37 protein-coding genes and 1 tRNA gene are annotated in these 42,041 nt (G+C 70.2%); 13 read left to right on the forward strand and 25 right to left on the reverse strand.

Going from position 1 to position 42,041, the window contains the following annotated elements; all coding sequences use genetic code 11:
- Positions 1-59: 59 nt before the first annotated feature.
- The 8 genes from ABT004_RS23340 to ABT004_RS23375 all read right to left on the reverse strand — a co-directional run bounded on the left by ABT004_RS23340 (position 60) and on the right by ABT004_RS23375 (position 7,868).
- Positions 60-473 carry a DUF3151 domain-containing protein gene (locus ABT004_RS23340; RefSeq protein ID WP_351340108.1) on the reverse strand — a complete coding sequence of 138 codons (414 nt, stop codon included), beginning with the start codon at positions 471-473 and terminating at the stop codon, positions 60-62.
- A 104-nt stretch (positions 474-577) separates the two neighbouring features.
- Positions 578-1,609, reverse strand: a complete 1,032-nt coding sequence (fbaA, locus tag ABT004_RS23345) for a class II fructose-bisphosphate aldolase (RefSeq protein ID WP_351340111.1) — start codon at positions 1,607-1,609, stop codon at positions 578-580.
- Between the two features lie 218 nt (positions 1,610-1,827).
- A complete protein-coding gene (gene pyrE / locus ABT004_RS23350) occupies positions 1,828-2,382 on the reverse strand; it encodes an orotate phosphoribosyltransferase (protein ID WP_351340114.1) in 555 nt (184 codons plus the stop codon).
- Positions 2,383-2,417: 35 nt separating this feature from the next.
- Positions 2,418-3,212: an aldose epimerase family protein gene (locus tag ABT004_RS23355; protein WP_351340116.1), complete on the reverse strand. Its 795-nt coding sequence runs from the start codon at positions 3,210-3,212 to the stop codon at positions 2,418-2,420.
- Positions 3,213-3,238: 26 nt separating this feature from the next.
- Positions 3,239-4,204, reverse strand: coding sequence for an SRPBCC domain-containing protein (locus ABT004_RS23360; RefSeq protein ID WP_351340119.1), 966 nt, complete (start codon positions 4,202-4,204; stop codon positions 3,239-3,241).
- Positions 4,205-5,054: 850 nt separating this feature from the next.
- The gene (locus tag ABT004_RS23365) at positions 5,055-6,578 is read right to left on the reverse strand and encodes a polyamine aminopropyltransferase (RefSeq protein WP_351340122.1); all 1,524 of its coding nucleotides are present in this window, start codon (positions 6,576-6,578) and stop codon (positions 5,055-5,057) included.
- Between the two features lie 113 nt (positions 6,579-6,691).
- Positions 6,692-7,216: a DUF2617 family protein gene (locus ABT004_RS23370; protein ID WP_351340125.1), complete on the reverse strand. Its 525-nt coding sequence runs from the start codon at positions 7,214-7,216 to the stop codon at positions 6,692-6,694.
- 334 nt (positions 7,217-7,550) lie between these two features.
- Positions 7,551-7,868 (reverse strand): hypothetical protein, encoded by a 318-nt coding sequence (locus ABT004_RS23375; protein ID WP_351340128.1) that lies wholly within the window; start codon positions 7,866-7,868, stop codon positions 7,551-7,553.
- Positions 7,869-8,009: 141 nt separating this feature from the next.
- Here ABT004_RS23375 and ABT004_RS23380 point away from each other — a divergent pair, with 141 nt between their 5' ends.
- A complete protein-coding gene (locus ABT004_RS23380; protein ID WP_351340131.1) occupies positions 8,010-9,194 on the forward strand; it encodes a pyridoxal phosphate-dependent aminotransferase in 1,185 nt (394 codons plus the stop codon).
- A 104-nt stretch (positions 9,195-9,298) separates the two neighbouring features.
- Here ABT004_RS23380 and ABT004_RS23385 read toward each other — a convergent pair whose 3' ends face one another.
- Positions 9,299-9,835 (reverse strand): YbjN domain-containing protein, encoded by a 537-nt coding sequence (locus tag ABT004_RS23385; protein WP_351340134.1) that lies wholly within the window; start codon positions 9,833-9,835, stop codon positions 9,299-9,301.
- 105 nt (positions 9,836-9,940) lie between these two features.
- A complete protein-coding gene (clpB, locus tag ABT004_RS23390; RefSeq protein ID WP_351340137.1) occupies positions 9,941-12,538 on the reverse strand; it encodes an ATP-dependent chaperone ClpB in 2,598 nt (865 codons plus the stop codon).
- 136 nt (positions 12,539-12,674) lie between these two features.
- Between clpB and ABT004_RS23395 the strand changes: the two genes are divergently transcribed.
- Positions 12,675-13,088, forward strand: coding sequence for a pyridoxamine 5'-phosphate oxidase family protein (locus ABT004_RS23395; protein WP_351340140.1), 414 nt, complete (start codon positions 12,675-12,677; stop codon positions 13,086-13,088).
- A 126-nt stretch (positions 13,089-13,214) separates the two neighbouring features.
- Here the strand turns inward: ABT004_RS23395 and ABT004_RS23400 are convergent, their stop codons facing one another.
- Together ABT004_RS23400 and ABT004_RS23405 are read right to left on the reverse strand one after the other, a co-directional pair.
- Positions 13,215-13,571, reverse strand: coding sequence for a hypothetical protein (locus ABT004_RS23400; protein ID WP_351340143.1), 357 nt, complete (start codon positions 13,569-13,571; stop codon positions 13,215-13,217).
- Positions 13,568-13,771: a hypothetical protein gene (locus ABT004_RS23405; RefSeq protein WP_351340146.1), complete on the reverse strand. Its 204-nt coding sequence runs from the start codon at positions 13,769-13,771 to the stop codon at positions 13,568-13,570. Before ABT004_RS23405 ends, ABT004_RS23400 begins: the two co-directional genes overlap by 4 nt.
- Before the next feature lie 170 nt (positions 13,772-13,941).
- Between ABT004_RS23405 and ABT004_RS23410 the strand changes: the two genes are divergently transcribed.
- Both ABT004_RS23410 and ABT004_RS23415 read left to right on the forward strand, forming a co-directional pair.
- On the forward strand, positions 13,942-14,913 hold the full coding sequence (locus ABT004_RS23410; protein ID WP_351340148.1) for a helix-turn-helix transcriptional regulator: 972 nt from the start codon (positions 13,942-13,944) through the stop codon (positions 14,911-14,913).
- Positions 14,914-14,960: 47 nt separating this feature from the next.
- Complete coding sequence (locus ABT004_RS23415) at positions 14,961-15,887, forward strand: LuxR C-terminal-related transcriptional regulator (RefSeq protein ID WP_451188165.1); 927 nt, start codon at positions 14,961-14,963, stop codon at positions 15,885-15,887.
- 19 nt (positions 15,888-15,906) lie between these two features.
- On the opposite strand, the gene ABT004_RS23420 is transcribed toward ABT004_RS23415, so the two are convergent.
- The 8 genes from ABT004_RS23420 to ABT004_RS23455 form a co-directional block, all read right to left on the reverse strand.
- On the reverse strand, positions 15,907-17,031 hold the full coding sequence (locus ABT004_RS23420) for a sugar ABC transporter substrate-binding protein (protein WP_351340154.1): 1,125 nt from the start codon (positions 17,029-17,031) through the stop codon (positions 15,907-15,909).
- 217 nt (positions 17,032-17,248) lie between these two features.
- The gene (locus ABT004_RS23425; protein WP_351340156.1) at positions 17,249-17,770 is read right to left on the reverse strand and encodes a GNAT family N-acetyltransferase; all 522 of its coding nucleotides are present in this window, start codon (positions 17,768-17,770) and stop codon (positions 17,249-17,251) included.
- A 71-nt stretch (positions 17,771-17,841) separates the two neighbouring features.
- Positions 17,842-18,333, reverse strand: coding sequence for a heat shock protein transcriptional repressor HspR (locus ABT004_RS23430; RefSeq protein ID WP_451187849.1), 492 nt, complete (start codon positions 18,331-18,333; stop codon positions 17,842-17,844).
- 5 nt (positions 18,334-18,338) lie between these two features.
- Positions 18,339-19,526 carry a molecular chaperone DnaJ gene (dnaJ, locus tag ABT004_RS23435; protein WP_351340162.1) on the reverse strand — a complete coding sequence of 396 codons (1,188 nt, stop codon included), beginning with the start codon at positions 19,524-19,526 and terminating at the stop codon, positions 18,339-18,341.
- Positions 19,527-19,562: 36 nt separating this feature from the next.
- Entirely contained in the window at positions 19,563-20,240 is a 678-nt protein-coding gene (gene grpE, locus ABT004_RS23440; protein ID WP_351340165.1) for a nucleotide exchange factor GrpE, read from the reverse strand.
- On the reverse strand, positions 20,237-22,096 hold the full coding sequence (gene dnaK, locus ABT004_RS23445; protein ID WP_351340168.1) for a molecular chaperone DnaK: 1,860 nt from the start codon (positions 22,094-22,096) through the stop codon (positions 20,237-20,239). Before dnaK ends, grpE begins: the two co-directional genes overlap by 4 nt.
- Positions 22,097-22,427: 331 nt before the next feature.
- The gene (locus ABT004_RS23450) at positions 22,428-23,558 is read right to left on the reverse strand and encodes a glycosyltransferase family 4 protein (RefSeq protein WP_351340200.1); all 1,131 of its coding nucleotides are present in this window, start codon (positions 23,556-23,558) and stop codon (positions 22,428-22,430) included.
- Entirely contained in the window at positions 23,471-23,887 is a 417-nt protein-coding gene (locus tag ABT004_RS23455) for an NAD-dependent epimerase/dehydratase family protein (protein WP_351340170.1), read from the reverse strand. Before ABT004_RS23455 ends, ABT004_RS23450 begins: the two co-directional genes overlap by 88 nt.
- 208 nt (positions 23,888-24,095) lie before the next feature.
- Between ABT004_RS23455 and ABT004_RS23460 the strand changes: the two genes are divergently transcribed.
- From ABT004_RS23460 to ABT004_RS23480, 5 genes are all read left to right on the forward strand, one after another.
- Positions 24,096-26,378 (forward strand): (Fe-S)-binding protein, encoded by a 2,283-nt coding sequence (locus ABT004_RS23460; protein ID WP_351340172.1) that lies wholly within the window; start codon positions 24,096-24,098, stop codon positions 26,376-26,378.
- A gap of 144 nt (positions 26,379-26,522) precedes the next feature.
- Positions 26,523-27,917 (forward strand): FG-GAP-like repeat-containing protein, encoded by a 1,395-nt coding sequence (locus ABT004_RS23465; protein ID WP_351340175.1) that lies wholly within the window; start codon positions 26,523-26,525, stop codon positions 27,915-27,917.
- 97 nt (positions 27,918-28,014) lie between these two features.
- Positions 28,015-29,253, forward strand: a complete 1,239-nt coding sequence (locus ABT004_RS23470) for an FG-GAP repeat domain-containing protein (RefSeq protein WP_351340178.1) — start codon at positions 28,015-28,017, stop codon at positions 29,251-29,253.
- Positions 29,254-29,648: 395 nt separating this feature from the next.
- Positions 29,649-31,130 carry an autotransporter outer membrane beta-barrel domain-containing protein gene (locus ABT004_RS23475; protein WP_351340181.1) on the forward strand — a complete coding sequence of 494 codons (1,482 nt, stop codon included), beginning with the start codon at positions 29,649-29,651 and terminating at the stop codon, positions 31,128-31,130.
- A 107-nt stretch (positions 31,131-31,237) separates the two neighbouring features.
- Positions 31,238-32,113, forward strand: a complete 876-nt coding sequence (locus tag ABT004_RS23480; protein ID WP_351340183.1) for a Yip1 family protein — start codon at positions 31,238-31,240, stop codon at positions 32,111-32,113.
- Positions 32,114-32,165: 52 nt separating this feature from the next.
- Here ABT004_RS23480 and ABT004_RS23485 read toward each other — a convergent pair whose 3' ends face one another.
- The gene (locus ABT004_RS23485; RefSeq protein WP_351340185.1) at positions 32,166-32,675 is read right to left on the reverse strand and encodes a phosphoribosyltransferase; all 510 of its coding nucleotides are present in this window, start codon (positions 32,673-32,675) and stop codon (positions 32,166-32,168) included.
- Positions 32,676-32,686: 11 nt separating this feature from the next.
- Positions 32,687-33,262, reverse strand: a complete 576-nt coding sequence (gene dcd / locus ABT004_RS23490; protein ID WP_351340187.1) for a dCTP deaminase — start codon at positions 33,260-33,262, stop codon at positions 32,687-32,689.
- Between the two features lie 512 nt (positions 33,263-33,774).
- Here dcd and ABT004_RS23495 point away from each other — a divergent pair.
- Positions 33,775-33,848, forward strand: a tRNA-Gly gene (locus ABT004_RS23495).
- Between the two features lie 160 nt (positions 33,849-34,008).
- Here the strand turns inward: ABT004_RS23495 and ABT004_RS23500 are convergent.
- Positions 34,009-34,650, reverse strand: a complete 642-nt coding sequence (locus ABT004_RS23500; protein WP_351340189.1) for a LysE family translocator — start codon at positions 34,648-34,650, stop codon at positions 34,009-34,011.
- Positions 34,651-34,985: 335 nt separating this feature from the next.
- A complete protein-coding gene (locus ABT004_RS23505; RefSeq protein ID WP_351340191.1) occupies positions 34,986-35,975 on the reverse strand; it encodes a chitinase in 990 nt (329 codons plus the stop codon).
- A gap of 188 nt (positions 35,976-36,163) precedes the next feature.
- Between ABT004_RS23505 and ABT004_RS23510 the strand changes: the two genes are divergently transcribed.
- Genes ABT004_RS23510 through ABT004_RS23520 form a run of 3 tightly spaced genes read left to right on the forward strand, consistent with a single transcriptional unit; the run spans position 36,164 to position 39,950 of the window.
- Positions 36,164-36,535 carry a hypothetical protein gene (locus ABT004_RS23510; protein WP_351340193.1) on the forward strand — a complete coding sequence of 124 codons (372 nt, stop codon included), beginning with the start codon at positions 36,164-36,166 and terminating at the stop codon, positions 36,533-36,535.
- Positions 36,535-38,877 (forward strand): bifunctional polysaccharide deacetylase/glycosyltransferase family 2 protein, encoded by a 2,343-nt coding sequence (locus tag ABT004_RS23515; protein WP_351340195.1) that lies wholly within the window; start codon positions 36,535-36,537, stop codon positions 38,875-38,877. The genes ABT004_RS23510 and ABT004_RS23515 overlap by 1 nt, the downstream gene beginning before the upstream one ends.
- Complete coding sequence (locus ABT004_RS23520) at positions 38,874-39,950, forward strand: acyltransferase family protein (protein ID WP_451187836.1); 1,077 nt, start codon at positions 38,874-38,876, stop codon at positions 39,948-39,950. The genes ABT004_RS23515 and ABT004_RS23520 overlap by 4 nt, the downstream gene beginning before the upstream one ends.
- 167 nt (positions 39,951-40,117) lie before the next feature.
- Here the strand turns inward: ABT004_RS23520 and ABT004_RS23525 are convergent, their stop codons facing one another.
- The gene (locus ABT004_RS23525) at positions 40,118-41,884 is read right to left on the reverse strand and encodes an ABC transporter ATP-binding protein (RefSeq protein ID WP_351340198.1); all 1,767 of its coding nucleotides are present in this window, start codon (positions 41,882-41,884) and stop codon (positions 40,118-40,120) included.
- Between the last annotated feature and the right edge of the window lie 157 nt (positions 41,885-42,041).

Consider the following 42,041-nt stretch of genomic DNA (forward strand, 5'->3'; position numbering starts at 1 on the left):
CCGGCCTCGGGGCGCTGCCCCGGACCCCGCGCCTCAATCGCCGGCGGGGCTTGAATTGCTCAGGTCAGCGTCTGCGCGGCTGCCTCTGAGGAGTCCTTCAGGAACTGCGTGCAGCGTTCGTACTCCGCCTGCTCACCAATCGTCCCCGCGGCCCGCGCGAGGGCATGCAGCGCCCGCAGGAAGCCACGGTTGGGCTCGTGCTCCCACGGCACCGGGCCGTGCCCCTTCCAGCCGGCACGGCGCAGCGAGTCGAGGCCGCGGTGGTAGCCGGTGCGGGCGTAGGCGTACGACTCGACGACGCTGCCGCGCTCGAACGCGTCGTCGGCGAGCTGCGCCCAGGCGAGCGAGGAGGTCGGGTACTTCGCGGCGACGTCCGCGGGAGCCGTGCCGGACGCGAGCAGCTCGCGCGGCTCCGGGTCGTCCGGGAGCTCGGTCGGGGGCGGACCGCCGAGGAGGTTCTCGTGAAGGTTCATGGGGTCAAGTGTGCCGCGCCCACGCCGTTGCCCGTCGAGCGCCCTCGTGACATGCCACGGGCCCGGCTCCCGCAAGGGGGAGGCCGGGCCCGTGAGCGTCAGGACTACTTGATGCGCGTACCCGTCGAGCGCAGGTTCTCGCAGGCCTGGACGATGCGGGCGGTCATGCTCGCCTCGGCCTTCTTGCCCCACACGCGCGGGTCGTACGTCTTCTTGTTGCCGACCTCGCCGTCGACCTTCAGGACGCCGTCGTAGTTCTCGAACATGTGGCCCGCGATGGGCCGCGTGAAGGCGTACTGGGTGTCGGTGTCGAGGTTCATCTTCACGACGCCGTTCTCGAGCGCGGTGGTGATCTCCTCGACCGTGGAGCCGGAGCCGCCGTGGAAGACGAAGTCGAACGGCTTCGAGCCGGCCGGCTGACCGTACTTCGCGGCGACGCCCTCGTTCAGGTCCTTGAGGAGGTCGGGGCGGAGCACGACGTTGCCCGGCTTGTACACGCCGTGCACGTTGCCGAAGGACGCGGCCAGCAGGTAGCGGCCCTTCTCGCCCAGGCCCAGGGCCTCGGCGGTGCGCAGTGCATCGTCGACCGTGGTGTAGAGGTTGTCGTTGATCTCGTGCGAGACGCCGTCCTCCTCACCACCGGTCGGGGTGATCTCGATCTCGAGGATGATGTTCGCGGCCTTGGCCTTGGCGAGCAGCTCCTGGGCGATCTCCAGGTTGACCTTGAGCGTCTCGGCCGAGCCGTCCCACATGTGCGACTGGAACAGCGGCAGGCCGCCGGCCTCGACGCGCTTGGCGGAGATGTCGAGCAGCGGGCGTACGTAGCCGTCCAGCTTGCCCTTGGGGCAGTGGTCGGTGTGCAGCGCGATCTTGTTGCCGTAGCGCGCGGCCGCGACGTGCGCGAACTCGGCGAGCGCCTCGGCGCCGACGACCATGTCCTTCACGCCCTGGCCCGAGAGGTACTCGGCGCCACCGGTGGAGATCTGGATGATGCCGTCGGACTCGGCCTCGGCGAAGCCCTGCAGCGCCGCGTTCAGCGTCTGCGTCGACGAGACGTTGATGGCCGGGTAGGCGAACTTCCCCGCCTTGGCCCGGTCGAGCATCTCGTTGTACTGGTCCGGGGTTGCGATGGCCATCTGCCGTCTCCTCGTAAAGCGCGGGTTGCGGGGGCTCGGGTTGTCGTTCCGTCGTTCGCGGCGACCCTCACCAAGCGTCAAGGGGTGACATCATCGTCGACCCCATCCTTCCAGACTCGGCCGAATGCTCCAGCCCGAAGTTTCTGCGGGGCTCGGTCCGAAGATTCTGCGGGGCTCAGTCCGAGACTCTGCGGGGCTCAGTCCGAGACTCTGCGGGCTCAGTCCAGGCCGAGCTCGTCCTTCGAGAACGCGAAGAGGTACGGCACCCCGGCGCCCTCGGTGATCTTCTCGGCGGCGCCGGTGGCCCGGTCCACGATGGTCGCGACGCCGACCACCTCGGCCCCTGCCTCGCGCACCGCCTGGACGGCCTCCAGCGGCGAGCCGCCGGTCGTGGACGTGTCCTCGACGACGAGCACGCGACGGCCCTTGATCTCCGGGCCCTCCACGCGCTTCTGCATGCCGTGCGCCTTGGCGGCCTTGCGGACGACGAACGCGTCGAGGCGCTGCCCGCGGGCGGCGGAGGCGTGCAGCATCGCGCCCGCGACCGGGTCGGCGCCCATGGTGAGGCCGCCGACCGCGTCGAACTCCAGGCCGGCGGTCAGGTCGAGCAGCACCTGGCCGACCAGCGGGGCGGCCTCGCCGTCGAGGGTGACGCGGCGCAGGTCGACGTAGTAGTCGGCCTCGATGCCGGAGGAGAGCGTCACCTTGCCGTGCACCACGGCCTTGTTCTTGATCTGCGTCAGCAGCGCGTCGCGCACGTCGTTCGTCGTCATGCCCATGAGCTTAAAGGGCGGGGGGAGGGCGGGTCTCAGAGGTGGCTCCAGGTCCAGGTCGTGCTCGCCTCCAGCGGCTCCACCGGGGTGACGAGGCGCGGCGCCGTGTTCAGGCCGTTCGGCGGCCCGGTCTGCGGCTCCACGCACACCGCCGCGTCCTGCTCGTCGTAGACGACGACCCACTGCTCGGGGCTCCGCACGTCGAGCTGGAGGGCGCCCGGCCAGGACAGCATGACGTCGACGCCGTCGGGCATCCCGAAGCAGTCGTCCCAGGGGCCCGGGGTCGCCTCGATGCGCTTGCCGGTCGGCAGGTGGTCCGCGCCGCGCTCCTCCTGCCAGGCCGGGTCGAAGGCGATCTGCACGCTGCTGCCGCCGTCGGTGATCGTCCGGTTGAACCAGGGGTGCCAGCCGACCTGCGCCGGGAACGAGTCGCCGTACGTCTCGATGCCGAGCGACAGGGTCAGCGAGTTCTCGGCGAGCGAGACGAGCTGTGTGACGCGTCCGCTGTACGGCCAGGGGTCGGTGAGGTCGTACGTGAAGGCCGCCTCGGTGCGGGTTTCGCGCGCGGTGGTCCACTCGGCGCCCCGGGCGAAGCCGTGGATGGCGTGCGGCGGGGAGTTCAGCGGCATCTGGTGGGTGAGGCCGCCGTTGCGGAACTGCCCGTCCCTGATGCGGCCGCACCACGGCACCATCGGGAAGCAGCCGTACTTCTCGCCCTGCCGCAGCAGTTCGGTGCCGGAGATCTTCAAGCTGCTGATACGGCAGCCGTTGCCCGGCGCCACGGTCACTTCCGCGTCGCCCGCGGTCAGCGTCGTTTCCTGTGTCGTCACGACGACTGAGCCTATGCGGGAAGGTGCTACCGGCGCCTGCGCAGGGCCCGGCCGACGACGATCGCCGAGGCGAGCGCGACGGCGGCCGCGGGGGCGGCCCAGCGCAGCGTGGCGCTGGTCGTTACGCCTTCGGGGGCGGGCACGGGGGCGTACCGCCCGCGCGGCGGCGCGTGGTCCACCTCCTCCGCGCTGCGGCCGATCATGGTGCGCCGGGCGTGCGCGGCGACCGGCTCCGCCGGGAGGTCGGACTCGGGTCCCCCGGCCGTCTCCGCCCGGAAGTCGGACTCGGGTCCCGCGGCGGGCGCGGGGTCCGCGTCGGGGTCGAGGGACGGTGGCGGGATCTCGGTGTCGAAGACGGAGGAGTGGTCGGGGGCGTGGTCTTCGGCGTGACCTCCGGAGTCGCCTTCGGAGTGGCCTTCGGTGGGCGCGAACGTCTCGCCCTCCTCACCGTTGCGGAGGTCGCCGACCGAGCTGCTGCCCGAGCCCTCGACCGTGTCGTCGACGGGTCCCGTGTCCGCGCCCGTATCCGCACCCGTATCCGCGCCCATGTCCTCGTCGGGGTCAGAGCCCGGCTCCTGGCGGGCCGCTCCGAGGTTCTCCGCGAAACGGTTCAGCAGACGGTGGGCCGCCGATGCCACGGACTCGCGCGACAGTTCCGCTACCCGGCCGTCGCCGGAGCCGGTGCCGGAGAAGGTGACCGCGGAGCCGCCGGCCGCCGCGGCGACCCGGGCGGTCAGGGCGAACTTCACGCCTCCCGTGCCGCGGGCCTCGCTGCCTTCACCCGTCACGGCGAAGGATCCGTCCGCCGACTGCGTCACGGTGACGCTGCCGCGGTACGTGATGGTGTGCCCGCCGATACGTACCTTCAGGCGGCCTCCGCCACCGGTGGCGTCGCGCTGGTAGCCGGGCAGGGCCCGGTCGACGCGTTGGGAATCGCAGAGCACCGCCCGCAGGGACTCCGCCGGAACCGGAACGAACACCTCATGCTCCATGCCGCCGAGCCTAGCGACTCCGTCGGAACCGTGAACCCTCTTCGCCACCGCGGGTCCGAGTTTCCGGCCCCACCGACGGCTCCGCCGCCCCTACGGCCCGGGCCCCCCGCGGGTCCGAGTTCCCGGCTCCGCCGACCCCCACCCCGGATCAGACGCCCACCCGGGCCCACGCCTCGGGGCTCCGCCCCGGACCCCGCTGGCTCTCGTTCGAACGGCGGGGCTTGATGTGCCCACCGTCTCGGGCGGTCTGCGCCGCCCACCCGTGACGGACGCCGCCCGCCACCCGCTTTGGGCAATCCGCCGCCCGCCCAGGCGTGCCCCGCCGACCGCCTTGAGCGGCAGGGTCGGCGAGGCGACCCCGGGGCCGGGCAACAGGCACCGACACGGAGGGCTGCAGCCCCGGGAGGGGGCGGGTGGGTGGGAGACGAGCGAGGCCGGACGACGCCGAAGACACCGGCTCCCGGCGCTTGCACCGGCGGCGCAGCGCAACAGGCACCACCACGGGGGCCCAAGCCCCCGGAGAGGGCGGGAGGGCGGGAGATGGGCGAAGCCCGGCGCAGCCGAGGGCCGGACAACGCCGAAGACACCGCCGACACCGACCCCGACACCCAGACCCACGGCCCCGCGCAACAGGCGCCACCCCGCGAGGCCGCAGCCCCCGGAGGGGGCGGGTGGGTGGGAGATGGGCGAGGCCCGGCGCAGCCGGAAAGGGGCGGCGCCGCGAACCAGCACCACAGGCCGCGACCCCGGCACAGCCCCGCACACCGTGACCACAGGCCGCCACCCCGGCACCGCCCCAGGACACCGCCCCCGCGCAACCACCCACCGGCCCCGCCCCCACCCCACCGCCTCAGTCGCCAAAGCGTGGGTGCACCAACGTGGACGGGGCGTACCCCACCCCGGGTCGCACCAGGCGCACACCCCCCGGTGGCCCCGGCCGGGCCCAGCCCGCAAGGACCAACCCCACACCCCCGTCGCCGCGATACGCCACCACCCGCAACCCCGCGGAGCGCACCGTCGCGGTGGCCGTCCCCAGCCGCGCCGCGCCGCCCCCCACCCGCACCACCACTCGCCCACGGTCCGCGAGAACCCGCCCCACCAACCCGTAGAACTCCTGCGAGTACAGCTTCGTGCTCGCCGTGCTGCCGGGGTCGGGCAGATCGCACACCACCACGTCGTACGGCCGCCCCCGCGGAGCACTCCGCAGCCACGCGAACACGTCCCCCGTCGCCACCCGCACCCGCGGGTCCCCGAGCGCCCGCCCGTTCAGCTCCCGCAGCCCCGGGTCGGTCCGGGCCAGGCGCACCACTTCCGGGTCGGGGTCGACGACGTCCACGCGCCGCACCCCGCGGGCCCGCAGCGCCTCGCGCGCGGCCAGACCGTCGCCCCCGCCGAGGATCAGGACCCGCGCGCGGGGCCCACCGTGCAGCGCGGGGCCGACGAACTGCCGGTAGGGGCGGCCCGGTTCGCGTCCGCCGGCCCGCAGCTGCCCGTCGAGGAAGAGCGACGTGCGGCGCCGCCCACCGCCCGTGAGCACGACTTCCTGCACGCCGCTCTGCTCGGCGACCCGCACATCCGCCCCGAACAGGGCGTGCCGCGCCGCCCGTTCGAAGTCGTCGACGAGGACCCAGGACGTGGCGAGCACGCCGAGCACCGTGACGTTCGCGACGATCAGCAGCCAGCGCGCCCGCCGGCTGAGGTCCCGCCGGAACAGGCCGAGGACGAGCATCACCCCCGCCACCGCGTTGACCGCCCCGGTGAGCAGCGCCCCGGTCAACTGACCGAGCAGGGGCAGCAGCAGAAAGGGAAACGCCAGTCCGCCCACCAGCGCGCCCACATAGTCCGCCGCGAACAGGTCGGCCACGGCCCCGCTCGCGTCCTGCCGCCGGATCCGCTGGATCAGCACCATCAGGAGCGGCACTTCCGCCCCGATCAGCACCCCGATCGCGAGGGAGAAGACGACGATCAGCCAGCGAGGGCCGTCCGCCCAGGCCCCGCCCCAGTCCCCGGTCCACGCGAACACCGCGTACAGCGCCATGGCACTGCAGCCGCCGACGAGCGCGAGCAGCGCCTCGATCATCCCGAAGCCCACCGCCGCGCGCAGCCGCAGCCGCTTGGCGGCGAGCGAACCGAGGCCCATCGCGAAGACCATGACGGAGAGCACGACGGAGGCCTGGGTGACCGAGTCGCCCATCAAGTACGAGGCGAGCGCGACCAGTTCGAGTTCGTAGACGAGTCCGCAGGCCGCGCAGATGAAGACGCCGACCAGGACGAGGAAGCGGGCGGTGCCCGGCTTCACCGGGAGCGGGGACCGGACCGGGCCGCCCGGGGGCCTGGGGCTCCGGGTCGTCACGGGTGAGTACGGTTCGATCACGCCTGGAACGCTACGTCACCGCTCAACCCCGTCCAGTCACCCACACGTGTGTAACCGATGCACCGCAGGCATACCCGCGACCCGGGCGCCCACCGCGAGCCGGGCTCACGCCACTACAGGGCGGCGGCCACCGGCATCCGCGCGCCCACCCGGGTGCGGGTGGCGACCAACTGGCCGTCCTGCGGGTAGGCGTGCCAGGTGCGCCAGTGCACCTGCCCCTCGTGCCGCTGGGCGAGCATCGCGGTGAAGGCGTGCGGGCTGCCGGGAAAAACGCCCGCCAGACCGTTCGGGTGGTCGGCGACCAGTGCGAGCAATTCCTGGGCGCGGCCGGCGAATTGGCCCGCCGTCAAATGTTCGACGCGGGCCGCGAATTCGTACTCCCAGTCGCCCAGGCGTTTCGCGACGCCCAGCGGGAGCGGCGTACTGCTGCCGGGAATGCACGCCACGGTCTCCGAACAGGTGCCGTGCTCCTCCTCGAGCAGCACCTGGTGCGAGGCGCCGAGCAGCCTCAACTGGAGCCTGGCATCGTCGATGTCGAGGTCGAGCGTGGCGAGCGCGGGCAACGGCTCCCGGCCGAGGGCCCAGGCCAGATCGGCCGCGCTCGTATCGGTGTAGGCGGTGTTCAGGGTCGTGAGCATGGGTCGGCTCCGCTAACACGCAAAGGGAAGTGGGGCCGGCTGGATCAAGGGGGCCGGCTCGGGCCCACGCGAACGCGATAACTACGCAGTACGAGGGCTGTGTTGACGGTTAAAGGGAATCATGGGTGGCTACGCCGTCACAGCGTTTTTACCCAACTTCGGAGGGTTTCCATCCCCCCGAGGGGGGCACAGCTCAATTGTTCAACTTCCACGGGCCTCTTTTGCGCCCGGCGCACAACCTGCGAGGGCACACCCGGACAAGCGTGCGGCCCGCGCGGACCGACTGCCCCGTGTCAGTCGTCTCCGCGCGGGCCGCCCGCCCGGACACGGTGCGTCAGCTTCCGCCGCCGCATCCACCACCACCGCCACCTCCGCACGACGAGCCGCCCCCACCACAGGAGGAGCCACCGCCGCAGGAGGAGCCCCCGCCGCACGAGTGACCGTGATGTCCGCCGCCGGAGTCACCGGACGAGGAGCACCCGTAGCCACCGCCGCCGCTCGCGGCGCCGCCACCGGCCCACCAGCTGCTCCGGCCGGCCCGGTTCTTCTTCAGTGAGGTAGTGGACGAACGGCCGCTGCCGCCCGCCCTGGCCGTTCCGAGCACGATGGCGCCAACCAGCACCACGAAGAACACGACGAAGAACACGCTCATCACCGGCCCTCCTTTCTCTTCCCCCGAATCCCCCGGACCCCGAGTCCCCCGAGGGGCCGCCCCGTGCGGGCGTGACAGGGGGATGCCCCTGCCCGGAGCTCACCAAGCAGGAGTTGAGGAACTCCAGAGGTTCGGCGCAGGATGGCCGCCATGACCTCCAGCGCACGCCCCCTCCTCAACCGCCGCCTCGCCGAGTTCGGGACCACGATCTTCGCCGAGATGTCCGCGCTCGCCGTGCGGACCGGCGCCATCAACCTCGGCCAGGGCTTCCCCGACACCGACGGCCCCGAGGAGATCAGGGAAGCCGCGGTACGGGCGCTGCGCGCGGGGCACGGCAACCAGTACCCGCCGGGCCCCGGCATCCCCGAGCTGCGCACCGCGATCGCCGCCCACCAGCAGCGCCGCTACGGCCTGGAGTTCGACCCCGACCGCGAGGTCCTGGTCACCGCGGGCGCCACGGAGGCGATCGCCGCCTCCCTCCTCGCCCTCGTCGAACCCGGCGACGAGGTCATCGCCTTCGAGCCGTACTACGACTCGTACGCGGCGAGCATCGCCCTCGCGGGCGGCACCCGCGTCCCGGTCACTCTGCGCCCCGACGGCGACCGCTTCCGCCTCGACCTCGACGAGCTGCGCGCCGCGATCAACCCCCGCACCCGCCTCCTACTCATCAACACCCCGCACAACCCGACCGGCACCGTCCTCAGCCGCGCCGAACTGACCGCCATCGCCGAACTCGCGGTGGAGCGCGACCTGCTCGTGGTCACCGACGAGGTCTACGAACACCTCACCTACGGCGACGCCGAGCACATCCCGCTCGCCACGCTCCCCGGCATGCGCGAGCGCACGGTCACCATCGGCTCCGCCGGCAAGACGTTCTCGTTCACCGGCTGGAAGGTCGGCTGGGTGACGTCCACACCGGAGCTCGTCACGGCGGTCCGCTCGGCGAAGCAGTTCCTGACCTACGTCTCCGCGGGCCCCTTCCAGTACGCCGTCGCGGAGGCCCTCGCCCTTCCCGACACGTACTTCTCCGACTTCCGCGCCACCATGACCGCCAAGCGCGAACTGCTCGCCACCGGCCTCGAGGACGCGGGCTTCACCGTCTTCCGCCCCCAGGGCACCTACTTCATCACCACCGACATCCGCCCCCTCGGCTTCGACGACGGCTTCGCCTTCTGCCGCGCCCTCCCCGAACGCTGCGGCGTCGTCGCCGTCCCGAACGCCGTCTTCTACGACGACCGGACCGCGGGCGCCCCCTTCGTCCGCTTCGCGTTCTGCAAGCAGGATGACGTCCTGAACGAGGCCGCGGCGCGACTCAAGGCGATGTAGGACCCCCACGGACCCCCACGCGCGCCCGGCCCGAACAAGCGAGAGCCCGGCCCGCGCGCCGTCGTGGTGACGGGCGCGGGCCGGGCTCCGCGGGGCTCCCCGACTTACTCGGAGTCGCCGTCCTCCGGCTTCTCGGCGGAGTCGACCTCGGCCTCCAGGCCGAGCTGCTCCACCAGCCACCGGTCGAACTCGATCGCGGCGCGCACCCAGCTGACCGTGGACGACACGAAGTGCTCGAGCGAGACTCCGGTGCCGATCAGCATCTGCGCCTCGCCGATGAGGCGGACGGTGCCGTCGTCGTGGGTGTGGCTGTAGACCTTCGGCCACAGGGTGCGGCGGTTCCAGTCGTCGATCGACTCGAGCAGCTGGGGCTTGATCTCGATGCCGTGCGGCCGGTCGTAGAACGTCCGCACCGAGAAGACCTGCTGGTCGTCCTCGCCGCGGAACATGAAGTACGTACGGAACTCCTCCCACGGCGCCGCGAGGTCACCCTCCTCGTCGGTGACGTACTTCAGCTCCATCTGCTCCAGGAGCTGCTTGACCAGCTCCTGGTCGGGAACGACGGGACCTGCCGGCCCCGCGCCGTCCTGCGGCTCGGGCTGTCCCCCGAAATTGGGAATCGAGGTCGGGTCGATGCTCACGTGCGTGGTCCCTTCGTATGGATACCGCCATCCTCTCCCACCGGGGCCCCCCGAGGGCAAGCCCGCGCCCCTTCGCAGGGACGCGGGCGTTTCGCGGCGGCGGGACTACAGCGTCTTCCCCGTCGCCGGCCCCACGATCAGCCCGTCGCCGAACGCGTCGACGCGGACCGTGTCGCCGTCCTTCACCTCGCCGGAGAGGATCTCCTTCGCGAGGCGGTCGCCGATCGCCGTCTGGATGAGGCGGCGCAGCGGGCGGGCGCCGTAGGCCGGGTCGTTGCCCTCGTCGGCGAGCCAGGTCAGGGCCTCGTCGGAGACGTCGAGCGTGAGGCGGCGGTCGGCGAGGCGCCCCGCGAGGCGGTCCAGCTGGAGCTTCGCGATGCGCCGCAGCTCGTCCTTGTCCAGGGCCGAGAAGACCACCAGGTCGTCGAGGCGGTTGAGGAATTCGGGCTTGAAGGACGCCCGGACGACCTCCAGGACTTGTTGCTTCTTTTCCTCCGCCGATGTGAGGGGTTCGACCAAGTACTGGCTGCCCAGGTTCGACGTCAGCACGAGGATCGTGTTGCGGAAGTCGACCGTGCGGCCCTGGCCGTCGGTGAGGCGGCCGTCGTCGAGGACCTGGAGGAGGATGTCGAAGACCTCGGGGTGGGCCTTCTCGACCTCGTCCAGCAGCACCACCGAGTACGGGCGGCGGCGGACCGACTCGGTGAGCTGGCCGCCCTCCTCGTAGCCGACGTAGCCGGGCGGGGCGCCGACCAGGCGGGCGACGCTGTGCTTCTCGCCGTACTCCGACATGTCGATGCGGATCATGGCCCGCTCGTCGTCGAAGAGGAAGTCGGCGAGGGCCTTGGCGAGTTCCGTCTTGCCCACGCCCGTCGGGCCGAGGAAGAGGAAGGAGCCCGTCGGGCGGTCCGGGTCGGCGATGCCCGCGCGGGTGCGGCGGACCGCGTCGGAGACCGCGCGGACCGCTTCGGACTGGCCGATGAGACGCTTGCCGAGCTCGTCCTCCATGCGGAGCAGCTTCTGGGTCTCGCCCTCCAGGAGGCGACCTGCCGGGATGCCGGTCCAGGAGGCGACGACGTCGGCGATGTCGTCGGGGCCGACCTCGTCCTTGACCATGGTGTCCTTCGACACCTCTTCCTCGGCCTCGGAGGCTTCCTCCAAGTCCCTTTCAAGGGTGGGGATTTCGCCGTAGAGGAGCTTGCTCGCGGTGTCGAAGTCGCCGTCGCGCTGGGCGCGTTCGGCCTGGCCGCGCAGTTCGTCGAGCTTCTCCTTCAACTCACCGACCCGGTTGAGGGACTGCTTCTCCTTCTCCCAGCGGGCGGTGAGGCCGCGCAGCTCCTCCTCCTTGTCGGCGAGGTCGCGGCGGAGCTTGTCGAGGCGGTCGCGGGAGGCCGGGTCGGTCTCCTTGGCGAGGGCCATCTCCTCCATCTTCAACCGGTCGACGGCGCGCTGGAGTTCGTCGATCTCAAGGGGTGAGGAGTCGATCTCCATGCGCAGGCGCGATGCCGCCTCGTCGACGAGGTCGATGGCCTTGTCGGGCAGGAACCGGGAGGTGATGTACCGGTCGGAGAGGGCGGCCGCGGCGACGAGGGAGCTGTCGGCGATCTGGACCTTGTGGTGGGCCTCGTAGCGGCCCTTCAGACCGCGGAGGATCGCGATCGAGTCCTCGACGGACGGCTCGGCCACCAGGACCTGCTGGAATCGGCGTTCGAGCGCCGGATCCTTCTCGATGCGCTCGCGGTACTCGTCGAGCGTCGTCGCGCCGACCATCCGGAGTTCACCGCGGGCCAGCATCGGCTTGAGCATGTTGCCCGCGTCCATGGCGGAGTCGCCGCCGGCGCCCGCGCCGACGACGGTGTGCAGCTCGTCGATGAACGTGACGACCTGGCCGTCGCTCTCCTTGATCTCGGAGAGGACCGTCTTGAGGCGTTCCTCGAACTCGCCGCGGTACTTGGCGCCCGCGACCATCGCGCCGAGGTCGAGCGAGACGAGCCGCTTGTCCTTGAGGGACTCCGGTACGTCGCCCTTCACGATGCGCTGGGCGAGGCCCTCGACGACGGCGGTCTTGCCGACGCCGGGTTCGCCGATGAGCACCGGATTGTTCTTGGTACGCCGCGACAGGACCTGGACGACGCGGCGGATCTCCTGGTCGCGGCCGATGACCGGGTCGAGCTTGCCCTCGCGGGCCGCCGCCGTGAAGTCCGTACCGAACTTCTCCAGCGCCTTGTAGGACCCTTCGGGGTCGGGTGTGGTCACCCGGCGCCCTCCCCTGTTCTTGGTGAATGCCTCGACCAGCTTCTTCGCGCCGGCCCCGTTCCGTGTCAGCACGTCGGCGGCGGCTCCGCCCTTGGCCGCGATGCCGATGAGCAGGTGTTCCGTGGAGAGGTACTCGTCGCCGAGCTCCTTGGCGCGCTCGGACGCGTCGGCGATGACGGCGAGCAGTTCGCGGTTGGGCTGCGGCGGCGCGACGGTGGATCCCGTCACGCTGGGCTGTGCGGCCAGCGCCCGCTCGGCGCCCGCCCGGACCTGCGCCTGGTCGGCGTCGACCGCGGCGAGGAGGTCGGTGATGTTCTCGTTGTCCTGGCCTTCGAGCAGGGCCAGGAGGAGATGCGCCGGGGTCAGATCCGGGTGGCCCCCGGACACGGCCCGGCTGCTTGCCGCGTTGATCGCGTCGCGGCTCCGGTTCGTCAGCTCGGCGTCCACGTGCCTGTTCTCCTCCGTCTACGGCTGGGTGTCCCCTGCGGAAACTCTGACTTATCCAACGTGCACAAAGTTGAGTCTATTCCACTCAAGGCCGTCCCGGGAAAGGGCCCGGCCCCTCTGGGATAGGTTCCCGTTCATGGCCAAGCGCATCGACCTCGACGCCCCCGAATCCGCCTTCCTCAGCTTCTGGCGCGAACGGCATCTGTGCACCCTGACGACGCTGCGCGCCAATGGCACGCCCCATGTGGTCCCGGTCGGGGTGACGTACGACGCCGAGGCGCAGGTCGCCCGCGTCATCACGGGCAAGGGCACGAGGAAGGTCGCCCACGCCACGGCGGGCTCGGGGCGGGTCGCGGTGTGCCAGGTCGACGGCCGGTGGTGGGCGACGCTGGAGGGAGCGGCGACGGTGCGCACGGAGCCGGCGGAGGTCGTGGACGCGGAGCGCCGGTACGCCGAGCGCTACGGGCGGGAGCCGCGGCCGAATCCGGACCGGGTGGTCATCGAGATCGCGGTGGACCGGGCGACCGCGAATCTCCCGAAGGGCCCGTAGAACGAAGGGCCCGTAGAACGAGGGGCCCGTAGAACGACCGCAGCGGCGCCACCGTGTTTCAGGTACACGGTGACGCCGCTGCAGGGGGGAAGCACCTGCGCGATCTACAGCGACGGGGGCATCGCGTCAGGCACTGCGGGGGGTGGCTGTGGTGCTGGGGTGGTGGGACTGCGGGGCGGTGTCCGAAAGGGGGTCCGCCTCGCCGACCAGCTGATGGTCCCGCTGGTCGAGGTTCACAAAGATCATCCCGTACCGGACGACCGTACGTACCGGCTGTGGAGCGCCACGCGGTCGGCGCAGGCACCGGTAGGCCCGGATGTCGTCGCCCTCACGGACCACGATGATGGGCTCTCCGAACAGGGTGACCATGAGGGAGTCACCGGAGTTCGGAACCGCGGTCACGAGGTCGATGGTGTGCCAACCGGAGCGGTAGGCGATCGCCATCTCCCGGCGTAACGACCGGTCGTCGGGCGGGGTGATCATGCGCCTGCGTCCGTGGGCGCGGAGTTCCAGATCGCGTCACCGGGGAGTGCCTGAACGGTCGTGGGCGCGGAGTTCCAGATCGCATCCGCCTGGGCCGCGGGTGCGGTGTTCCAGATGGCGTCCATCGGTCCGATCGCGCCGAGGACCAGCCCGGCGGAGAAAGCGCCGGCAACAACGGCGCGAAGTATTCCCTTACGCATAGCGGGTCTCGTCCTCACTTCCATGGATTCTCTCCCCCGGCTCTCCATGACGATGGCTCATTCGGCCACGCAAACACCACAGGGTCGATGCATCATGTTCCTGCACGTTCAGGACCCTGGGGGGTGGAGCTATGCCAAATACCAGCTCAAATCATGCGCATCCACACGCCATGACCGAGCTGTGCGACGCCGGGAGGCACTTGTACGCGACCGCTCTGCGCTCGGGACGCATCGCACGCAGCGAAGTCTCCTCGGCTCCCTGCCTGCTGGACTTCGCTCTCCTGCATCCCGATCCCGATGACTCCGCCTGGCTCCGGCCGGTTCCGCCGACAGCGGCGCTCACGCAACGGCTGCATCCGCTCGAACGCGAGATACAGGAAAGACGGGTTCTCGCGGTCGAACTCACCGATGCCTTCGAGCCATTCCTGGCCATCAGTGCCCAGCGGCAACCGACCACCCACTCCATCACGGTGCTCGAGGGCAAGGAGCGGATCAACGCCGCCATCGAACTGGCCCTCGCCGAGTGCAAGTCCGAGATGCTCACCGTCCAGCCCGGAGGAGGCCGGGACGAGCACACGCTCACCAAGGCCCTGCAGATGGGCAGGGAGATCACCGACCGCGGCATCACGATGCGCACGCTCTACCAGCACACGGCACGGCACAGTCACGGCACCCTCGCCTACGCGGAAGCCCTGGCCCAGGGAAACGTCGACATACGCACCCTTGAAGAGCTCATCGAGCGGCTGATCATCTTCGACCGCTCGGTCGCGTTCATTCCCGCACGCGAAGACCGGCAGTCCGCCCTGGAGTTGCGCCACCCGGGCCTGGTCGAATATCTGGCCAACGTCTTCGAGCAGCTCTGGCAGCGCGGGGTCCCGCTGCTCGACGAAACCCCCTACGGACCACCGACCGACGGCATCACGGGCGTCCAGCGCTCCATAGCCAAACTCCTCATCGAAGGCCACGTAGACGAGGCGATAGCACGCCGGCTCGGTATGAACGTACGCACCTGCCGCGCCCACATCGCCAAACTCGCGGCAGCACTGGGCAGCGGCAGCCGGGCCCAACTCGGCTATCTCATCGCGCAGTCCGGAATGCTCGCGACAGACGCCCCCACACCGAGCAGAAGGTTCGAGTCGTGACCCTCAGGGTTCATTCGCACGACGTCGGCGAGGTGTGCGAGGCAGGCATGCGGCTCTACACCCGCGCCCTGCGCGAAGGCCGCGTACCGCACGCGGACTCCGAGCCGGCTCCCTGTCTCGAAGCGCACGCACTGCTCCGCCCGGACCCCGAGGACCCCGGATGGCTGCGACCGGTACCCCCCGCGATCGCGCTGCCCCGACTGTTGCGGGCCGTCGAGGAGAACATCGCCCTGCGCCGCAGCCAGGAGGCGAAGCTGGCCGAGACCTTCGCCCCGCTCATGGCCCTGGACGCCGAGCGGGCGGCCGTCCCTGACGCCCCCATGATCACCGTCCTGCTCGGCTTCCGGCGCATCAACGACGCGATCGGCGAAGCCATGTCCACCTCGTCGACCGAACTGCTCACCATCCAGCCGGGCGGCCACCGCCCGGCCCCCCTGCTCGCCTCGGCCCTGCCCAAGGAGCAGGAACTGCTGGCCCGCGGCTGTCGGATGCGGACCCTCTACCAGCACACGTCACGCCACTCGCAGGCCGTGCTCGCCCACTTCGAGCAGCTGGCCGGCAACGTCCAGGTCCGCACCCTCGACGAAGTGACCGAGCGCCTCATCATGCTGGACCGCACCGTCGCCTTCATCCCCGCGAACCAGGACCGCACGGTGGCCCTGGAGCTCCGGCACCCGGCGCTGATCTCCTACCTGGCGACCACGTTCGAGCGTCTGTGGCAGCTGGCCACGCCGATGTTCCCGCACGCGGCGGTCGAGGAGCCGGTCTCGGACGGTGTCACGACGCGCCAGCGCACCATCGCGACGCTCCTCATCGAGGGCCACACGGACGCGGTGATCGCGGAGCGGCTCGGCATGAACATCCGCACGGTCCGCGTGCACATCGCGAAGCTCGCGGCGACGCTGGGCAGCGACAGCAGGGCACAACTGGGCTATCTGATCGGGCAGTCGGGCATCCTGGAGGACGCGGACTGACCCGCCCCCGCGGCGGAGATCACTTCAACCCGGCCTCCACACAGGCCTGTTCGTACTTCGCCGTGCAGATCTGCGACAGCTTGAAGATCTTGTCCTTGACGAGGGTGCTCTTGATGTTGCCCTTGGTGAGCGCGACGACGCTGACGCTCGCCGTCCTGATCTGCTTGGTCGTCGGGCTGTCGGTGCGGTCCATCGCCAGCGCCTCGAACTCGATGTCGCGCCCCTGCGAGATCCGCACGGCCATCTCGGCGGCGGTCTGCGCCTCGTCCGGGTACGGCTTGTAGACGCTCATGTACTGCTCGCCGTCCAGGATCCGCTGCACGGCGGCGAGTTCGGCGTCCTGCCCGGTGATCGGCGGCATCTCGCGGACGCCGGCCTCCTTCAGGGCGGCGATCACGCCTTCGGTCATCCCGTCGTTGGCGACGTACACGCCCGCGATGTCGTCCGCACCGAGCGCGTTGATGGCCTGCTCCATGTTGGCCTTGGCGTTGGACGCCTTCCAGCCCGCGGTGTCGTACGACTTCGCGACGGTCACGGCGTTGCCCAGCTCGGCGCGGGCGGCGCTCTTGAACTGCGCGGCGTTGGGGTCGTCGGGCGAGCCGTTGATCATCACGACCTTGTCGCGCTTGGTGGCCTTGGCCCCGCCGAGCGCGGAGACCAGCGCCTTCCCCTGGGTCTGGCCGACGAGCTCGTTGTCGAAGCCGACGTAGGCGTCCACGGGCCCCTGGGCGAGCCGGTCGTACGCGATGACGTGGATGCCCGCGTCCTTGGCCTTGCGCACGGCCGGGGCGATGTTCTCGGCGTCCACGGCGTCGACGACGATCGTGTCGACCTTGGCGTCGATCATCTGCTGCAGCTGCTTGCGCTGGAGGGCGGCGTTCTGCTTGGCATTGGCGTAGACCAGCTGCCCCTTGCCGCCGGTCAGCTTCGCCACCTGACGCTGGAAGATGGGGTGGTCGAACTTCTCGTAGCGCGTGGCCCCCTTCTCCGGGAGAAGCAGGCCGATCTTGACGTCGTTCCCCTTGGTGACGGACGCGCTGGGCTCGTTGTCGCCGCCCGGCAGCACGCCGCCACAGGCCGAGAGCGAGACGACCAGGACGGATGCGGCGCCGGCCATGGCGGCGCAACGCATACGCGTGTTCATGTGCGGATACCTCCCTGACGTGGCCGCAACGGTGCGGCCGAGGTGGCTCGAAGCCAACTCGCCCGCCCGGGGACCGTCAAGAGGTGAAGCCACACCGCAATGAAAACGGGTCCATTAGTTCTTCACATGAAGCCGAAGACGGCGAATACCGGACACCTCCGCGAGGCATCCACGAGCTTCACAGGAATCTCACAGCCCTTGGGTCCCTCATGCCTGCTCACGCCTCGAACTCCGTCAGGTCGATCGCGTACAGCCGGCAGCCCGCCACTTCGCCGGGCAGCGGCGCCATCCCCAGCTTGTGGAGAACCTTCTCCGAGGACGTGTCGTCCTCCGTCGTCACCGCGACGACCCGGTCGATGCCCCGGTCCTGAACGGCGAACTCCAGCGTGGCCTGCGCCGCCTCCGAGGCGTACCCCTGGCCCCAGAACACGCGGCCGAGCCGCCACTGGATCGCGATCTGTCCCGCCACCTGCCGCGGGACCTCCGGCACGTACAGGCCGACGGCGCCCACCAGTTCGCCGGAGCCGAGGAGTTCCACGGCGAAGACCCCGAAGCCCTCGTCGTCCCACTCCTCCTCCCAGCGCTCGATGTCCTCGAAGGTCCCGTCGAGGGAGCGCGGGGCCCGGTCGCCGACGCGGCGCATCACGGCGGGGTCGGCCTGGATCTCGGCGAGCGGGGCGAGGTCGTCGTCCGGCTGCCAGCGGCGCAGGAGGAGGCGGGGGGTGCGGATCTCGGTCATGACACCATCCTGCGGCATCCGAAAGGGCCCCGGAGACAACGCCTCCGGGGCCCTTCACGCATGAGTGCGGACTACTGCTCGGACGACCGCTTCGGCCGCCACACCACGAGCGCGCTCGTCTGCTGGACCTCCTGGTACGGGACCAGGTCCCGGCGATACGAGGCGTGCACCGCCGCCTCGCGCTGCTGGATCGCGGAGGCCGCGCCCTCCACCGCAGCGGAGAGCTCGGCGACACGGGACTGCAGCGCGGCGACCTGGTTCTCCAGCTCGATGATGCGCTTGATGCCTGCCAGGTTGATGCCCTCGGCCTGCGACAAGTGCTGCACCGTGCGGAGCAGGTCGATGTCGCGGGCCGAGTAGCGCCGACCGCGCCCGGCCGTGCGGTCGGGCGAGACCAGGCCGAGGCGGTCGTACTGGCGCAGGGTCTGTGGGTGCAGGCCGGACAGCTGTGCCGCCACCGAGATGACGTACACCGGCGTCTCGTCGGTCAGTGGCGGGGGGTACCCCCTGGACGCAGTCCTTGGGGGAGGGTTGCTGCGCCGACGACCCCGCTGCCCGTCCATCACACTCACGCTCCCTTCGCGGCCTTGAACAGTTCTGCCCGCACGTCGATGTCCTCAGTCGCCTTGCGGTACGACTCGAGGGCGCTGCGGGCGTCCTCCGAAAGGTCCTTGGGGACGTCCACCTCGACCGTCACCAGGAGATCGCCGCGCGTGCCGTCCTTGCGGACGGCACCCTTGCCGCGGGCCCGCATCGTCCGCCCGTTCGGCGTGCCCGTGGGCAGCTTCAGGGTGACGGCGGGACCGCCGAGCGTGGGCACCTTGACCTCGGCGCCGAGCGCCGCCTCGGTGAACGTCACCGGGACGGTGACCGTGAGGTTGTCGCCCTTGCGGCCGAAGACCGGGTGGGCGTCGACGTGCACGACGACGTACAGATCGCCCGCCGGGCCGCCCCGTTCACCGGGAGCGCCCTTGCCGCGGAGCCGGATGCGCTGGCCGTCGGAGACCCCCGCGGGGATCCTGACCTGCATGGTGCGGGAGGACTTCGCCCGCCCGCTGCCCTTGCAGACCTCGCACGGCGTCTCGGCGATCAGGCCGCGGCCCTTGCAGTCCACGCACGGGTCGGTGAGCGAGAAGCCGCCACCGCCGCCCCGCGAGACCTGTCCGGTGCCGACGCACGTCGGGCACACGCGCGGTGTGCCGTTCGCATCGCCGGTGCCGGAGCACGCCTTGCAGGGGGCCTGCGACGACATGCGCAGCGGGACCGTGGCCCCGTCCACCGCCTCGGTGAAGCTGAGCGTCACCTCGGACTCGATGTCCTGGCCCCGGCGCGGCTGCGTACGCGTACCCGCGCCCGCACCGCCCCGGTTGAACAGTCCACCGAACACATCGCCGATGCCGCCGCCGAAGCCGCCCTGACCCGCCTGGCCCTGGGCGCCGCCTCCGAAGAGGTCGCCCAGGTCGAAGTTGAACGAGCCGTTGCCGCCGGCGCCGCCGGGTCCCGGTCGGAACCCGCCGCTGCCGAACAGGGCGCGCGCCTCGTCGTACTCCTTGCGCTTCTTGGGGTCCCCGAGGATGTCGTTCGCCTCGGAGATCTCCTTGAAGCGCTCCTCCGCCTTGTCGTTGCCCTTGTTGGCGTCGGGGTGGTTCTCACGGGCGAGCTTGCGGTACGCCTTCTTGATCTCGGCGTCGGTGGCGTCCTTCGGGACGCCGAGGACCTTGTAGTAGTCCTTCTCGATGAAGTCCTTGGTGCTCATCGGCCTCGACGTCCCTCCTTACCCATGCGTGTGACGTCAGCCCTCTTCCGGGCCACCGTTGTCCTTCTCGGCATCCTTCTCGGCTGCGTCGTCCGCCTTCGCACCCGGCTGCGGCTCGGCCACGGCCACCCGCGCGGGGCGGATGGTGCGCTCGCCGATCCGGTAACCCGGCTGCAGGATCGCCACGCAGGTCGTCTCGGTGACGTCCGGCGCGTAGGAGTGCATCAGGGCCTCGTGCACGGTCGGGTCGAAGGGCTCGCCCTCCTTGCCGAACTGCTGAAGGCCCATCTTCGCGGCGACCGTCTCCGTGGATTCGGCCACCGACTTGAAGCCGCCGACGAGCTCGCCGTGCTCACGGGCACGGCCGATGTCGTCGAGAACGGGGAGCAGCTCGGTCAGGAGGTTCGCGACGGCGATCTCCTTGACCGTGACGCGGTCCCGCTCCACACGGCGCCGGTAGTTCTGGTACTCGGCCTGCAGCCGCTGGAGGTCCGCGGTGCGCTCGTTGAGCGCGGTACGCACCTGGTCCAGCTGCGCCGTCAGGGCAATGTCTGCTGCGGACTGAGCGGAAGCTGAGTCCCCGGCCGGGGCCGCCCCCTCCTCTTCGGAGGGAGCGGCCTGCGGCTCGGCGGCATCATCTGCGGCGGACGCCGCGCTGCCGGAGGGGACTTCAGGCTTCTCGTTCTCGTCGAAGCCCGGGGTCTCCTCGGTCACGCGGCACCGTCCTTGCGGTCCTTGTCCTCGTCGACGATCTCGGCGTCCACGACGTCGTCGTCGGCCTTGGCGTCACCCTGCGGGGCGTCGTCACCCTGCGGGGCCTCGGCGCCACCGGCGGCCTGGGCGTCGGCGTACATGGCCTGGCCCAGCTTCTGCGAGACGGCGGCGACCTTCTCGGTCGCGGTGCGGATCTCGGCCGAGTCCTCGCCCTTGAGCTTCTCCTTCAGCTCGGTGAGCGCCTCCTCGACCTCGGTCTTCACCTCGCCCGGGACCTTCTCCTCGTTGTCCTTGAGGAACTTCTCCGTCTGGTAGACGAGCTGCTCGCCCTGGTTGCGGGACTCGGCGGCCTCGCGGCGGGCGTGGTCCTCGTCCGCGTACTTCTCGGCCTCTTCGCGCATCCGGTTGACCTCGTCCTTCGGCAGCGAGGAGCCACCGGTGACGGTCATCTTCTGCTCCTTGCCCGTGCCGAGGTCCTTGGCCGTGACGTGCATGATGCCGTTCGCGTCGATGTCGAAGGCGACCTCGACCTGCGGGACACCACGCGGGGCCGGCGGCAGACCGGTCAGCTCGAACATCCCGAGCTTCTTGTTGTACGCCGCGATCTCGCGCTCGCCCTGGTAGACCTGGATCTGCACCGACGGCTGGTTGTCCTCGGCCGTCGTGAAGATCTCCGAACGCTTCGTCGGGATCGTCGTGTTGCGCTCGATCAGCTTGGTCATGATGCCGCCCTTGGTCTCAATACCCAGGGACAGCGGGGTGACGTCGAGGAGCAGGACGTCCTTGACCTCGCCCTTGAGGACACCGGCCTGGAGCGCGGCGCCGATGGCGACGACCTCGTCCGGGTTGACGCCCTTGTTGGCCTCGTTGCCCGCGGTCAGTTCCTTGACCAGCTCGGCGACGGCCGGCATACGGGTCGAACCACCGACGAGAACGACGTGGTCGATCTCCGACAGGTTGATGCCCGCGTCCTTGATGACGTTGTGGAACGGCGTCTTGCAGCGCTCCAGAAGGTCGGACGTGAGCTGCTGGAACTGGGCGCGCGTGAGCTTCTCGTCCAGGTGCAGCGGGCCCTCGGCGGACGCCGTGATGTACGGCAGGTTGATCGTGGTCTCCGTGGAGGAGGACAGCTCGATCTTCGCCTTCTCGGCGGCCTCGCGCAGGCGCTGAAGCGCCATCTTGTCCTTGCCCAGGTCCACGCCGTGGCCGTTGTTGAACTGCTTGACCAGGTAGTCGACGACGCGCTGGTCCCAGTCGTCACCGCCGAGCTGGTTGTCGCCGTTCGTGGCCTTCACCTCGACGACGCCGTCGCCGATCTCCAGGAGCGAGACGTCGAAGGTGCCGCCACCGAGGTCGAAGACCAGGATGGTCTGGTCGTCCTTGTCCAGGCCGTAGGCCAGGGCCGCGGACGTCGGCTCGTTGACGATACGCAGGACGTTCATGCCCGCGATCTCGCCGGCTTCCTTCGTCGCCTGCCGCTCGGAGTCGTTGAAGTAGGCCGGGACGGTGATGACCGCGTCCGTGACCTTCTCGCCGAGGTAGGACTCCGCGTCGCGCTTCAGCTTCTGCAGGATGAACGCGCTCATCTGCTGCGGGTTGAAGTCCTTGCCGTCCAGGTCGATCTTCCAGTCAGTGCCCATGTGGCGCTTGACCGAGCGGACCGTCCGGTCCACGTTCGTGACCGCCTGGCGCTTCGCGACCTCGCCGACCAGCACTTCGCCGTTCTTCGCGAAAGCGACGACGGACGGCGTGGTCCTGGCGCCCTCGGCGTTCGCGATGACGGTGGGCTCACCGCCCTCCAGAACGCTGACGACGGAGTTAGTCGTGCCCAGGTCGATGCCGACCGCACGTGCCATTTCGATTCCTCCAGCTACCTACTTGAGTGGAACTGACTCAAGACTGCAACACCCTCCCCCTCCGCGTCAACAGACCTGAGTCGCAGGCACTCAACTTTTATCCTGCCTTTATCGGCATGGCGACTGAGAGGAGGCTCTGACCTGGTGCTTTACGAGTGCCATCGGCGCGCGACGGCGCGGCGACGCCGACCGTCCCCGGCCGAGCAGAGGGCCGACCGGAGCCCCCGGAGGGGGCGGGCGGTGGGAGGCGGGCGGGAAACGTGTCCGCCCAGCGGCCGGTGCCCGTCCAGCGGCATGGTCGCACCGCACGTCGGCGTGCGCGACTCGCGGCCTACGCCGACAGACCGGCGTACAGGCGCTCCGTGCGCTCGGTCCACACGGCTTCCCCGTACCGCTTCGCGTACACCGCGCGGCAGTGCTCCCGCAGCGTCGGGAAGATCTTGGCGGCCACATCGAGTGCGTCGGGCAGGTGCGCGTCCAGGGTGGTGACCGTACCCGTGCCCTCGGACCGTACGGCACGCGGCACCGCCGACGCCCCGGCCCCCTCGAAGGCCAGCACCGGCAGCCCCGCCGCGAGCGCCTCCGCGTACACGAGCGGCACCGCCCTGCGCGCCCACCGCCCCGGCAGCACGATCCCCCGGTACGCCGGCAGCGCCCGCCTGAGCTCCCCCCGCCCCACGGCCCCGCACATCCGCACCGACGCGGGCGCCGCCGCCCGGCACCGCCCCTCCAGCGGCCCGGACCCGACCATGTCGAGGCGCTCAGCCGCGGGCCAGCGGCGGAGGAGTTCCAGCACGCCCCGGTCCGGCGCAAGCGGGCCGACGCACACCCAGGCGGCACCCGCCTCAACCTCCACCTCCGCCTCCGCCTCCGCCTCCGTCTCCGCCTCCGCCTCCACCTCCGCCTCCGCCCGGGCCTCCGGTTCCGCGACCGTGGGCACGAAGTCGGGCACCACGTCGAGGCGTTCCCGGGGCAGCCCGGCGCGCGCGCACGCGTCCCGGCTCGCCTCCGAGAGGACCACGAGGCGGTCGGCCCGCCGCAGCAGCGGGTCCTGCCGCAGCCCACCACGCGCCGCCCACGGGAACTGCAACGCGGCGAACCGGGAGCCGCGGTGGGGGCCGTGCCGCAGGGTGGCGACCACCGGGCCCGTCCACTCGGTGACCCAGGCGCGGCCGAAGGCCGGGTACAGGTTGTGGACGTGCACGACGTCCGGGCCGAACGCGCGCAGGGTGGCGAGCGGGCCGCGACCTCGCCCGTCCACCGCCACGAGGCGCACCTCGTGCCCGGCGCGGGTGAGCGCGGCGACCTGGTCGAGGACGGCCTCGTCCTCGCCGCCCGGAGCGCCGAACCCGTGCACGACGGCGATCCTCATGGTCAGACCCCGGCCGCGGCGGGCTGCGCGGCGGGCTCGGCGAGCAGCCGCAGCAGCGCGTCGACCGTGTCGCCCACATCCCCGCCCCAGTCCCCGTACCCGTCCTCATCGGAGACGATCAACAGCCGACGGCCGAGCCGGTGAGCGGCCTCGGCGACGGGGCCCGCGCCCACCGCTGCCAGATGGACCACCGCGTCGCAGCGGCCCGCCAGTTCGGCGACGAGCCGGGCGTCGAGGGCCGAGCCGCGCACGAAGCGGAGCCGGGGGCTGGGCCAGGCGGCGGCGAGGTTGGCGCGGCCACCCGTGGACAGGTCGTCGAGGACGACGACGGTGTGTCCCTGAGCGAGCAGCGCGTCGGTGAGGCGCGAGCCGACGAGGCCCGCGCCACCGGTGACCATGTATGTCAAAGGTGCGGTCATCCCCATAAGTTATTCCGCTATGTCCAAATATGGGGTGAATAACACGATCCGCCTTGGAGCCCGCAATAACCCCCGCAGTGATCCACGCAGTGGGACCTGCGCGACACAGATCACCAGCCTGGCGACTACATTGCGCACAGGTAAGTGGGTAGTCTCAGACGGACAACCTAAGTTACCGCTTAGTAACGCAGGCCCGAGGAGCCCCCAAATGCAACTCGCCGCGATCATCGTGTCGCTGGCCCTGATCGTCGTCGGCGTGGCTCTGTTCGCCCGAGCCATCGCGCAGATCTACCGCTACGTGCGGCTCGGCCAGAACGTCCCCGCGGGGACGCGTACCGACGAACCCGTGCAGCGCACCGTCACCGTGGCCAAGGAGTTCCTCGGCCACACCCGCATGAACAAGTGGGGCGTCGTCGGTGTCGCGCACTGGTTCGTGGCGGTGGGCTTCTTCTCGCTGCTGCTGACGATCGTCAATGCCATCGGCCAGCTGTTCGAGGCCGACTGGCTGCTGCCGATCATCGGCGAGTGGGCCCCGTACAACATGTTCGTGGAGCTCATCGGCACCCTGACGATCCTCGGCATCGCCGTACTGATCGCGATCCGCCAGCTGAGCCACCCGCGCAGGCCGGGCCGCAAGTCCCGGTTCGCGGGCTCCAACTTCGGCCAGGCGTACTTCGTCGAGGCCGTCATCCTCATCGTCGGCGTCTGCATCTTCATGCTGCACGCCCTCGAGGGTGCCCAGCACCACGTCGACGGCTACGAGGCCTCGTTCTTCATCTCGTACCCGGTCGTCGACTGGCTCTCGGGCCTGGACCTCTCCACGCTCCAGAACCTCACGTACCTGTTCGCCGGTGTGAAGATCGCGACCTCGTTCATCTGGATGATCACGGTCGCCCTGAAGACCGACATGGGTGTCGCCTGGCACCGCTTCCTCGCCTTCCCGAACATCTGGTTCAAGCGCGAGGCCGACGGCGGTGTCGCGCTCGGCGGGCTCCAGCCGATGACCTCCAAGGGCGAGCCGATCGACTTCGAGGACCCGGGCGAGGACGACGTCTACGGCGTCTCCCAGGTCGAGCACTTCTCCTGGAAGGGCCTGCTGGACTTCTCCACCTGCACCGAGTGCGGGCGTTGCCAGTCGCAGTGCCCCGCGTGGAACACCGGCAAGCCGCTCTCCCCGAAGCTGCTCATCATGTCGCTGCGCGACCACGCGCACGCCAAGGCCCCGTACCTGCTCGCCGGTGGCGGCAAGGACATGGAGGGCAACGAGCAGGCGACCGAGGAGCAGCTGAAGGACGTCCCCGCCGCCGCCCTCGCGGAGGCCGAGCGCCCGCTGATCGGTACCGCCGAGGAGAACGGCGTCATCGACCCGGACGTGCTGTGGTCCTGCACCACGTGCGGCGCCTGCGTCGAGCAGTGCCCGGTCGACATCGAGCACGTCGACCACATCGTCGACATGCGCCGCTACCAGGTGATGATCGAGTCCGCGTTCCCGTCCGAGGCGGGCACGATGCTCAAGAACCTGGAGAAGAAGGGCAACCCCTGGGGCCTGGCGAAGAAACAGCGCCTGGAGTGGCTCAAGGAGCTCGACTTCGAGGTGCCGGTCGTCGGCAAGGACATCGAGGACCTCACCGAGGTCGAGTACCTCTACTGGGTCGGCTGCGCCGGCGCCCTGGAGGACCGGGCGAAGAAGACCACCAAGGCCTTCGCCGAGCTGCTCAACATCGCGGGCGTCAAGTTCGCAATCATGGGCGGCGACGAGAAGTGCACCGGTGACTCCGCCCGCCGCCTCGGCAACGAGCCGCTGTTCCAGCAGCTCGGCCAGGAGAACGTCATGTCGCTGAACATGGCCTTCGGCGAGGAGTACGACGAGGACGGCAAGGTCACCGAGGAGTCCAAGAAGCCCCGGACCGCCAAGAAGATCGTCGCGACCTGCCCGCACTGCCTGAACACGATCGGCAAGGAGTACCCGCAGATCGGTGGGGATTACGAGGTAATCCACCACACGCAGCTGCTCCAGCACCTGGTCGACGAGGGCAAGCTGACCCCGGTCACGCCGGTCGAGGGCATCATCACCTACCACGACCCGTGCTACCTGGGCCGTCACAACAAGATCTACTCCCCGCCGCGCGAGATCATCGCCAGCGTCCCCGGCATCCGCAACGAAGAGATGCACCGCCACAAGGAACGCGGCTTCTGCTGCGGCGCCGGTGGTGCGCGGATGTGGATGGAGGAGCGGATCGGCAAGCGCATCAACAACGAGCGTGTCGACGAGGCGCTTTCGCTGAACCCGGACATCGTCTCCACCGCCTGCCCGTTCTGCCTCGTCATGCTGACCGACTCGGTCAACGGCAAGAAGAACGACGGCAAGGCCAAGGAGTCCGTCACGGTCGTCGACGTGGCCCAACTGCTGCTCGACTCCGTCAGGACACCGGTCGACCCGGCCGGCGAGGCGGAGACCGAGGACGCGCCGGAGCCCGAGCCGGTGAAGTAGACCGGTCGCAGTACGTCCCGGCGGGCGCCCCGTTCCTGGAACGGGGCGCCCGCTTTTGTGGTTTTGGGGGATCCGTACAACCATCACGTGCACCTCACGGGTCACACCAGGGAGCCCACCCCCACGCTCTCACTGGAGTTGACTGTGCAGATCAGAAGAATCGCCGTCGCCACGGGCGTGGCCGCCCTCGTCGCGGGCGGCCTCACCCTGCCCCTCGCGGGGACCGCGACCGCGGCGAGCACGCTCAAGGACGACTTCAACGGCGACGGCTACCGCGACCTCGTCATCGGCACGCCCAAAGCCAACGCCGTGACGGTGACGTTCGGTTCCTCGTCCGGCGTGGGCACCGGCAAGGCCGTGACGATCACGCAGGAGACCGCCGGTGTGCCCGGAGCCACCGAAAAGGAGGACGAGTTCGGGGAGAACGTCACCAGCGGTGACGTCAACGACGACGGCTACGCCGACCTGATCGTCGGCGCCCCCGGCGAACAGGTCACCGACTGGGCGAGCGGCTCGCTGAACGTGGTGTGGGGCGGCGCGAACGGCTTCACCGAGGGCGCCACCGTCTACCACGCGCCCTCCGCCGACGACGAACGCTTCGGCGAGGGCGCCGTCTTCGTCGACCTCGACGGGGACGACCACGCGCAGCTCGCCGTCGTCAGCGCCAAGAAGTACTGGTGGTACTCCGACTCCAACAAGCCCGAGGACGCCTACGCGCCGGAGGTCGAGTTCGTACCGGCCGACGTGACCCTCGAAGGCCTCACCGCCGACCAGTTCCACGGCACGGGCGCAGGCAGGACATACACGTACGTCCTCTACGGAAAGCACGCCGACGGCAGCCCCTACACGGGGTGGGTCGACGGCGGGCCCGGCGACATCGGCTACCACTCCGGGCGGATCGACGGTCAGTTCGCCGGCTCCACCACCGAGGCCGCCGCCACCGGCGACGTGAACTGCGACGGCTACCCGGACCTTGTCACCGGCCAGGCCGACGAGAACTCGGTGTGGGTGTTCTCCGGCGGATCCACCATCTTCACCGACGAGATGGAGGGCATGGACAAGGTCACCCAGGACAGCGAAGGGGTGCCGGGAGCGACGGAGGCCGAGGACCGGTTCGGCGCGTCCGTGGCGGTCGGTGACGCGGACGGCGACGGCTGCGACGAGGTCGCGGTCGGTGCGCCCGGCGAGACCGTCGACGGTGTGCGGGGCACGGGCTCGGCCGTCGTCCTCAAGGGCGGCTCCTCCGGTGTAGCCGGGGGCCGTTCGTACCACCAGGAGACCAGCGGGGTGCCGGGCGTCGCCGAGACCGGTGACCGCTTCGGGTCCACGGTCCGCCTCAAGGACATCAGCGGGGACGGCCGCGCGGACCTGTCCGTCGCCGCGTCCGGCGAGGACATCGGCTCGGCGGCCGACGCGGGCGCCGTCACGGTGCTGCGGGGCTCGTCGCCGTACCCGACGACGAGCGGCGCGACCTCGTTCAACGGCTCGGACTTCGGCCTCCCCGGCGCGGGCATCTCGTTCGGTACGTCCCTGCGCTGACGGCCCCGTCCCCGCCCCTGCCATCATGTGGCTGTAGTCAACTCATGGGACGGGCGGGGGCGTTGTCGATGGGGACATGTCGATGGGGGCGTTGTTGATGCCGGGTCACATACGAAGAAGCGGCGGGGTCGTCCTGTGCGCGGTGCTGCTCGCCGCCGCGCTCACGGCGTGCGGCAGCGGTGACGGCGGCGACGGGGGCGGTGCCCACCGGCCCGTGACCGTCGCGGGAAAGCAGCAGCGGAGCGCGCCGTTGCCGGTCCCGCGCGGCAAGGGCAGCAAGCTCCCGAGCGACTTCAACGGGGACGGCGCCCCCGACCTCGTCCTCGACGACCTCGCCCACGACGGGCTCGGCGACGACCCCGGCATCGGCATCGTCTACGGCAGGAAGGGCCACGGACTCGTCGACGGGACCCGGCAGTTGCTGACCCCGGCGAAGTACGCGGCACGGACCAAGGGGCGGGCCCCGGCGACGTTCGCGTCGGAGGCGAGCTGCGACCTCGACCGGGACGGCTACGCCGACCTCGTGGTGTCGACGGACCCGCCGTACGACGGCCAGGGCATGCCGCCGGTCCCGCTCCAGATCCTCTTCGGCTCGCCCACCGGGATCTCCGGCAAGGGCGTCACGCTGAGGATCCCCGCGCGGGCCAGGTTCGGCAACGAATGGCCCGACCAGCCGGTCTGCGGGGACTTCGACGGCGACGGCAGGAACGACCTGGTGGTGCACGCGAGCGGGGGGCGGCTCAGCGTGCTGCCGGGCCCGTTCACGCGCGCGGGCGCCCCGCGCGGCGCCACCGGCATCGCGCAGCCTGGCGGAAACGTTCCGACGGGCCCCGCCGCCGACCTGAACGGCGACGGCGCCGACGACGTCATGGTCCGCGCCCACGCGGGCACGGCACGCTCCGCCGTCGCCCTCGGCGGCCCGGACGGCTTCACGAAGGGCGCCACGTACCCGGCGGGCACGGATGCCGCCCTCGGCCGCTCCGGGGCGGCGGTCCTCACCAAGGACGGCCTCAAGCTGTACGCGCCCGGGGGCACGGCCACCCGCACCGTCCGGGTCACCGGGGACCGCCTCGCCGCGGCGGACCTGAACGGCGACGGCCGCATGGACCTGGCCGTGTCGGACGCCTCGGACCGCGTGCACCTCGTCATCGGCACGGGCAAGCCCCGGCGGGCCCCGGCGAAGGGCCACGTGATCGCGGTCGCGGACTACGACGGGGACGGCCGCGACGACCTCGCCCTGCAACACACCGCCGCCACCACGGACAAGGTAACGATCCTCTCCGCAGGCCGAACCACCCCTCAACCCCCCTTCTCCACAACCCTGTTCACCCCCTGACACCACGAGGCTCCATATGGAGCCCCTGCGCCGCTTGAGCAGACCTCTCAAGCCCCTGCGCCGCTTGAGCAGATCTTCCAAGCCCTGCGCCGCTTGAGCAGGCCTCTCAAGCCCCTGCGCCGCTTGAGCAGACCTTTCAGCCCCTGCGGCGCTTGAGCAGATCTTTCAAGCCCCTGCGGCGATTGAGCAGGCCCGTCCGGCAGGACTTTCGGGAAGGGGCGGGGTGGGGCAGACGAATAGCCCCGCCACCACGTACAACCCTCCCGCCCCATGAACAGTCTCCTGTTAGCCGACCGCAGGCCAACGCCGGACACAACTCCGGCCGAACGCCAGTGAAACGGCACCCCGTTGACGGGACGACCCCCAGCCGTCCCCTTCTCGCAGGAGCCAACCGAATGGCCAAGCACAGACGTACCCCCGCCCCGTCCAAGGCCGGCCTCCGCCTCGCCATGGCCACCGCCACGGCCGCCGCCCTGACCGGCGGGCTCTTCGTCGCCACGGCGGGCACCGCGACCGCGGCCACGCCCGGCGTCGCCGCCTCCGACGCCGACTTCAACGGCGACGGTCTGGCCGACGTCGCCACCTCCGCACCGCTCGCCTACGTGGCCGGCCACGCCGGTGCCGGACAGGTCAGCGTCCTGTACGGCGGCGGCAAGCACACCACCATCAGCCAGAACTCCACCGGCGTGCCCGGTGCGGCCGAGGCCAACGACGGCTTCGGCTCCGCCACCGCCTACGGCGACTTCAACAGCGACGGCTACGACGACCTGGTCGTCGGCACCCCCGGCGAGGACGTCGGCACCGACAAGGACGGCGGCACCGCGGCCATCCTGTGGGGCTCCGCGAACGGCCTGAACGGCGGCAAGACCGGCAAGACGCTCACCGACCCGCGCGCCTCGAAGCACGACGCCTTCGGCGCCCGCCTCGCGGCCGGCGACTTCGGCGACGTCGGCACGGACCAGATCGCCATCGCCACACCCAACTCGGCCACCATCGCCATCGGTTCGGTGAGCGTCGACGAGACCTGGCGCACCACGACGGCCCCCGTGCAGAGCGGCACCGCCGGCGTCGGCATCCACAACCTGCACTCCGGCGACGTCAACGGCGACAACATCGACGACCTGCTCGTCAACGGCTTCGAAGCCGACTCCGACATGGGCTGGAACGCCAACTACTACCTGCCCGGGTCGACCAGCGGCCTCCAGCCGTCCGCCGCGGTCAAGCTGCCCGCCGGCGTGATCACAGACATCGGCGACGTCGACAGTGACGGCTACGGCGATGTCGTCATCGGCCTGGAGTGTGACACCGACTCCGGCGTCCCCGGCGCCCAACTGGGCGGCGCCGTCAAGATCGCCCACGGCTCCGCGAGCGGCCCGGTCGCCTCCACCGTCCAGACCATCGACCAGGACACCTCCGGCGTCCCCGGCGGCGGTGAGACCGGCGACGACTTCGGCGGCGAGCTCGACCTCGGCGACATCAACGGCGACGGCCACCTCGACCTCGTCGTCGGCTCCGTCGGCGAGAACCTCGCCGGGGTCGCGGACGCGGGTGCCATCACCGTCCTGTACGGCAAGGCCGACGGCTCCGGCATCACCGGCGCGGGCGCCAAGCTCTACAGCCAGAACACCCCGGGCGTCCCCAACTCCGATGAGAAGGACGACAACTTCGGCTCCGACGTCCACGTCGACGACCTCAACGACGACGGCCGCGGCGACGTGATCGTGGGCGCCCTGGGCGAGAACGGCGGCAACGGCGCGGTCTACGCCCTGACCTCCAAGGCCGACGACACCCTGTCCGGCTCCGCCGGCACCTACGTCTCGACCCTCGGCATCTCCGGCTCCGGCACCCCGCTGCTCGGCGCCAACTTCGCCGACTGACGCACCCTCCCGGGCATCCCCTAGGGGATGTCACAGCTCAGCCGCAATGCCGGGCCCGAACCCCGGGCCCGGCATCGTGGTCCCGGAAACCAGGTACGTTCGAGTACGTGGCTGGATTCAGGAACGGACGCGGCCGGGACAACCGCGAAGCGCCCCAGGGGCCCCCTCCGTACGCACCCCCTCAGCAGCAGCACGGGTACGGACAGCAACAGCAGCAGCAGTGGCCGCAGGCCAACGGTGGACACGCCGGACAGCGCGGGCACGGTGAGCCGGAGTACTTCGGCGACCCGAACGCGCCCCGCGCCCACGACCCGTACGCGGCGAACAACCCCGGTCACACCCAGGCGTTCACGGTGAACCCGGACGACGGGGCCCCGTACGCGTACAACCAGGGCGCCACCTACCAGGCGGGCGCGGCGGCGGGCCCGGCCGGGCCGATCGGCCCCCGCCTGCACTGGAAGCCGCTGCTGTCCGGGATCGTGCTGCGCCCCTCGGCCACGTATCTCCAGATGCGCGACTACGCGATGTGGGGCCCGGCCCTGATCGTCACGTTCCTCTACGGGCTCCTGGCGATCTTCGGCTTCGACGGCGCCCGCGAGGACGTCATCAACGCCACGATGTCCTCGGCGATCCCGTACGTCCTGACGACCGGCATCGCGATCACGATCAGCTTCTTCGTGCTCGGCGTGGTCACCCACACCCTGGCCCGCCAGCTCGGCGGCGACGGCGCCTGGCAGCCCACGGTCGGCCTGTCCATGCTGATCGGCTCCCTCACGGACACGCCGCGCCTGATCTTCGGCATGTTCCTCGGCGGCGACGCGATGTTCGTCCAGCTCATCGGCTGGGCGACGTGGATCGCGGCGGGTGCCCTGCTGACCACGATGGTCTCCAAGTCCCACGACCTGCCCTGGCCGAAGGCGCTCGCCGCCTCGGCGATCCAGCTGATCGCACTGCTCTCGATCATCAAACTGGGCACGTTCTAGGACGCGCAACGCGAAAAGGGGCCCCAGGGGCCCCTTTTCCGTGTGCGGCGGCTCAGGCGTCGAGAACCTGCCCGTCGCGCTTCACGACCGGCGGCTCGACACTCCACGGGAAGTTGATCCACTCATCGGTCCGCTTCCACACGTACTCGCACTTCACGAGCGAGTGGGACTTCTCATAGACGACGGCCGAGCGGACCTCCGCCACGGTGTCGAGGCAGAAGTCGTGGACGAGCTTCAGCGTCTTGCCGGTGTCCGCGACGTCGTCGGTGATCAGGACCTTCTTGTCGCTGAAGTCGATCGCGTTCGGCACGGGCGCGAGCATGACCGGCATCTCCAACGTGGTCCCCACCCCCGTATAGAACTCCACGTTCACCAGGTGGATGTTCTTCACATCCAACGCGTACCCGAGCCCACCGGCGACGAAGACGCCGCCGCGCGCGATGCTCAGGATGATGTCGGGCTCGTACCCGTCGTCGGCGACGGTCTGCGCGAGCTCGCGCATCGCGACCCCGAACTTCTCGTACGTAAGGTTCTCGCGCTCGGGGTTCACGCCGTCACTCATGTCGCTGCTGCTCACACCTGGGTCCGATGGAAGTTGAGGAAGGAACGGGAGGCGGTCGGCCCGCGCTGCCCCTGGTAACGCGAACCGTAGCGCTCGCTGCCGTACGGGAACTCGGCGGGTGAGGACAGCCGGAACAGGCACAGCTGCCCGATCTTCATGCCCGGCCACAGCTTGATCGGGAGCGTCGCGAGGTTCGACAGCTCCAGCGTCACGTGGCCACTGAACCCGGGGTCGATGAACCCGGCGGTGGAGTGCGTGACGAGGCCGAGCCGCCCGAGCGAGCTCTTGCCCTCGAGCCGCGAGGCGAGATCCTCGGGCAGGGAGATGACCTCGTACGTCGACGCGAGCACGAACTCGCCGGGGTGCAGGATGAAGGGCTCGTCACCCTCCGGCACCACCGTCCGCGTCAGCTCCGCCTGCTCGACGCTCGGGTCGATGTGCGGGTACTTGTGGTTCTCGAACACCCGGAAGTAGCGGTCGAGCCGCACATCGATGCTCGACGGCTGAACCATGGATTCGTCGTAGGGATCGATCCGGACCCGTCCGGAGTCGATCTCGGCCCGGATGTCCTTGTCTGAGAGAAGCACGTAGCGAGGATACGCAGAGCGCGCGTGCCCACCACAATCGGCGGGCCCGCGCGCTCTGTCGCTGGTGCTTGCTCTTACCGCTCGTCCGGTCCCACAGGAACGGCGTGCCGAAGTCGCGCGCACCGCGGACACCGAATAAGCCGGCTTGGACCGAGACGGTCCGCCTGCTGCATCGGGAACGAAGCGGTGCTGAACACGTGCCCTTCGGCACATCGGACGACGGTGCGATCCATCGAGTCCATCAAGTCCCGGAGTCCCTTCCCCACGGAGCCATTGGGCCAGTTTCCTGACCGACGACGAAAGGCAACATTACGGGATGAAAGGGACGCCAATCCAGGCGGCACCCCGAGGCGAATCGTCCTCGGCCGGAATCCCCACCGTACGCCCCAACTCCCCTTACCCGCAGTCACTTCCGCCCCGCACAACGCAGCCGGGCCCCGGGGGCTTCGACGCCCGGGGCCCGGCATGGGGTACAGTGTCGCCAGTACGGATCGCCTCAACGGCCGTACCGCGCGGGTGTAGTTTAATGGTAGAACATAAGCTTCCCAAGCTTAGAGCGCGAGTTCGATTCTCGTCACCCGCTCCATCAGCTCAAGCAGCCAAGGCCCAGGTCACCGACCGGGGCCTTTTTGCTGTCCGCATCCGATCAGTCGTCGCGTGCCACATCCGTGCCAGAAGCATGACGGCATGGCGCCCCCATCCGAACCCATGACGGTCTCAAGCTCACCGACGCACCGGGTAGCCAGTCAGCGTGCCTCTGTCGCCAGCTTGAGGCCGAGGCCGACCAGGACACCAGCGGAGATCCGGTCCAGCCACCGCTTCACCCGCTGCCGCAACAGAAGTCGCCGAGCCTTCGAGGCCGCCCACACCAGCGGCGAATACCAAAGGACGCCCACGGTGAGGTGAATGGCCACCAGGAGGAACCCCCACGCACCCGAGGACGGGCCGTGTGGCATGAACTGCGGCAGCACACTCATGTAGAACACGCCAACCTTCGGATTCAGAAGGTTCGTCACCATGCCGGCCCGAAGCGCCGCCAGCGCTCCCGTCGTCGCCGGAGCTTCGTCCTGCTCGCCCACCGCCGCTGCGGATCGATTACGCGGGAGCGTCCTCCACAACGCCGAACCGCCGAGCCACAGGAGGTACGCGGCACCCAGGACACGCACCACGTTGTAGGCGAGCTGCGATGCGGTGAGCAGTGCGCTCAGGCCGACGATGGAGGCAGTGCCCCAGGCCAGGCAGCCGAGCGTGATCCCGGCGATCACCGTAAGTCCGGCGCGACGCCCGCCGAGCATCGTGTGCCGCAGTACGAGCATGGTGTCGAGCCCCGGAGTCATCACTCCCAGCAGTGCGACAAGCATCCACCCCAACAGTGAAGCACTGGACATGCCCAACCCCCCTATTTTTCCGCCGACTTGAACCGAGCGCGAGTTCGATTCTCGTCACCCGCTCCACCAGAAACCCCCAGGTCATCGACCCGGGAGTTCTTTGTTGTCTGGACCGATTCAGCGCTCGCGCACCATCTCATCCAGGCCGGCCGCGAGCGGTGCCGTCAGCGCCATCGACCCGACCAGCAGGCCGAGTACCGCCGACAGCATGCCAAGCAGACGCAGGCGTGTGAGCCTCCGTCCGCTTCCGGGTCTCCACCAGCTCCGCTGCGCCCGTTATGGCACGCCATCCGATTGACGGCCTATCAGGCATTTCGCCCGCCCGGCGGCACGGCTCAGCCGGACAGTGCCCTCCCGTACGCGCCCTCGCTCTGCCGCACCCCGCTGCAGTTGGTGGCCGCGTCGTCCGTGTCCGTGCCCGACTCGCACGGCGCGTCGCGGAACGTCGCCCACGTCGAGACCCACGCGATGCCCTTCTTCTCCGCGAAGGTCCGCAGCTGTGCCGCGTCCGCGAGCGTGAACGTCTCGCCGTCGATGTCGTTCACGCCGAGCATCGAGGTGAGCGCCATGCCGCGCCAGGCCTTCTCGTCGGAGAGGCCGAAGACCTTTTCCAGCTGTGTGTGGGTGGCCTTGGCCGCGGTGCGGGCGTAGTCGCTCATGTCCCCCTGGTAGGACTCGCCGTAGTTCATGGTCATGATGTTGACCGTGGAGACCTGGACGGACTGATTGTTGGCGGCTTCGAGGAGGTCGACGCTGTCGTCGTCCAGGCCGGAGGGCATCACGGGCAGTGTGAAGGTGACGTCCACGTCGCGCTGCTTCTGCAGCAGCGCGATCGCCTCGGCCCGCCGGGTGTTCGCGGCGGAGTCCTTCAGGGTGTCGCCCTCGATGTCGAAGTCGGCGTGCGTGGCGCCGCCCGCCGCGTCCAGCGCCTCGGCGTAGGCGGCGGCCAGGTCGGACGCGGTGTCGCAGGTCGTGGCGAGCTCGCTGCCGGAGGCGCCACCGAAGGAGACGCGGAGCGTGCCGTCGGAGGAACTGAGCTTCTTGATACGGGAGGTGACCCCGGCAGCGTCGATCTTCGAGTGCCCGCCCCAACTGGGCGTGCAGCCCGTGCCGTTGGCGACGACGAAGGCGAGGTTGTACGCGTCGGGAGAGCCGGCCGAGTCGGTGGCGTAGGCGGTCGAGGCGCTGACGTACGGGGCGTAATCGGTGTCGGAGGGGGCCGCGGACCGGGTCGCGGACCGGGTGTCGGACGACGTGGCGCAGCCCGCGCACCCGAGCACGACCAGGGCCAGCATTCCGGCGGCGGACTTCAGCGGAATCGGCATACGGAGAACCTCGCACCCGAAACTGTGCCAACCGGCCTTCTCCACCCAGGGATTGCACAGACAAGACCAGGCACAACGACCGATACTCCCCCAGTCGCCCAGGCCTCTGACAGTCTTCTCCCGATCTCACGGACAGCTGACAAGAAACGCTCAGCACCGGCAACAGAAGCCTTCCTACGCTGCACGGAATGCGCCCCGATGTCGTTCTCGAAACCCCTTCCGCAGGTCGCGGTCGTCGCCGTAAACCCCGCCGCACTCCTGTCGACGGCCCCGTGTTCGTCGACTCCTCCGGCCGCAGAGCACGGCTGCTGCGCCGCTTCGGTATCGCCGTGTGCGTCGGCTGCGCGGGCTACGTGACGCTGCTGTGTCTCGCGTTCATGGGCGTCGGCATCCCGCTGACCTCCTCGGACCTGCTGCCCTTCGGTGACGCGGGCAACGGCGACCGGGCTCCCGCCGGGCCCCGGCTCGGGGCGCCGAACGGCACGGTTCCGGACGCCCCGTCCGCGACCCCGTCCTCCTCCGCCTCCATCAGCGCCGGGCAAGGGGGCCCGGCCCAGTGATGTCCCCGACGACGAAGACGCCCTCCGCACGCAGCCGGCGGCACGCCAACCCGAGCCGGATCGCTCGCATGCGAGGCCGGGCCGCGGCGCTCCAACGCCCGCGCACCCTGCTGGCGTTGACCCTCCTGCTCGCGCTGACCTGCGCGCTGCTGCTCGACGGCTACGTACGCGGCGAAGTGTTCAACGACAAGCGGGTCCGCGACGGCGCCGCCTACGACCAGGTGTCGGAGTCCACCCTGGAGTCCGGTCCGATCTGGACCTCACGCAACGGGAAGGTCCAGTCCGAGTCCGTCCCCGACAAGACCATCGTGCTCACCTTCGACGACGGCCCGAACGCCCAGTACACGTCCAAGGTCCTCGACATCCTCGACGAGAACGACGTGCCCGGCACGTTCTTCCTCGTCGGCTCGATGGCCGCGCGCTACCCGAGCCTGGTGAAGCAGACGGTCGACCAGGGCAACGAGGTCGGCATCCACACGTTCTCGCACGTGGATCTCTCGTACCAGTCCGACGCACGTCTCAAGCGTGAGCTGAAGCAGACCCAACTGGCGATCGCGGGCGCGTCGGGCGTCACCACGACGCTGTTCCGTGCGCCGTACTCGTCCGAGACCGACGCCATCGACAACTACAGCGTGGGGATCTACAAGAAGGTCGCCAAGCTGGGCTACACCAGCGTGTTCATCGACACCGACAGCGACGACTGGAAGCAGCCGGGCGTCAAGAGCATCGTCAAGACGGCCACCCCCAAGTCCGGCGAGGGTGCCTCGGTGCTCTTCCACGACGCGGGCGGCGACCGTGACCAGACGCTGAAGGCGCTGCCGCAGTACATCAAGAAGATGAAGGCCAAGGGCTACACCTTCACCACGGTGAGCGGCGCCCAGGCCATGAACCAGCAGGCGCGGGCGAAGGCCCAGGAGAAGGCCGACGCCAAGGCCGCCGGTGCCGAGGCAGGGGGTGCCAAGGCCGTGGGTGGCGGTCCGAACGGGATGCCGGGCGCCCGCGAGCAGGACCTCGACCCCACCTCCACCGCCGTCGAGCAGTCCGCCATGCACCAGGCGACCGGCTCCACGCTGTACGTCGGCAAGTCCCTCATCGTGGCCACCGCCATCGCCGAGTGGACGATGCCGGTGCTCTCCGGATTCCTGGCCGTCGTCGGCGTCGCCGTCATGGCCCGGTTCCTGCTGATGCTGGTCGTGGCCCGCCGCCACTACCGGCAGCGCAACGAGCCCTCCTTCTCCTGGGGGCCGCCCGTCACCCGCCCGGTGAGCGTGATCGTGCCCGCGTACAACGAGAAGGAGTGCATCGCGAACACGGTGAACTCGCTCATGGACAGCACCCACCCGATCGAGGTCATCGTCGTCGACGACGGCTCTTCGGACGGCACCGCGGACATCGTCGAGTCCCTCGGCCACCCGAACGTCCGCGTCGTCCGGCAGGAGAACGGCGGCAAGCCCGCGGCCCTCAACAACGGTGTGCGCCATGCCTGTTACGACATCGTCGTGATGATGGACGGCGACACGGTCTTCGAGCCGGACACCGTCGCCAAGCTCGTGCAGCCCTTCGCCGACCCCGAGGTGGGCGCCGTCTCCGGCAACGCCAAGGTCGGCAACCGGGACACGCTCATCGGCTCCTGGCAGCACATCGAGTACGTGATGGGCTTCAACCTCGACCGCCGCATGTACGACACACTGCGCTGCATGCCCACCATCCCGGGCGCCATCGGCGCGTTCCGGCGGGACGCGGTGCTCGGCGCCGGCGGGATGAGCGAGGACACGCTCGCGGAGGACACCGACATCACCATCGCCATGCACCGGGCGGGTTGGCGCGTCGTGTACGAGGAGCACGCGCGGGCCTGGACGGAGGCGCCGGGTTCGTTCAAGCAGCTCTGGTCGCAGCGCTACCGCTGGTCGTACGGCACGATGCAGGCGCTGTGGAAGCACCGGAAGTCCCTGACGGACAAGGGGCCTTCGGGACGCTTCGGACGAGTCGGGATGCCGCTGGTCGTCCTCTTCCAGATCTTCACGCCGGTCTTCGCGCCGCTCATCGACGTGTTCACCGTCTACTCGATGATTTTCGTCGACTTCCAGGCGTCACTGTTGGCGTGGCTGGCGGTGCTGGGCGTCCAACTGGCCTGCGCAGCCAATGCGTTCAAGCTCGACAAGGAGAAGTACCGCTACCTCCTGATGCTGCCGCTGCAACAGTTCGCGTACCGGCAGATGATGTACCTCGTCCTCATCCACTCCTGCGTCACCGCCCTGACGGGTGGCCGACTGCGCTGGCAGAAGCTGAAGCGCACGGGCGAGGTCGGGACGCCGACGGCCGGTACGGGAGCGGGCCGGTGATCGAGGACACTCCGACGCGGGAACTGCGCGCGGTGAGCGGGCCGCCGGCTCCCGTGAGCGCCCCGACTCCCGTACGGGACCGGTACTTCGACGCCCTGCGCGCGGTCGCACTGGTCCGCGTCGTCACGTACCACTGCTTCGGCTGGGCCTGGGCGGGTCTGCTGTTCCCCTCCATGGGCGTGATGTTCGCGCTCGCCGGATCGCTGATGGCCCGTTCGCTCCAACGGCCCGCGCTCTCGGTGATCCGCAGCCGGATGCGGCGGCTGCTCGTGCCGTTCTGGGCGTGGGGCGCCGTCGTCGTGGCGGCGATGCTGGTCCATGGCTGGATGCCCGGCTGGCGGATCGTCTACTGGGTCGTCCCCCTCGGCGATCCGCCGGGCAACGCCTGGGGTGAGCAGGCCTGGGAGATCCTCTGGTACCTGCGCTGCTACCTGTGGTTCGTGCTGCTGTCGCCGCTGCTGCTGCGGGTGTTCCGGTGGGCGCCGGTTCCTGTCCTGCTGGCCTCGCTCGTGCCGATCGCGTTCTTCGACGACGCCGGGGGCGTCACCGATTTCTGCATCTTCGTCTTCTGCTGGCTGCTCGGATTCGCGCACCGGGAAGGGCTGTTGGAGCGGTGCAAGCCGACGCCGGTCGTGCTGTTCTCGCTGGCCGCGCTCGCGTTCGGCGGCTGGTACGCGTTCGCCCACCAGGGCGAGTACGGGACGTACGACCTGGACGATGTGCCGCTCGCGCAGGCCTTCTGGTCGGCCGGGTTCGTCACGCTGCTCTTCTACGCGAAGGTGCTGTGGCGGATCGACTTCGCGTGGCTCGCCCGGTACCGGCGGCTCGACCGGGTCGTCACCGTGTTCAACGCGCGGGCCGTCACGATCTACCTCTGGCACGAGATCGCGCTGATCCTCGCGGTGCCGCTCGTTGACACGTTCTGGAACGTGCCGGCGTTCGAGAGGTGGCTGCCGCTGGAGAGCCAGTGGTTTCTGTTCGGCGTCGGGTGGCTGCTGATCGCTGTCGCTGTGCCGATGTGGGGGTGGGTGGAGGACGTCGCGGCGAAGCGGGCGCCGCGGCTGCTGCCGTAGGCGTCTCCTACGCCACGGGGCTCCGCCCCGGACCCCGCGCCTCAAACGCCCGCGGGGCTGAAAGAATGGGGCTCCGCCCCGGGCCCCGCGCCTCGAGCGCCGACGGGGCTGGATGTGCTCAATCGCCGCACGGGCTTGATGTGGCCGTACCGCCGAAAGGGGCCGGTTCACCTGGGCCACGAGCCCCCGGGCCTACCCGGCAGTTCCGGGTGTGCCAAGGGGGCGGTCCGGCCCTCGTCCAGGAACAGCACCCGGTCCGCGTACGGGGCCAGTGTCAGGTCGTGGGTGATCAGGATCGTCGTGCGGTCCCGCATCAGGTGGCGCAGCGGCTCCACGACGCGGTGGGCCGACTCCGCGTCGAGGCCCGTGGTCGGCTCGTCGAGGACCAGGACCGGGGAGGGCCTCAGCATGGCGCGTGCGATGGCGACGCGCTGGAGCTGGCCACCGGAGAGCGCCGCCGTGCCGGGGGCGATCTCCGTGGCGTAGCCGTCGGGGAGCGCGGTGATGAAGGCGTGCGCGTCGGCGTCCCGTGCCGCCCGCTCGACCTCCGCGTCGCTCGCACCCGGGCGGCCCGCCGCGATGTTCTCGCGGATGGTGCCGTGCAGGACGTGGGTGCGTTGCGGGAGCAGGGTGATCCGGTCGCGGACGTCCGTGAGCGACAGTTCGGGCAGCGGAACCCCGTCCAGGCGGACGACTCCGGAGGTCGGGTCGTAGAACCGGACGAGGAGCTGGGTGAGCGTGGACTTGCCGGCGCCGCTGGGCCCGGTGACGAGGACGAGTTCGCCCGGTTCGGCGGCCATTGTCACGTCGTGCAGTGCGGCTTGGACGGTGTCCGGGTATTGATGGGTGACGTGGTCGAGGGTGATGCGGCCTGGATGAGCACATTCAAGCCCCGCCGGCGCTTGAGGCGCGGGGTCCGGGGCGGAGCCCCGAGGCGTGGGAACCGCTGGGTCCGACACCGCCGGGCGCGCGTCCAGGATCTCCGCGAGGCGGCGCGCTCCCGCCGTCGCCGCCGTGAGCGTGAGTCCGAGCTGCCCGAGGTCCCGGACGGGTGGATACAGGTAGCCGATGAACGCGGCGAAGGCCAGCAACTGGCCGAGGGTGAGGCGCTGTTGGGAGATCTCCCACGCGCCGAGCCCGATCACCGCAAGCACGCACACCGTCTCGACGACCTGGACCAGCTGCTCGTACATCTCGGTGGCCCGCGCCCCGCGCACGGACGCGCGCATCCAGTTGCGGGCCTCGGTGGCCAGGCGCTGTTCCTCGGCGCGGTGCCGGTTGTAGGCCTGGGTGAGCTCGATGTTGCCGAGGGACTCCTCGACGACGGAGGTGATCGCGCCCTCGGCGGCGCGTTCGTCGCGGGCCGCGCGTCCGATGCGGCCGGAGAAGCGGCGGGCGGCCAGCAGGAACAGCGGGGCCAGCACGAAGGTGACCAGGGCCAGGTCCCAGCGCAGCCAGAGGGCAGCCGCCCCGTAGAAGAGAGCGGAGAAGACGGCGGACACGGTGCCGACCACGCCTGACACGACCATCTGCTCGATGGCCTCCACATCTCCGGTGAGCCGGGACACGAGATCGCCCCGTCGGTGTTTTCTGAAGAAATGCGGCGGCAATTCCTGGAGGTGTGAGAAAACTTTCGCCCGCAGCCGCATGACAAATCTCTCGGCGGTCCATACGGCGAGCGAATTGCCCGCGTATCCGACGAGCGCGCCGACGGCGGCCGCGCCGAGCCAGGCGAGCGCGGGCCCCCAGAACGCGGACGGCGACCCGGCCTGCAGCGCATGGTCGGTGATCTCCGCGAACAGCAGGATCGCGGCGGTCTCGGCGAGCGCCGCCACGATCACGCAGCCGACGATCACGACGAGCCGCCCACGGTCACCCCGGGTCAGTGGCCAGAAGCGCCGGAACGCCTCCGTGATGTCACGTGTGCCGCGCATGGACAGGGTCAACTCCCGGGCAGGAACCGGACAGGGAAGAGCAGAGGCGGGGCCGCCGGAAGGGACGGCCCCGCCACGCGGGGTGGGGGACGGGTGAGCGCTTGCCGCCGACCGGACGACGCGTGGCGGGCGCCGGGGGGGGGCCCGTAGTGGGCAG

It is taken from the genome of Streptomyces sp. NPDC002790, from assembly GCF_040295505.1.
Lineage (GTDB): Bacteria > Actinomycetota > Actinomycetes > Streptomycetales > Streptomycetaceae > Streptomyces.

Coding starts and splice junctions, on each gene's coding strand:
- ABT004_RS23525 (WP_351340198.1), bottom strand. CDS start 41,884: ATGCGCGGCACACGTGACATCACGGAGGCGTTCCGGCGCTTCTGGCCA.
- ABT004_RS23430 (WP_451187849.1), bottom strand. CDS start 18,333: ATGGACGGGCAGCGGGGTCGTCGGCGCAGCAACCCTCCCCCAAGGACT.
- ABT004_RS23505 (WP_351340191.1), bottom strand. CDS start 35,975: ATGCCGATTCCGCTGAAGTCCGCCGCCGGAATGCTGGCCCTGGTCGTG.
- ABT004_RS23395 (WP_351340140.1), top strand. CDS start 12,675: ATGGCCAAGCGCATCGACCTCGACGCCCCCGAATCCGCCTTCCTCAGC.
- ABT004_RS23375 (WP_351340128.1), bottom strand. CDS start 7,868: ATGAGCGTGTTCTTCGTCGTGTTCTTCGTGGTGCTGGTTGGCGCCATC.
- ABT004_RS23400 (WP_351340143.1), bottom strand. CDS start 13,571: ATGATCACCCCGCCCGACGACCGGTCGTTACGCCGGGAGATGGCGATC.
- ABT004_RS23510 (WP_351340193.1), top strand. CDS start 36,164: ATGCGCCCCGATGTCGTTCTCGAAACCCCTTCCGCAGGTCGCGGTCGT.
- ABT004_RS23420 (WP_351340154.1), bottom strand. CDS start 17,031: ATGAACACGCGTATGCGTTGCGCCGCCATGGCCGGCGCCGCATCCGTC.
- ABT004_RS23410 (WP_351340148.1), top strand. CDS start 13,942: ATGACCGAGCTGTGCGACGCCGGGAGGCACTTGTACGCGACCGCTCTG.
- ABT004_RS23425 (WP_351340156.1), bottom strand. CDS start 17,770: ATGACCGAGATCCGCACCCCCCGCCTCCTCCTGCGCCGCTGGCAGCCG.
- ABT004_RS23485 (WP_351340185.1), bottom strand. CDS start 32,675: ATGAGTGACGGCGTGAACCCCGAGCGCGAGAACCTTACGTACGAGAAG.
- pyrE (WP_351340114.1), bottom strand. CDS start 2,382: ATGACGACGAACGACGTGCGCGACGCGCTGCTGACGCAGATCAAGAAC.
- ABT004_RS23460 (WP_351340172.1), top strand. CDS start 24,096: ATGCAACTCGCCGCGATCATCGTGTCGCTGGCCCTGATCGTCGTCGGC.
- ABT004_RS23415 (WP_451188165.1), top strand. CDS start 14,961: ATGCGGCTCTACACCCGCGCCCTGCGCGAAGGCCGCGTACCGCACGCG.
- ABT004_RS23340 (WP_351340108.1), bottom strand. CDS start 473: ATGAACCTTCACGAGAACCTCCTCGGCGGTCCGCCCCCGACCGAGCTC.
- ABT004_RS23515 (WP_351340195.1), top strand. CDS start 36,535: ATGTCCCCGACGACGAAGACGCCCTCCGCACGCAGCCGGCGGCACGCC.
- ABT004_RS23405 (WP_351340146.1), bottom strand. CDS start 13,771: ATGCGTAAGGGAATACTTCGCGCCGTTGTTGCCGGCGCTTTCTCCGCC.
- ABT004_RS23500 (WP_351340189.1), bottom strand. CDS start 34,650: ATGTCCAGTGCTTCACTGTTGGGGTGGATGCTTGTCGCACTGCTGGGA.
- ABT004_RS23455 (WP_351340170.1), bottom strand. CDS start 23,887: ATGACCGCACCTTTGACATACATGGTCACCGGTGGCGCGGGCCTCGTC.
- ABT004_RS23470 (WP_351340178.1), top strand. CDS start 28,015: ATGCCGGGTCACATACGAAGAAGCGGCGGGGTCGTCCTGTGCGCGGTG.
- ABT004_RS23370 (WP_351340125.1), bottom strand. CDS start 7,216: ATGCTCACGACCCTGAACACCGCCTACACCGATACGAGCGCGGCCGAT.
- ABT004_RS23380 (WP_351340131.1), top strand. CDS start 8,010: ATGGCCGCCATGACCTCCAGCGCACGCCCCCTCCTCAACCGCCGCCTC.
- dnaJ (WP_351340162.1), bottom strand. CDS start 19,526: ATGAGCACCAAGGACTTCATCGAGAAGGACTACTACAAGGTCCTCGGC.
- dnaK (WP_351340168.1), bottom strand. CDS start 22,096: ATGGCACGTGCGGTCGGCATCGACCTGGGCACGACTAACTCCGTCGTC.
- ABT004_RS23360 (WP_351340119.1), bottom strand. CDS start 4,204: ATGGAGCATGAGGTGTTCGTTCCGGTTCCGGCGGAGTCCCTGCGGGCG.
- fbaA (WP_351340111.1), bottom strand. CDS start 1,609: ATGGCCATCGCAACCCCGGACCAGTACAACGAGATGCTCGACCGGGCC.
- ABT004_RS23475 (WP_351340181.1), top strand. CDS start 29,649: ATGGCCAAGCACAGACGTACCCCCGCCCCGTCCAAGGCCGGCCTCCGC.